44 protein-coding genes and 3 pseudogenes are annotated in these 57,671 nt (G+C 62.3%); 25 read left to right on the top strand and 22 right to left on the bottom strand.

What is annotated here, in order from left to right:
* Positions 1 to 16: 16 nt before the first annotated feature.
* Together PQR42_RS38730 and PQR42_RS38725 are read right to left on the bottom strand one after the other, a co-directional pair.
* A complete protein-coding gene (locus PQR42_RS38730) occupies positions 17 to 1,525 on the bottom strand; it encodes an efflux transporter outer membrane subunit (protein ID WP_408218617.1) in 1,509 nt (502 codons plus the stop codon).
* Between the two features lie 49 nt (positions 1,526 to 1,574).
* Positions 1,575 to 2,090 (bottom strand): MarR family winged helix-turn-helix transcriptional regulator, encoded by a 516-nt coding sequence (locus PQR42_RS38725; protein WP_408218615.1) that lies wholly within the window; start codon positions 2,088 to 2,090, stop codon positions 1,575 to 1,577.
* Between the two features lie 319 nt (positions 2,091 to 2,409).
* On the opposite strand from PQR42_RS38725, the gene typA reads away from it, so the two are divergent.
* From typA to PQR42_RS38695, 6 genes are all read left to right on the top strand, one after another.
* Positions 2,410 to 4,236, top strand: a complete 1,827-nt coding sequence (gene typA / locus PQR42_RS38720) for a translational GTPase TypA (RefSeq protein WP_408218613.1) — start codon at positions 2,410 to 2,412, stop codon at positions 4,234 to 4,236.
* A gap of 374 nt (positions 4,237 to 4,610) precedes the next feature.
* Positions 4,611 to 7,472, top strand: a complete 2,862-nt coding sequence (locus PQR42_RS38715) for a 2-oxoglutarate dehydrogenase E1 component (RefSeq protein WP_408218610.1) — start codon at positions 4,611 to 4,613, stop codon at positions 7,470 to 7,472.
* 140 nt (positions 7,473 to 7,612) lie between these two features.
* On the top strand, positions 7,613 to 8,899 hold the full coding sequence (odhB, locus tag PQR42_RS38710; protein WP_408391163.1) for a 2-oxoglutarate dehydrogenase complex dihydrolipoyllysine-residue succinyltransferase: 1,287 nt from the start codon (positions 7,613 to 7,615) through the stop codon (positions 8,897 to 8,899).
* A gap of 161 nt (positions 8,900 to 9,060) precedes the next feature.
* Complete coding sequence (lpdA, locus tag PQR42_RS38705) at positions 9,061 to 10,491, top strand: dihydrolipoyl dehydrogenase (protein WP_408218604.1); 1,431 nt, start codon at positions 9,061 to 9,063, stop codon at positions 10,489 to 10,491.
* Positions 10,492 to 10,580: 89 nt separating this feature from the next.
* Positions 10,581 to 11,678 carry a cell division protein ZapE gene (zapE, locus tag PQR42_RS38700; protein WP_408218601.1) on the top strand — a complete coding sequence of 366 codons (1,098 nt, stop codon included), beginning with the start codon at positions 10,581 to 10,583 and terminating at the stop codon, positions 11,676 to 11,678.
* 160 nt (positions 11,679 to 11,838) lie between these two features.
* Positions 11,839 to 12,288, top strand: coding sequence for a transposase (locus PQR42_RS38695; protein ID WP_408218597.1), 450 nt, complete (start codon positions 11,839 to 11,841; stop codon positions 12,286 to 12,288).
* Between the two features lie 112 nt (positions 12,289 to 12,400).
* Here the strand turns inward: PQR42_RS38695 and PQR42_RS38690 are convergent, their stop codons facing one another.
* The gene (locus tag PQR42_RS38690; protein ID WP_408391166.1) at positions 12,401 to 12,886 is read right to left on the bottom strand and encodes a DUF2147 domain-containing protein; all 486 of its coding nucleotides are present in this window, start codon (positions 12,884 to 12,886) and stop codon (positions 12,401 to 12,403) included.
* Positions 12,887 to 13,142: 256 nt separating this feature from the next.
* Positions 13,143 to 14,528: pseudogene (locus PQR42_RS38685) on the bottom strand (ShlB/FhaC/HecB family hemolysin secretion/activation protein); the annotation flags it as partial.
* A gap of 5 nt (positions 14,529 to 14,533) precedes the next feature.
* On the opposite strand from PQR42_RS38685, the pseudogene PQR42_RS38680 reads away from it, so the two are divergent.
* Together PQR42_RS38680 and PQR42_RS38675 are read left to right on the top strand one after the other, a co-directional pair.
* Positions 14,534 to 14,860, top strand: a pseudogene (locus PQR42_RS38680) (helix-turn-helix domain-containing protein); the annotation flags it as partial.
* Between the two features lie 74 nt (positions 14,861 to 14,934).
* Complete coding sequence (locus PQR42_RS38675; protein ID WP_408391169.1) at positions 14,935 to 15,657, top strand: DUF2968 domain-containing protein; 723 nt, start codon at positions 14,935 to 14,937, stop codon at positions 15,655 to 15,657.
* Between the two features lie 364 nt (positions 15,658 to 16,021).
* On the opposite strand, the gene PQR42_RS38670 is transcribed toward PQR42_RS38675, so the two are convergent.
* Entirely contained in the window at positions 16,022 to 16,210 is a 189-nt protein-coding gene (locus tag PQR42_RS38670) for a hypothetical protein (RefSeq protein ID WP_408218588.1), read from the bottom strand.
* 331 nt (positions 16,211 to 16,541) lie between these two features.
* Between PQR42_RS38670 and PQR42_RS38665 the strand changes: the two genes are divergently transcribed.
* A complete protein-coding gene (locus tag PQR42_RS38665; protein WP_408238200.1) occupies positions 16,542 to 16,772 on the top strand; it encodes a hypothetical protein in 231 nt (76 codons plus the stop codon).
* 22 nt (positions 16,773 to 16,794) lie between these two features.
* Here PQR42_RS38665 and hfq read toward each other — a convergent pair whose 3' ends face one another.
* Positions 16,795 to 17,307 carry an RNA chaperone Hfq gene (hfq, locus tag PQR42_RS38660; protein WP_408391172.1) on the bottom strand — a complete coding sequence of 171 codons (513 nt, stop codon included), beginning with the start codon at positions 17,305 to 17,307 and terminating at the stop codon, positions 16,795 to 16,797.
* A 407-nt stretch (positions 17,308 to 17,714) separates the two neighbouring features.
* Here hfq and PQR42_RS38655 point away from each other — a divergent pair, with 407 nt between their 5' ends.
* The 6 genes from PQR42_RS38655 (at position 17,715) to PQR42_RS38630 (ending at position 22,106) form a co-directional block, all read left to right on the top strand.
* Complete coding sequence (locus PQR42_RS38655) at positions 17,715 to 17,852, top strand: hypothetical protein (RefSeq protein WP_165923847.1); 138 nt, start codon at positions 17,715 to 17,717, stop codon at positions 17,850 to 17,852.
* Between the two features lie 14 nt (positions 17,853 to 17,866).
* Positions 17,867 to 18,397 carry a sigma-70 family RNA polymerase sigma factor gene (locus tag PQR42_RS38650; protein ID WP_408218581.1) on the top strand — a complete coding sequence of 177 codons (531 nt, stop codon included), beginning with the start codon at positions 17,867 to 17,869 and terminating at the stop codon, positions 18,395 to 18,397.
* Positions 18,397 to 19,248 carry an anti-sigma factor family protein gene (locus PQR42_RS38645; RefSeq protein WP_408218579.1) on the top strand — a complete coding sequence of 284 codons (852 nt, stop codon included), beginning with the start codon at positions 18,397 to 18,399 and terminating at the stop codon, positions 19,246 to 19,248. The genes PQR42_RS38650 and PQR42_RS38645 overlap by 1 nt, the downstream gene beginning before the upstream one ends.
* A gap of 257 nt (positions 19,249 to 19,505) precedes the next feature.
* Positions 19,506 to 19,976 (top strand): hypothetical protein, encoded by a 471-nt coding sequence (locus PQR42_RS38640; RefSeq protein ID WP_408391175.1) that lies wholly within the window; start codon positions 19,506 to 19,508, stop codon positions 19,974 to 19,976.
* 64 nt (positions 19,977 to 20,040) lie between these two features.
* Positions 20,041 to 21,618, top strand: a complete 1,578-nt coding sequence (locus PQR42_RS38635; protein WP_408218574.1) for an FAD-binding oxidoreductase — start codon at positions 20,041 to 20,043, stop codon at positions 21,616 to 21,618.
* A gap of 41 nt (positions 21,619 to 21,659) precedes the next feature.
* Positions 21,660 to 22,106 carry a hypothetical protein gene (locus PQR42_RS38630; RefSeq protein WP_408391178.1) on the top strand — a complete coding sequence of 149 codons (447 nt, stop codon included), beginning with the start codon at positions 21,660 to 21,662 and terminating at the stop codon, positions 22,104 to 22,106.
* Here PQR42_RS38630 and PQR42_RS38625 read toward each other — a convergent pair.
* From PQR42_RS38625 to PQR42_RS38590, 8 genes are all read right to left on the bottom strand, one after another.
* Positions 22,103 to 23,140 carry a DUF1571 domain-containing protein gene (locus PQR42_RS38625; RefSeq protein WP_408391181.1) on the bottom strand — a complete coding sequence of 346 codons (1,038 nt, stop codon included), beginning with the start codon at positions 23,138 to 23,140 and terminating at the stop codon, positions 22,103 to 22,105. The two genes, PQR42_RS38630 and PQR42_RS38625, sit on opposite strands and share 4 nt — an antisense overlap.
* Before the next feature lie 37 nt (positions 23,141 to 23,177).
* A complete protein-coding gene (locus PQR42_RS38620; RefSeq protein WP_408391184.1) occupies positions 23,178 to 24,947 on the bottom strand; it encodes an AMP-binding protein in 1,770 nt (589 codons plus the stop codon).
* A 134-nt stretch (positions 24,948 to 25,081) separates the two neighbouring features.
* Complete coding sequence (locus tag PQR42_RS38615) at positions 25,082 to 26,383, bottom strand: acetyl-CoA C-acetyltransferase (RefSeq protein WP_408218564.1); 1,302 nt, start codon at positions 26,381 to 26,383, stop codon at positions 25,082 to 25,084.
* Positions 26,384 to 26,522: 139 nt separating this feature from the next.
* On the bottom strand, positions 26,523 to 27,458 hold the full coding sequence (locus tag PQR42_RS38610; RefSeq protein WP_408218559.1) for a MaoC family dehydratase: 936 nt from the start codon (positions 27,456 to 27,458) through the stop codon (positions 26,523 to 26,525).
* Positions 27,459 to 27,460: 2 nt separating this feature from the next.
* Entirely contained in the window at positions 27,461 to 28,879 is a 1,419-nt protein-coding gene (locus PQR42_RS38605) for a 3-oxoacyl-ACP reductase (protein WP_408391187.1), read from the bottom strand.
* Positions 28,880 to 29,036: 157 nt separating this feature from the next.
* Positions 29,037 to 31,535: an acyl-CoA dehydrogenase gene (locus PQR42_RS38600; protein ID WP_408391190.1), complete on the bottom strand. Its 2,499-nt coding sequence runs from the start codon at positions 31,533 to 31,535 to the stop codon at positions 29,037 to 29,039.
* 463 nt (positions 31,536 to 31,998) lie between these two features.
* A complete protein-coding gene (locus PQR42_RS38595) occupies positions 31,999 to 32,865 on the bottom strand; it encodes a TetR/AcrR family transcriptional regulator (protein ID WP_408218552.1) in 867 nt (288 codons plus the stop codon).
* Between the two features lie 356 nt (positions 32,866 to 33,221).
* Positions 33,222 to 34,442, bottom strand: coding sequence for an MFS transporter (locus tag PQR42_RS38590; protein ID WP_408218550.1), 1,221 nt, complete (start codon positions 34,440 to 34,442; stop codon positions 33,222 to 33,224).
* Positions 34,443 to 34,844: 402 nt separating this feature from the next.
* Here PQR42_RS38590 and PQR42_RS38585 point away from each other — a divergent pair, with 402 nt between their 5' ends.
* The 5 genes and pseudogenes from PQR42_RS38585 to PQR42_RS38565 all read left to right on the top strand — a co-directional run bounded on the left by PQR42_RS38585 (position 34,845) and on the right by PQR42_RS38565 (position 46,701).
* Positions 34,845 to 35,219 carry an MAPEG family protein gene (locus PQR42_RS38585; protein ID WP_408218547.1) on the top strand — a complete coding sequence of 125 codons (375 nt, stop codon included), beginning with the start codon at positions 34,845 to 34,847 and terminating at the stop codon, positions 35,217 to 35,219.
* Positions 35,220 to 35,383: 164 nt separating this feature from the next.
* The gene (locus tag PQR42_RS38580) at positions 35,384 to 36,715 is read left to right on the top strand and encodes a chloride channel protein (RefSeq protein WP_408391193.1); all 1,332 of its coding nucleotides are present in this window, start codon (positions 35,384 to 35,386) and stop codon (positions 36,713 to 36,715) included.
* A 559-nt stretch (positions 36,716 to 37,274) separates the two neighbouring features.
* Positions 37,275 to 38,380, top strand: a pseudogene (locus PQR42_RS38575) (porin).
* A gap of 84 nt (positions 38,381 to 38,464) precedes the next feature.
* Complete coding sequence (locus tag PQR42_RS38570) at positions 38,465 to 40,924, top strand: glucose/quinate/shikimate family membrane-bound PQQ-dependent dehydrogenase (RefSeq protein ID WP_408391196.1); 2,460 nt, start codon at positions 38,465 to 38,467, stop codon at positions 40,922 to 40,924.
* A gap of 266 nt (positions 40,925 to 41,190) precedes the next feature.
* Positions 41,191 to 46,701, top strand: a complete 5,511-nt coding sequence (locus PQR42_RS38565; protein ID WP_408391199.1) for a trifunctional serine/threonine-protein kinase/ATP-binding protein/sensor histidine kinase — start codon at positions 41,191 to 41,193, stop codon at positions 46,699 to 46,701.
* A gap of 40 nt (positions 46,702 to 46,741) precedes the next feature.
* Here PQR42_RS38565 and PQR42_RS38560 read toward each other — a convergent pair whose 3' ends face one another.
* The 4 genes from PQR42_RS38560 to PQR42_RS38545 form a co-directional block, all read right to left on the bottom strand.
* Entirely contained in the window at positions 46,742 to 47,083 is a 342-nt protein-coding gene (locus tag PQR42_RS38560) for a response regulator (RefSeq protein ID WP_408218534.1), read from the bottom strand.
* A gap of 221 nt (positions 47,084 to 47,304) precedes the next feature.
* Positions 47,305 to 47,952, bottom strand: coding sequence for a response regulator transcription factor (locus tag PQR42_RS38555; protein ID WP_408218531.1), 648 nt, complete (start codon positions 47,950 to 47,952; stop codon positions 47,305 to 47,307).
* 258 nt (positions 47,953 to 48,210) lie between these two features.
* On the bottom strand, positions 48,211 to 48,339 hold the full coding sequence (locus tag PQR42_RS38550) for a hypothetical protein (RefSeq protein ID WP_408218529.1): 129 nt from the start codon (positions 48,337 to 48,339) through the stop codon (positions 48,211 to 48,213).
* Positions 48,340 to 48,393: 54 nt separating this feature from the next.
* Complete coding sequence (locus tag PQR42_RS38545) at positions 48,394 to 48,852, bottom strand: hypothetical protein (protein WP_408391202.1); 459 nt, start codon at positions 48,850 to 48,852, stop codon at positions 48,394 to 48,396.
* Between the two features lie 476 nt (positions 48,853 to 49,328).
* Here PQR42_RS38545 and PQR42_RS38540 point away from each other — a divergent pair, with 476 nt between their 5' ends.
* The 3 genes from PQR42_RS38540 to PQR42_RS38530 all read left to right on the top strand — a co-directional run bounded on the left by PQR42_RS38540 (position 49,329) and on the right by PQR42_RS38530 (position 52,135).
* On the top strand, positions 49,329 to 49,961 hold the full coding sequence (locus PQR42_RS38540; RefSeq protein ID WP_408391205.1) for a DsbA family protein: 633 nt from the start codon (positions 49,329 to 49,331) through the stop codon (positions 49,959 to 49,961).
* Between the two features lie 393 nt (positions 49,962 to 50,354).
* On the top strand, positions 50,355 to 50,777 hold the full coding sequence (locus tag PQR42_RS38535; RefSeq protein WP_408391207.1) for a DUF3331 domain-containing protein: 423 nt from the start codon (positions 50,355 to 50,357) through the stop codon (positions 50,775 to 50,777).
* Between the two features lie 335 nt (positions 50,778 to 51,112).
* The gene (locus tag PQR42_RS38530; protein ID WP_408391209.1) at positions 51,113 to 52,135 is read left to right on the top strand and encodes a LysR family transcriptional regulator; all 1,023 of its coding nucleotides are present in this window, start codon (positions 51,113 to 51,115) and stop codon (positions 52,133 to 52,135) included.
* Between the two features lie 153 nt (positions 52,136 to 52,288).
* Here PQR42_RS38530 and PQR42_RS38525 read toward each other — a convergent pair whose 3' ends face one another.
* Positions 52,289 to 52,513 carry a tautomerase family protein gene (locus tag PQR42_RS38525; RefSeq protein ID WP_408391212.1) on the bottom strand — a complete coding sequence of 75 codons (225 nt, stop codon included), beginning with the start codon at positions 52,511 to 52,513 and terminating at the stop codon, positions 52,289 to 52,291.
* A 90-nt stretch (positions 52,514 to 52,603) separates the two neighbouring features.
* The gene (locus PQR42_RS38520; RefSeq protein ID WP_408218513.1) at positions 52,604 to 53,314 is read right to left on the bottom strand and encodes an SDR family NAD(P)-dependent oxidoreductase; all 711 of its coding nucleotides are present in this window, start codon (positions 53,312 to 53,314) and stop codon (positions 52,604 to 52,606) included.
* Positions 53,315 to 53,713: 399 nt separating this feature from the next.
* Between PQR42_RS38520 and PQR42_RS38515 the strand changes: the two genes are divergently transcribed.
* Positions 53,714 to 54,388 carry a VOC family protein gene (locus tag PQR42_RS38515; RefSeq protein ID WP_408391215.1) on the top strand — a complete coding sequence of 225 codons (675 nt, stop codon included), beginning with the start codon at positions 53,714 to 53,716 and terminating at the stop codon, positions 54,386 to 54,388.
* Positions 54,389 to 54,429: 41 nt separating this feature from the next.
* Here the strand turns inward: PQR42_RS38515 and PQR42_RS38510 are convergent, their stop codons facing one another.
* On the bottom strand, positions 54,430 to 55,386 hold the full coding sequence (locus PQR42_RS38510) for an enoyl-CoA hydratase/isomerase family protein (RefSeq protein WP_408391218.1): 957 nt from the start codon (positions 55,384 to 55,386) through the stop codon (positions 54,430 to 54,432).
* Between the two features lie 518 nt (positions 55,387 to 55,904).
* Between PQR42_RS38510 and PQR42_RS38505 the strand changes: the two genes are divergently transcribed.
* Positions 55,905 to 57,236, top strand: a complete 1,332-nt coding sequence (locus tag PQR42_RS38505; protein ID WP_408218505.1) for an epoxide hydrolase family protein — start codon at positions 55,905 to 55,907, stop codon at positions 57,234 to 57,236.
* Positions 57,237 to 57,379: 143 nt separating this feature from the next.
* Here PQR42_RS38505 and PQR42_RS38500 read toward each other — a convergent pair.
* Positions 57,380 to 57,671 (bottom strand): TolC family protein (locus PQR42_RS38500; protein WP_408391220.1); only part of this gene is annotated, 292 nt, incomplete at its 5' end.

Below are 57,671 nucleotides of genomic sequence, written 5' to 3'. Positions count from 1 at the left end.
GCCGTGGTTTGCGCGCTCAGTTCGCAGCGGCGGTCGCGGCGGTGGCCGATGCCGGGGCATCGGTCGGCACCACGAGGCCCGTCTGCGTCGCGTCGAAACCGCCGCCGAGCGCCTTGATGAGGCCGATCTGCATGTCGCGGCGGCGCATCTTCAGGCCGGTCACCGTCTGGTCGGCGGCAAGGCGGTTCTGGTCGGCGGTCAGCACCTGCAACTGCGGCGACAAACCGGCCTTATAGCGGATCACAGCCAGCTGATACGCCTTGGTCGATGCGTCGAGCGCGCGTTGTGCGTCGCCTTGCTGCTGGTCGATCGAACGGATCGACGACACTTGCGTCGCGACGTCCGAGAGGGCGCCGATCAGCGTCTGGTTGTAGTTCGCCACGTCCAGGTCGAAGTCGGCGTAGCGGCCCTTCAGTTGCGAGCGCAGCGCGCCGGCGTCGAAGATCGGTAGGTGGATGGCCGGCCCGAATTGCATCTGACGGCTGCCGGATTTAAGGAAGCGGCCCCAGCCGAATGCGTCGAAACCGAAGCCGGCTGCGAGGTTCACGTCCGGGAAAAATTCGGCTTTGGCTTCCTTCACGTCGTGCATCGCGGCTTCGACTTGCCAGCGCGCGGCGACGATATCCGCGCGGCGCGCGACGAGGTCGGCCGGCAGATTGTTCGGCAGCGCCACGATGTCGCCTTTGGTCAGCGTCGGTTGCGCGATTTGCAGGCCGCGATCCGGACCCTTGCCGAGCAGTGCGCCCAACTGGTAGCGCACGACGGTGATCTGGCCGTCGAGGTCGGTCAAATTGGACTGGCTGGTCGCGATGTTGCCGTTCGCTGTTTGCCGCTCGACATTGGTGTCGAGGCCGGCGGTCACGCGGCCGTTGGTGATGCGGCCGATATCCTGGCGGTTGGCGATTTCGCGCGCGGCGATGTCGCGGAACGCGTACAACTGGGCGAGCTGGTTATACGTGCTGGCCACCGAGGCGGCGAGCGTCACGCGCGCCTGCTGCATGTCGGCCTCAGCGGCTTTTTCCTGCGACACGGCCTGACCCAGACGCTCGCGATTCTTGCCCCACAGATCCAGATCCCATGACGCGCTGGCGAGCACGTTGTTCTCGCTATACCAGGTGCCGCCATACGGAGGCGGGTAGAGCGCGTTCGCCGAGAAGAGTTCGCGGGTCCACGAATAGCTGCCGTTGACCTTCGGGTACAGCGCCGAGCGCGAACTCTCGATGTAGGACGAGGCCTTGGCGAGACGCGCCTGCGCCTGCGCGATCGACGGGCTGCCTTCCAGCGCTTCGGCGATCAGCTTGGGCAGTTGCGGGTCGCCGAACTGGTTGGCCCAGTCGAGCGACGGCCACTGACCGCCCTGACCGGCGAGGCTCTGCGTGGACTCGTACTGAGCGGGCGACGAGATCTGCTTGTCGCTTTTCATACCGAAGTAGTTCGCGCACCCCGTGAGGGCGAGCGCCGTCACCGCGGCGGCGACAGCGGCCCGGCTCGAAAGTGCGGGCGCGGACAGGGAAAGGGATTTCATCGCTCGACTCTTTGAGTGGAATGTAATGATGGACACTGCAAGCAATTTCTTACGATTTGCTGTCAAAATTGCTTGCTGCATCACGGGTTAGCCCCGTTTGTTCGCCGGAATTGACGAGCACGCGACGCAGCATGCTCTTCAGAAAACCCACTTCTTCCGGGGTGAAGCCGCCCAGCAGACTGTCCAGCACGCCGGTGAAAATAGCCGGCATTTTGGCGGCGATGGCATGGCCTTCCGGCGTCAGCGCGAGGCGCACGACCCGCCGGTCTTCATTGCTGCGCACCCGGGTCAGCAGGCCGCGTTTCTCCAGCCGGTCGATCAGACGCGTGACGGCGCTCGCGTCGATGCCGTATTCACGGGCCAGTTCCGCCGCCAGCAGGCATTTGCCGCTCGCCACCATGAACAGGATGCTGCCCTGCTGGCTCGTGATGCCCAACTCGGCCATGCTGCGCTGGGTGACCAGGTTCGACAGGGTCGATTTCACTCGCGAGATCAGATAGCCGACGCTTTCGCCTAGCTGATATTCGCTGATCTCCGGCGGGGGTGTAGAGGACGGCTCCGTCATGATTCTCGTGCGAATGCAATGGTTGACTAGGCAGGATTATAGGGGGCGGTTGATTGACGCGGCAAGTGTTATTACAGCTTAGGCAAGGAACTTTCCCCGCTCAAGTCACAATCCGCGTGAGTTTGCGTAGGGTTTCGCCCGCCGGCTTACGTTTCATTTCTGGCGGCCGCTGCGCGGACTGCGGCGGCTCTATCAGGGAATACCAGAAAGCTTCATTTGTGCGTGCTACAATATTGGGTTCCCAAAAGTGCGCTTTGGGCTTTGTTGGCTTCGTACACACAATGCTGCTGCTGGCGCACTCAACTGTCTCCAGGTTCCTATGACTCGCGCCCTACGCAACATCGCCATCATTGCTCACGTCGACCACGGCAAGACCACGCTCGTCGACCAGCTCCTCCGCCAGACCGCCACGTTCCGTGACAACCAGCAGATCGCTGAGCGCGTGATGGACTCGAACGACATCGAAAAAGAACGTGGCATCACGATTCTTTCGAAGAACTGCGCGGTCGAGTACGAAGGCACGCACATCAACATCGTCGACACGCCGGGCCACGCCGACTTTGGCGGCGAAGTGGAGCGCGTGCTGTCGATGGTCGACTCGGTGCTGTTGCTGGTCGACGCCGTCGAAGGCCCGATGCCGCAAACGCGCTTCGTGACCAAGAAGGCGCTGGCGCTCGGCCTGAAGCCGATCGTCGTGATCAACAAGGTGGACCGGCCGGGCGCGCGGATCGACTGGGTGATCAACCAGACGTTCGACCTGTTCGACAAGCTGGGCGCAACCGACGAACAGCTCGACTTCCCGATCGTGTACGCATCGGGTCTGAATGGCTACGCAGGCTTGAGCCCGGACGTGCGCGAAGGCGATATGCGTCCGCTGTTCGAGGCCGTGCTCGAACACGTGCCGGTTCGCCCGGCTGATCCGTCGGCTCCGCTGCAACTGCAGATCACGTCGCTGGACTACTCGTCGTACGTCGGCCGTATCGGCGTGGGCCGCATCACGCGCGGCACGATCAAGCCGGGCATGTCCGTCGCCGTGCGTTCGGGTCCTGACGGCGCGATCCTGAACCGCAAGATCAACCAGGTGCTGTCGTTCAAGGGCCTGGAGCGCGTGCAGGTCGACTCGGCTGAAGCTGGCGACATCGTGCTGATCAACGGCATCGAAGAAATCGGCATTGGCGTGACCATTTGCGCACCGGAACAGCCGGAAGCGCTGCCCATGATCACCGTCGACGAGCCGACGCTGACCATGAACTTCCTCGTCAATTCGTCGCCGCTGGCCGGCCGCGAAGGCAAATTCGTCACGAGCCGTCAGATCCGTGACCGCCTGATGAAGGAACTGAACCACAACGTCGCGCTGCGCGTGAAGGAAACCGGCGACGAAACCACGTTCGAAGTGGCGGGCCGCGGTGAACTGCACCTGACCATTCTCGTGGAAAACATGCGCCGCGAAGGCTACGAGCTGGCCGTGTCGCGTCCGCGCGTGGTGATGACGGAAGTCGACGGCGTGAAGCACGAGCCGTACGAAAACCTGACCGTCGACATGGAAGACGGCCACCAGGGCGGCGTGATGGAAGAGCTGGGCCGCCGCAAGGGCGAAATGCTCGACATGGCGTCGGACGGCCGTGGCCGTACGCGTCTCGAGTACCGTATTTCGGCACGTGGCCTGATCGGCTTCCAGTCGGAATTCCTGACGCTCACGCGCGGCACGGGCTTGATGAGCCACACGTTCGACTCGTATCAGCCGGTTAGGGAAGGTGCGGTCGGCGAGCGTCGCAACGGCGTGCTGATTTCGCAGGACGACGGCGCGGCAGTCGCGTACGCACTGTGGAAGCTGCAGGATCGCGGCCGTATGTTCGTGTCGCCGGGCGAGCCGCTGTACGAAGGCATGATCATCGGCATTCACAGCCGTGATAACGACCTGGTCGTGAACCCGATCAAGGGCAAGCAGCTGACCAACGTGCGTTCGTCGGGTACGGACGAAGCAGTGCGCCTCGTGCCGCCGATCCAGATGTCGCTGGAATACGCAGTCGAGTTCATCGACGACGACGAACTGGTCGAAGTCACGCCGCAATCGATCCGTCTGCGCAAGCGTTACCTGAAGGAACACGAGCGTCGCAGCGCGAGCCGCAAGGGCGCGGTGGACTAAGGGGCGGGCATCGGCTGCGGCCGGTACGACGCTTTAGCAGTCAAGCAAAAGCCACCTCCGGGTGGCTTTTGCCGTTTCTGGACTTCAGCGACTTTATGCGCGGTTGCACGTGCTTCGCCGTTCGTTTGTCCCCGTTTCTCGCAGAAGACTGTTGCAGCCGGTGAAAGTGCCCCGAAAGCCCGTCGCAAAAGGCTCGAGCGGCAATCCGTCTGCTATCTGCACTATCCGTTCTGTGATATGCTCCCCGGGTGCAAAGTTTTAGGTCCTTCCAAGCAAGACTTGATTCGCGCAATCCGCTAAACGGTCAGGCCGTGTCGCGGAAGGTTCTGTAACCCGCTATTTCTCGAGAAACTCGAAGAAAGGTGAGCGTAAAAATGATGAAGCAATTCCAGTCGAACTCTTATCTGTTCGGCGGCAATGCTCCGTACGTAGAAGAAATGTACGAAGCGTATCTCGATAATCCGGCGTCAGTGCCCGAGAACTGGCGCAGCTATTTCGACGCGTTGCAGAACGTCCCTGCATCGGATGGCAGCAATGCCAACGACGTGGCCCATGGCCCGATCGTCGAATCGTTTGCACAACGGGCCAAGGCTAACGCCTTCATCCCGCGCACGGCAGCCGGCGGCGAAGATCTTGCTACCGCTCGCAAGCAAGTCTATGTGCAGTCCCTCATCGGCGCATATCGCTTCCTCGGCTCACAATGGGCCAACCTCGATCCCCTGAAGCGCCGCGAACGTCCCGCTATCCCCGAACTCGAACCCGCGTTCTACGACTTCACCGAAGCCGACATGGACCAGGAGTTCAGTGCAACGAATCTGTATTTCGGATTCGAGCGCGCGTCGCTGCGTGAGATCGTCAAGGCATTGCGCGACACGTACTGCGGCACGATCGGCGCCGAGTACATGTACATCAGCGATCCGGAACAGAAGCGCTGGTGGAAAGAGAAGCTCGAATCGATCCGTTCCACGCCGAACTTCTCGAACGAAAAGAAAAAGCACATCCTGAATCGCCTGACGGCCGCTGAAGGCCTCGAGCGCTTCCTGCACACCAAGTACGTCGGCCAGAAACGCTTCTCGCTCGAAGGCGGCGAAAGCTTCATCGCGTCGATGGACGAAGTCGTGCGTCACGGCGGCGCCAACGGCGTTCAGGAAATCGTCATCGGCATGGCTCACCGCGGCCGTCTGAACGTGCTGGTCAATACGCTCGGCAAGATGCCGGCTGACCTGTTCGCCGAATTCGAAGGCAAGCACCACGACGACCTGCCGGCCGGCGACGTGAAGTACCACAAGGGTTTCTCGTCGGACGTCTCGACCGAAGGCGGCCCGGTTCACCTGTCGCTCGCGTTCAACCCGTCGCACCTCGAAATCGTCAACCCGGTGGTCGAAGGCTCGGCCAAGGCCCGTATGGATCGTCGCGGCGACGACAGCGGCCTGCAAGTGCTGCCGGTGCAGATTCACGGCGACGCGGCTTTCGCGGGCCAGGGCGTCGTGATGGAAACGCTGAACCTCGCGCAAACGCGTGGTTACGGCACGCACGGCACGCTGCACATCGTCATCAACAACCAGATCGGCTTCACGACGTCGGACCCGCGCGACTCGCGCTCCACGTTGTACTGTTCGGACGTCGTCAAGATGATCGAAGCGCCGGTGCTGCACGTGAACGGTGACGACCCTGAAGCGGTCGTGCTGGCTACGCAGCTGGCAATCGACTTCCGGATGCAGTTCCACAAGGACGTCGTCGTCGACATCGTCTGCTTCCGCAAGCTGGGCCACAACGAGCAGGACACGCCGGCCGTCACGCAGCCGCTGATGTACAAGACGATCGCCAAGCACCCGGGCACGCGCGCACTGTACGCTGAAAAGCTGGTGCAGCAAGGCGTGATCACCGCGGAAGAAGGCGACGAATTCGTCAAGGCTTACCGCAAGGCGATGGACGAAGGCCATCACACGGTCGACCCGGTGCTCTCGAACTACAAGAGCAAGTACGCGGTGGACTGGGTGCCGTTCCTGAACCGCAAGTGGACCGACGCAGCCGACACGGCCGTGCCGCTCGCCGAGTTGAAGCGCCTCGCGGAACGCGTCACTACGGTTCCGGAAAACTTCAAGGTTCACCCGCTGGTCGAGCGCGTCATCAACGACCGTCGCGCGATGGGCCGTGGCGAAGCGAAGCTCGACTGGGGCATGGGCGAACACCTCGCATTCGCGTCGCTGGTCGCATCGGGCTATGCAGTGCGCCTGACCGGCCAGGACTCGGGCCGCGGCACGTTCACGCACCGTCACGCGGTGCTGCACGATCAGAACCGCGAACGCTGGAACGACGGCACGTACGTGCCGCTGCAGAACATCGCCGAAGGTCAGGCGAAGTTCACGGTGATCGACTCGGTGCTGTCGGAAGAAGCGGTGTTGGGCTTCGAATACGGTTATTCGACGGCTGAACCGAATACGTTCGTCGCGTGGGAAGCGCAGTTCGGCGACTTCGTGAACGGTGCGCAAGTCGTGATCGACCAGTTCATCTCGTCGGGCGAAGTGAAGTGGGGCCGCGTTTCGGGTCTCACGATGCTGCTGCCGCACGGCTACGAAGGCCAGGGTCCGGAGCACTCGTCGACCCGTATCGAACGTTTCCTGCAACTGTGCGCAGACCACAACATGCAGGTCGTTCAACCGACCACGCCGGCGCAGATTTTCCACCTGTTGCGCCGTCAGATGATCCGCCTGTTCCGCAAGCCCCTGATCGTCGCTACGCCGAAGTCGCTGCTGCGCCACAAGGAAGCCGTGTCGGATCTGTCGGAACTGGCGAAGGGTGCGTTCCAGCCGATCCTCGGCGAAATCGACGAAGCGATCGAGGCGAAGAAGGTCAAGCGCGTGATCGCCTGCTCGGGTCGCGTGTACTACGACCTGCTCGCGCATCGCCGCGAATCGAAGTCGAACGACGTCGCGATCATCCGTATCGAACAGCTCTATCCGTTCGCGCATAAGCAGTTCGAAGCGGAAATGAAGAAGTACGACAACGCGACCGAAGTGGTCTGGGTGCAGGACGAGCCGCAGAATCAAGGCCCGTGGTTCTACATCGAGCACCACCTGAAGGAAGGCATGAAGGACGGTCAGAAGCTGGCATACAGCGGACGTCCGGCTTCGGCTTCGCCGGCAGTCGGCTACTACGCGAAGCACTACGAGCAGCAGAAGGCGCTGGTCGAAGGCGCTTTCGGCCGCCTCAAGAGCGCGTCGATCGCTAAATAATCACAAGAGCTGAACCGGGAAAGCGCAGGGCGCTTTCCCGTGCCGCATCTGAAAGATCAGTGCGGCAGTCAAGGTTCGCAGGCGGTCGACGGATCCCTGGATCGCGCGCCGTCACCCGATACGTATTCAGGATATTCATAATGGCTATTGTTGAAGTCAAGGTTCCCCAGCTCTCCGAGTCGGTCTCGGAAGCCACGATGCTGCAGTGGAAGAAGAAGCCGGGCGAGGCTGTTGCTCAAGACGAAATTCTCATCGAAATCGAGACCGACAAAGTCGTGCTCGAAGTGCCGGCACCCTCGGCCGGCGTGCTCGCGCAAGTCATCGCGAACGACGGCGACACCGTCACGGCTGATCAGGTGATCGCCAAGATCGACACCGAAGGCACGGCAGGCGCCGCTGCTGTCGAAGCCGAAGTGAAGCCCGCTCCGGAAGCCGCACCGGCACCCGCCGCTGCACCGGCTCCGGCGGCTCAAGCCGCATCCGCAACGGGTGCGAACACCGCTGCTTCGCCGGCTGCCGGCAAGCTGATGGCCGAGAAGGGTCTGGGCGCGGGCGACGTCGCCGGCACGGGCCGCGACGGCCGCATCACCAAGGGTGACGTGCTGACTGCGGGTGCTCCGGCTGCCAAGGCCGCACCGGCACCGGCACCGGCCGCCGCACCGAAGGCTGCCAAGCCGTCGCTGCCGGACGTCAAGGCGCCGGCTTCGGCTGAGCAATGGCTGAAGGATCGCCCGGAACAACGCGTGCCGATGTCGCGTCTGCGCGCGCGTATCGCCGAGCGTCTGCTCGAGTCGCAGCAAACCAACGCCATTCTGACCACGTTCAACGAAGTGAACATGGCGCCGGTGATGGACCTGCGCAACAAGTACAAAGACCGGTTCGAAAAGGAACACGGCGTGAAGCTCGGCTTCATGTCGTTCTTCGTGAAGGCGGCGGTTCACGCGCTGAAGAAGTTCCCGCTGGTGAACGCGTCGATCGACGGTAACGACATCGTCTATCACGGCTACTTCGACATCGGTATCGCTGTCGGCTCGCCGCGCGGTCTGGTGGTGCCGATCCTGCGCAATGCGGATCAGCTGAGCCTCGCCGAAATCGAGAAGAAGATTGCTGAATTCGGCCAGAAGGCCAAGGACGGCAAGCTGTCGATCGACGAAATGACCGGCGGTACGTTCTCGATCTCGAACGGTGGTGTGTTCGGTTCGATGCTGTCGACCCCGATCATCAACCCGCCGCAATCCGCGATTCTGGGCGTGCACGCCACGAAGGAACGCGCTGTGGTCGAAAACGGCCAGATCGTGATCCGCCCGATGAACTACCTGGCGCTGTCGTACGACCACCGCATCATCGACGGTCGCGAAGCGGTGCTGTCGCTGGTCGCCATGAAGGACGCGCTGGAAGACCCGGCGCGCCTGCTGCTCGACCTGTAAGCGCCGGTTCGGCGGGCGCCGGCTTGTCATTGTGCAAGCCGGCGCCATATAGGCCTTAAGCAAGCAACATGCAAGCAGTACGCCTCTAGCATTCCGCAGTACAGGAACGCCGCGCGCCACGAAGCGTGGCCGCGCGCCGTTCCGTTATCGAAAGGATTGTCATGTCCAAAGAATTTGACGTCGTCGTGATCGGCGCAGGCCCTGGCGGTTACATCGCCGCCATCCGCGCAGCGCAGCTCGGCAAGACCGTCGCATGTATCGAAAAATGGAAGAACCCGGCCGGCACGCTGAAGCTCGGCGGCACGTGCCTGAACGTGGGTTGCATTCCGTCGAAGGCGCTGCTCGCGTCGTCGGAAGAATTTGAAAACGCGTCGCATCACCTCGCTGACCACGGCATCTTCGTGGAAAACGTGTCGGTCGATATCGCGAAGATGATGGCCCGTAAAGAAGGCATCGTCGAAAAGATGACCAAGGGCATCGAATTCCTGTTCCGCAAGAACAAGATCACGTGGCTCAAGGGCCACGGCAAGTTCACCGGCAAGACGGACGCCGGCGTGCAGATCGAAGTGAGCGGCGAAGGCGAAACGGAAACGGTCACAGCCAAGAACGTGATCATCGCCACGGGTTCGAAGGCACGCCATCTGCCGAACATTCCGGTCGACAACAAGATCGTCGCCGACAACGAAGGCGCGTTGAGCTTCGAATCCGCGCCGAAGAAACTCGCTGTGATCGGCGCAGGCGTGATCGGTCTGGAACTGGGTTCGGTGTGGCGCCGTCTGGGCGCGGAAGTGACCGTGCTCGAAGCGCTGCCGGAATTCCTCGGCGCGGCTGACCAGGCGCTCGCGAAAGAAGCGGCCAAGCAGTTCAAGAAGCAGGGTCTGGACATCCAGGTCGGCGTGAAGGTCGGCGAAGTGACGACGACCGACAACAGCGTGACGATCAACTACACGGACAAGGACGGCAACGCGCAGAAGCTCGAAGCCGACCGCCTGATCGTGTCGATCGGCCGCGTGCCGAACACCGACAACCTCGGTCTCGAAGCGATCGGCCTGAAGGCGAACGAACGCGGCTTCATCGACGTCGACGACCATTGCGCGACGGCTGTGCCGAACGTGTACGCGATCGGCGACGTGGTGCGTGGCCCGATGCTCGCGCACAAGGCTGAAGACGAAGGCGTGGCGGTTGCCGAAATCATCGACGGTCAGAAGCCGCATATCGACTACAACTGCGTGCCGTGGGTGATCTACACCGAACCGGAAATCGCGTGGGTCGGCAAGACGGAACAGCAACTGAAGGCGGAAGGCCGCGAGGTCAAGACGGGCCAGTTCCCGTTCATGGCGAACGGCCGCGCACTCGGCATCAACAAGGCGGATGGTTTCGTCAAGATGATCGCCGATGCCAAGACCGACGAACTGCTCGGCGTGCACATCATCTCGGCCAACGCATCGGACCTGATCGCGGAAGCCGTGGTGGCGATGGAATTCAAGGCGGCGTCGGAAGACATCGGCCGCATTTGCCATCCGCACCCGTCGCTGTCGGAAGTCATGCGCGAGGCGGCACTGGCCGTCGACAAGCGCGCGCTGAACATGTAATCACGCGCACGCCTGACTGACAGTACTCCGGCATTACCACGAAGGCGGGCGGGTTCACTCCCTCCCGCCTTTCTATTTGCAGCAACACGATGAACGTCACCGAATACTACGAAAAAGAACTGCAGACGCGGGGTTACCAATCGGACCCGGCGCAACGCGCGGCGGTCGACCGTCTGCAGCGGTGCTATGAAGAGTGGGCCGAGTACAAATCGCGCCGCTCGAACGCGTTCAAGAAGCTGCTGATTCACCCGGACCTGCCGCGCGGCGTGTACATGTGGGGCGGCGTGGGGCGGGGCAAGAGCTTCCTGATGGACAGCTTCTACATGATCGTGCCGTTGCACCGCAAGACGCGTCTGCATTTCCACGAGTTCATGCGCGAAGTGCATCGCGAACTTGAAGATCTGAAAGGCCAGGCCGATCCGCTCGACGAACTCGCGCGCCGCATTGCCAAACGCTACCGGCTGATCTGTTTCGACGAATTCCACGTGTCGGATATCGCCGACGCGATGATCCTGTATCGCCTGCTCGACAAGCTGTTCGAAAACGGCGTGCAGTTCGTGATGACCTCGAACTACGATCCGGACACGCTGTATCCGGACGGCCTGCATCGCGACCGGATGTTGCCGGCAATCGAACTCATCAAGGAAAAGCTCGACGTGATCAACGTCGATGCGGGCATCGACTACCGGCAACGTACGCTGGCCCAGGTCGAGGTGTATCACACGCCGCTGGGCGCCGCCGCCGACAAGGCGCTGCGCGACGCGTTCGCGCGTCTTGCCGCGGTGCCCGACGAAAGCCCGATCCTGCATATCGAAAAGCGCGAGTTGAAGGCGCTGCGCCGCGCCGACGGCGTCGTGTGGTTCGACTTCGCCACCTTGTGCGGCGGTCCGCGCTCGCAGAATGACTATCTGGAACTGGCGAGCCGGTTTCATGCGGTGGTCCTCTCCGGCGTACCGCAGATGTCCGCGCGCATGGCCTCGGAGGCGCGCCGCTTCACGTGGCTGATCGACGTATTTTACGATCACAAGGTGAAGCTGCTGATGTCCGCCGCGGTGCCACCCGAGGAACTCTATGTCGACGGTCCGATGGCCAACGAGTTCACGCGCACGGTGTCGCGCATCGTCGAAATGCAATCGAAGGAGTATCTCGACACGCCACGGCGAATCGTCGATACGTCGCTGACCTGAGGCGTCGCACGCCACGGCCGGCGGCGCTTTCGCGATAGATCACGCTCCGTTTGTCGATGACGCGCCGTCGCCCGGCGTATTTTCAAGATTCGGATTGGTCTTATATTCCGTCCGCGGACGAGTGGATATCTTTTGTCAAGGTTCTGACAAAGGAGAAACCATGAATCCTTACCGTGATATCAACGACGAAGAATGGCAACGTGTCGCACCGTTGCTGCCCGAACTGCGGCCGCGCTCCGAACTGCGTGGCCGGCCGCTCGCCAATACGCGCTCGGTGCTCAACGGCGTGCTGTGGGTCATGTACAGCGGCGCCACCTGGTCCGCCATGCCGCGCAAATATCCGTCCTACCAGACCTGCCATCGCCGCTTCAAGGCATGGTACGAATCCGGCGTGCTCAACCGTGTGATGGAACAACTGTTCGGCGCGGCGAGCGAAGAGCTTTGCGGCCTGATGGAAGCGCGCATGCGCACGCACGTGAACGAGAAACCGAAGAGCGTCGAGGCCGAAAAGGCTCCAGTCGTCGCGCCTGCGGTGTACAGCCCGCCTTCAAACCAACCGCTGCCGTCTTCGCCGTTCGCGTTCCATTCGCCCTTCAAACACGCTGCATGATCCATTCACCCCAGCGTCTTCAAACAAAAGAAACGGCCGAACGATTGCGATCGTCGGCCGTTTCTCATCGTTCTACCCGGGCTCCGCAACGAGCACCTGAACTACCCACGCATCATTGCTGACGAACCCACGTCTGCGAGCGGCCCAGCAGCGACACGCCGATATAGCCTCGCACGACCAGCTTGTTCCCACCCTCTTCCAGGTGCATCTTGCACTTGTAGAGCTTGCCGTTTTCCGGGTCGAGAATCTGCCCGTGATCCCAGGCGTCGCCGTCCTTCTTCATATCGCTGATGATCGTCATGCCGAGAATCGGCTGATCCTTGCGCGCGTCGGTACAGGCCGTGCAGCGGCGATCCGGCTGGTCGTTCGCGCCGAGCCCCTTGATCACCTTGCCGCTGAGCGCGCCGCTGCCGTCCTGCGCGATCTGCACGAGCGCCTTAGGCTGGCCGGTATGGTCGTCGATGGTTTGCCACGTGCCGACCGGGCTGTCGGCCTGCGCCATGGCGGTCACGGCACTGGCGAGCAATACGCCGGCGAGTGCGGCATGTTTGGCTGTGCGAAGCGCGATTGCGCGCGCGCGTTGGGTGAATTGCATCATTGTCTTCCTCCTTGATTAAAGACGGCGCGATCATGGTCGCGCGGCGTTATTGGCATCTCGGGCGGTCTTCAAACGACGGCCGCCGTGATGCCTGGCATGGTCCCTCAGGTTCGACTTCTGCTGCCTTCGTGTGCCACCGGCGGCTGAGGATTGCGGCTTGCGCGCAGCGGGCAACACATCGTCAGCGCAGAATACGTGAAAGTGCGTGCGCCGTTTGATAGTGGACCCTCTAATCAGGGCGCGGCACTTTTACCGATCAACTCAGCTGATACGAGAACGTCGCGTTGATGCGCGGACTACGCGACGCGCTCTCCACTGGCGCGTCGCCGATCGCTTTGGCCACCGAGAGATCCAGGCTGTAGTACTTCGCATCCGAGATGCGGAAGCCGAACGCGATCGACGAAAGCTTCGAAGGCGAGGGCGTGCCGGCATGCGGATAGACGCGCGCCATATCGAAGGAGACGTAGGGTGTGAGCGTGCGCAGGTACGCGAAACCCGGCGTGAACGCACGGTTGACTTCCAGTATCACGCCCCAGCCCGAATCGCCCGATGCTTCGCCTGGCTGATAGCCCTGCGCGAAACGCTGCGCGCCGAACGAGATCTGCTCGGAGGTCGGCAGCGACACGCCGCTGTATTGGCCGGTCAGCGAGACTGCGGTGCCGATCTTCAGAGGCCGCTCGTTGGTTTGCGAAAAACTGGCGCCGGTGCGCACGAAGTTGATCGACGTCAGATTGGTGACGGGCGAGCCCGGCACATTCGAGTCGCCGGACTTCGACGCGCCCAGAATGTCGAACGCCTTCGCCACGCTGACGCTTGCGCGGCGTACCTCGCCGGTCTGCACGCTGGTGTAATCGGCCTGCAACTGCATGACCCGTACTTGCGAGCGGAAGCCGATCTGCGCGCCGGTGTCGTGGCTGTGACAGCGATCCTCGTCGTGCGAGGAATAGACCGAGGCCGTGCCGATCACGCTTTGCGTGTTGCTCAACAGGATCGGATACGCCAGCGAGCCGGCCACCTTGTCGTTGATGACCGTGCGTTCGATCGAAGACGGCAGGTCGGGATTGTCGGTCGGATTGCCGCGATAGTGTGAGGCGTCGATCTTGGCGATCAGCCCGTTGCTGCCGATCGGCACCGCGCCGTGCGCGGCGAGATAGGTCACGTTGTCACGCCCCTTCGGCAGCAAGGCCGATATGCTCAACTGTTCGCCGAACGAGGTCAGTCCGTTTTCGATGGCGGTCAGCAGCCCTTGCACGCCGGGGTGATTGAAGTCGATCCCGGTACTGACGTCGAACGGCTTGTGGTCCACGTTCAGTTCGAGCGTGGTGGCGCCGCCGGTGTTCTGCGGCGGCGGCACGTTGGCCGCGACCTTCACGCCGGGAAGCGAGCCGAGCACGTTGATATAACGCTCGAACGTGGCGCGCCGCAAGGGTCGGTCGGCGGTGATGGGATCGGCGATCGCGTGGATCTTGTCTTCCACGGCGCCGGCCTTGTCCGTCACCTTGACGGCCGATACGTAGCCTTCCACCACCGTCACGCGCACCACGCCGCCTTCGAATGTCTGCGCCGGAATGAAGGCGAACGAGAGCGCGAAGCCGCGGTCCTGATAGAGCTTCGTGACGCCGTTGGCGACCTGGATCAGATCGGCTCGCCGACGCCGACACGTATTTCCCCGGCAATGTGCGCGAGCTGCGCAATCTGGCCGAGCGCATCGGCGTGACCGTGCGGCAGATCGGCACATGGGATGCGGCGCGCCTGCAACGGCTGCTCGCGCTCGCGCGCGCCAGCCAGCCGGTGCCGGCCGAGAGCGTCGCCGAGGTGCTGGTGGATCGCGGCAAATGGGACATGGCCGAGCGTAATCGCGTGCTGGCCGCGCTCGACGCAAACGGTTGGCGGCGCCAGGATACGGCGCTCTATCTGGGCATTAGCCGCAAGGTTTTGTGGGAGAAGATGCGCAAGTATCAAATTTTCGACTAAGAGCCCGAAACACGCGAAAGTGAGTAATAATGAGACGGTTGTACTAAAACAAAAACTGTTCAAGCAGGAATTACATGGACCACAAGTCGAAACTACGACAGATTGCCCTCGCCGTATTCATCGCGATGTGGGCAGTGCAAGGCGTCAATGCTCAGGCTCCGTCTGACAGCAACGCCAACGCCGGGGGCGGCGTTCTTTCCCAGCCAGGCACGACGGCGGCGTTGCCGGCTACCTCACCGACAGGACAGGCACAAACCTCGGCGCTCACGCCCGACGAAGCGAAGCAATCCGCGGCGGGCAACGTGGCGGAATTGCAGCAGATGATCCACGGGTCGGATCTGAGCGAACTGCGCACCACGTATAACGGCAGCTACGGGGCGAGCTTGCTGTTTTACGGCAAGGAAATGACGTACTACGTGGCGTTGTTCCAGCAGAAAAATTTCTGGCGTGTCATCAAGACGCAGGACGCGGGGCGTGCCGAGATGATCTACAAGGATTTCGCGCGTCAGACGGTGCAACTGTCGGACGTTGAGATTCGCCGCACGCAACTCGAGGCGCAAAAAGCGTTCACGGAGCGGATGATCGCGTTGTCTCAGGACCGCGCCAACCGCTTGCAGGCGGACCTCGATGTCGCGCGTCAGCAGCAGACCATTGTGGCGACCCAACAGCAGCAGACGCGTGCCGAAGCCACGGCGCTCGCGCAGCAGAAGGCCTCGGCGCAAGATCAGTTGCGTGCCGCGCAGCGTCAGGTGCGCGACCTGCAGCGCCAGCTGGAAAGCGGTTTGCCCTCGCACTGAGTGTGGTGGTCTGAAGAGCATCAGGTGGGCAGGGCGGCGCGGTCTTGAACGTGTTGCCCGGCTCATCGGAACGATGACTCGTTGTTCAGCCGTCTTCGTGCAAGGCGCGTGGTTCGCGAGGTCCGCGCGAACGGTGTCGCCGTTTCACGGACTCGCTCAATTCTCCATCCCCAGCAGTAACAGCCCGCTACGTTTACTCCACGCGTGTTCGCGTGACGTCTCACGCGCGGCTCGGCGCAAATAGTCCCCTTTGTCCTGCGCGTGCACGAACGCCCACGCCCATCGCACCGCCTTTGAGGTGCCGGCCACGCCTTGGCAACTGCTTCGTTTCCCTGTGCTCCGCGAGACAACAATGCGGCGGGTTCTATTGCCGCTTCTTTCCCGCCGAAGACGCTCCCTTCTCCGGCGCGTGATGCGGGTCCGCCATGTCGACGGCGATCGGATCGCTGGCGGGGAAGCTTTCCTCAAGCGCCTCGTCGAGACGGCTATCGGCGGATTGGTCGGATGCCTGTGTTTCGGCGGATTTAGATTCGTGTTGCTTCTTGCTGGTCATGACGTGCTCCGTGAGAAGAGAGTCTGCAAATCAGCATAGCGCAAAGCGGGCCTCGGCGAACATCGGCCGAACGGCCTAAGACTGTCCGACGTAGGCGGCTGCTTCAAAGCCGCGAGTCGAGCGCGTTCCGAGCCGGCGCAAAGTCATCAGCCGAAACTTAAAACCATTGCGCATCAACTCGTTTTCCGTGTGTCGACAGAAAGCGGCGCGGGACAACAAAAGCAAGCGCCGGCCGCGTGGGCCGGTAGACCGCAACGCATGCCGTGAGCCGGCAGTGTCGCGCTCGGGAGGGGCGCAACCAGAACCCGTGAACAACAAGGCAGCGAACAACATGAACCGGAAAAAAACCGCGTGCGCGGCGCAGCGCCTGAACGCGTCACACGTCGTGGAAGCTGAACTGGAACACCTGGATTGGGCAACGAAGCAACCGGCGCAGCGCTTGCTGGACGCCGTGTATTGGCGCCGCCGCGTGCTGGCGGTCAAATGCGGATTCGAACTGACGGAACTGCAGGTGATGCGTCTGGAAAAGATCTTGCAGCGGCTCGGCCATTCAGCGGAATAGCCAGGCGCGCTGCCGTGGCCGCTTACTCGCTGCCGCCGTTATTGCCGTTATTGCTGTTACCGCCGCCGCCATGGTGACCACCACCGTGGTTGCCACCGTCGCCGCCCGTGCCGAACAGACGGCGGCGGCGCGTGACGACCACCGGGCCGTCCGACGTGCCGCTGCTACGATCCGACGCAGGCCGGTCCGAAGACGGCGCGCCATACGACTCGCGCGGTTCACGCGGTTCGCGCGGCTCACGATGATCGCGCGGTTCACGCGAACCGTGCGGACCACGCGTGGTGTGCTCGCCGTGCGAGGGACGCCCCGCGCGCGGAGCCGGACGCGTGCCGGTGTCGAGCTGGATCGTCGAGATCGCGCGCTTGTAGATGCCTTGCAGGCCGACAGGCGTGCGCAGCATCACCAGATACTGATCGAACGACTCGATGCACCCCGTCAGGCGAATGCCGTTGACAAGATAGATCTCGACGCGCTTTCGTTCTTTGCGCGCAGCGTTCATGAAGTCGTTTTGCGGATGCGATTCTGCGGAAGCCATGGACAATTCAGGTTAGAAAGACGGTTGTTCGCCGCGATTCTACCCTGTGTGGGGGCGGAACGCGTCGGCGGGCGAACTGCGTCCACTATAACGGCTTGTGGGCGCATAAGCATCTGATAACGATTGACTGTAACGTTGCGTTACGAATCTGCCGACGAATGCCGCGTTCATCCGCCACACGCGGGCCTTTGCGGCGCGGATGGCGGAAAAAGATAGCGCATGGTCGTGCTTTGGGCGGAATAAATCATCGCCTGAGCGCGTTATATCAGGCATGGCGACGCTGCATCGTGCGCGTGGCCGACCGGCTTGCCGGCCGCACCCGATGTACGGGCGCTCATCCGCAAGCATTTTGCATGGGATCGGAGTCAGGCGCCAAAGCGCCAACTCTGGCCGACAGGAGACTCACCATGAAAGTATCCCGCATTCTTTCCGCCGTTTTCGTTCTGCTGGCACTCGCGGGCGGTACGCTCGCGACGAGCGCGTGCACGTCCGCGACCGATAGTGGTGCCTCCAGCTCGAGCGGCGGCAGCAGCGGCGGCTACTGAGCGCCGCCCGCCGGGTGAATTTCGAAGCTGAAGTGATTTCGTGGCTCCCGCAGCTGCGCCGCTACGCGCGCGCACTGACGGGCGACCGCGCGTGGGCCGACGACCTCGTGCAGGATACGGCGGAGCGCGCGCTCGCCCGTTGGGCGGCGTTCCGGCCGGACAGCAATCTGCGCGCATGGCTCCTGACGATCCTGCGGCATCTCTACATCGACCAGCTACGCGGCCGCCGCGAGATTGCCGTCGACGACGAGAGCGCGCCGTGGCGTAATCTCGAAGCGCCGCAAGGGGAAGTCGACGGCCTCGTGCTGCGCGATCTGCAGCGCGCGTTGTATTGTCTGCCTGTCGAACAGCGCGAAGTGCTGTTGCTGGTCTGCGTGGAGGAGCTGTCTTATCAGGAGGCGTCGCGCGCGCTCGGCGTGCCGATCGGCACGGTGATGTCGCGGCTCTCGCGCGCTCGCGAACATATGCGCGCGTTGCTGACGGAGGGGCCGGCTCAGGGGCCGGTGCGTAAAAGTCCACCGTTGAAAGTAGTGAGAAACCCGTGATGAACAGCGACGACTACGATTCCAGCTTGCCCGAAGGGCTCGATCTGCGAGCGCTGTCGGCGTATGTCGACGGTGAGTTGCCGGGCGCGGAGCGCGCCGCGATCGAGGCTCAACTGGCGCAGCATCCGCAGGCCGCCGCGCGCGTAGCCGCGTGGCGCGCGCAGAAAGCCGCGTTGCGCGTGCTGTGCGGCGCGCCGCAGCGCAGCGAACGTGATGAGCGCAACGAGCGCCATGAGCGCGAGGCGGCCGATGAGCCGGCCTTCATCGTGTTGCGGCGGCGGACGCCGTGGTGGCAGCGCGCGGGCGTCGCGGCCTGCTGGCTCGCGGCCGGCGCCGGACTCGCGCTTGCCCTCGGGCCGCTCGCGCCGCGTCTGACCGGCGGCGCGTGGGGCGGTCTGGGCGACAGCCCGCCGAGCTTCGCCGAGCGCGCGGACATCGCCTACGCGGTGTACACGCCGGAGCGGCGTCATCCGGTGGAAGTCGCCGCGAATGAAGAAGAGCATCTGATCACCTGGCTCTCCAAACGGCTGAACCGGCCGCTCTCGGTGCCGTCATTGCAGGAATACGGCTATTCGCTGGTGGGCGGGCGGCTGTTGCCCGGCGAAGCGGGACCGGCGGCGCAGTTCATGTACGAGAACGCCAGCGGCGCGCGGCTCACGCTCTACGTCACCGGCATTTCTCGCGACGAAACCGCGTTCCGCCTGTTCCGCGACGGCAACCGGCGCACCTTCTACTGGGTCAGCGACGGCATGGGCTACGCGCTCTCCGGCCCGATCGCGGAAGGCAAGCTGCGCACGATCGCCATCGACGTGTGCAGCGCGCTCGGCGGCAAACCGGAGTCGTGGCAGTAACGGCATTCGCGGCTTTGCCTGGGCCGCCCGTCGATCTGCCCGCTTTGCAATACCCGGTAACAGAAACCGCGTGCGCGCCCGCCGCGCACGCGGAATAGCGTCGCGCGACGCAACGTTTACTTGTTGCTGGATCGTGCTGTCGCCGCGTATCTGCACATGTTCACGGCGAGGTCTTCAGCAAGGCAAACCGACGGTGTCTTCACGGTGCCGACACGTTTCTTTCGGGTCGCAACGCCGGCGCGTCGAGGCAGCAAATCATGCTCACATTTCATCAGTTCGGCAGCGGGCTGTATTGCGGCGTAGCCTGTGTGTGCCTGTGCGCCGCGTGCGCGGCGCCGGTCGAAGCGCAATCGGACGCGTCGACGTGCCGGTTCGTGGCGGGGCAGGCGGAAATCGACGGCGTCATGCAGCAGATCACTGGCCGCGCGTGCCTGCAACCGGACGGCACGTGGCAGATCGTCGAGGACGATGCCGCGGCGCAGGCCCTGGCGGATGGCCCCGTCTACTACTACGATCCATACTATTGGGGGCCGCCGGTGGTGTTTGGTGTCGGCGTGTCGTTTGTGTTCGTCGACCGCTTTCATCATTTTCATCACATGGATCATGTGCGCTATGTGCATGGCGTGCATGGATCGTATGGCATGGGCGGCCGCGGCGGTTGGCATGGCGCGCCGCCCATGCACTCATGGGGCGGCATGTCGCACGGCGGCGGTGGAATGCGCCGCTAACTCACTGCCGCTGATTCGTTGCCAGTGACTCGTGCCGCTGACTCGCGGCGGCCAAGGAGACGCTTTGATTCGCAGCTTGCCGCCGAAGGTGTCCGCCGCGCAGTTCGATCGCGCGCTCGCCGGTTGGCGCTCGATTGTCGGCGAGCCGCAGGTGGTGACCTCGGCGGACGGACTCGCCGGGTATCTCGATCCGTTCGCGCCCGGCGAGCGCGAAGCGTTTTCGGCCAGTGCCGCCGTCTTGCCCGGCTCCGTCGATGAAATTCGCGCGGTGCTGCGCATTGCCAATCAATTTCGCATTCCGCTGTGGACGGTCTCGACCGGACGCAACTTCGCGTATGGCGGCGCGGCGCCGCGTCTTGCCGGTTCGGTCGTGCTCGATCTGCACAGGATGAACCGCATCATCGAAGTGAACGAGGCCATGGCGTACGCGCTGGTCGAGCCGGGCGTCAGTTACTTCGATCTGTATGCGTATCTGCGCGACAAGGGCTACAAGCTGTGGGTCGATCCGCCCGCGGCCGGTTGGGGCAGCGTGGTCGGCAATACGCTCGAGCGTGGCTTCGGCTATACCGCATACGGCGATCACGCGGCCTCGCAGTGCGGCATGGAAGTGGTGCTGGCCAACGGCGATGTGTTGCGCACGGGCATGGGCGGGATCGACATCGGCACCGCGTGGCAGCTATATCAGCCGGGTTACGGACCTTCGTTCGATGCGATGTTCATGCAGTCGAACTACGGCATTGTCACCAAGCTGGGCGTCTGGCTGATGCCCGCGCCGCCCGCGTATCTGCTCGGCGAAATCCAGTTTCAACATGAAGCGGATCTCGAAGCGATCGTTGAGATTTTGCGGCCGTTGCGGCTCGATGAAACGATCCGCAATCACGCGGTGATCGAAGGCGGGTTGCGCCGCGCGGCCGGCTTGTCGGCGCGCGCGCAGTGGTACGACGGACCGGGCGTGATGCCCGAGAGCGCCGTCACCGCCATGCTCGAGAAGCTGAACGTGGGCCGCTGGAATCTGCATTTCGCGCTCTACGGCACGCCCGAATCGATCGACGCGCGCTACGCGGCCGTGCAGCGCGCGTTCGCGCGCGTGCCGCAGGCGCGGTTCCTCGCGGCGCGCTATGCGGGCGATGCGCAGCCCACGGCGGGCGGCGACCGCAACCTCGCCGGCATTCCGGCGATGAGCGCGTTTCGCATGCTCGACTGGCGCGGCGGCGCGGGCGCGCATGTGGACTTCGCGCCGGTGTGTCCCGCGACCGGGCGCGACGCGTTGCGCCAATACACGATGGTCAAGGCGCGCGCCGCGGAATACGGTTTCGACTACTACGGCGGCTTTACGGCGGGCGTGCGCCATCTGCATCACATTTTCGCGGCGATCTTCGACCGCGACGACGCGAACCAGGTCGAGCAGGCCGGCGCGCTGTTGCGTTCGCTGATGAGCGACGCGCGCGCGGCGGGCTATGGCGAATATCGCGCGCATCTTGCGTATATGGATTTTGCCGCGGCCCAATACAGCTTCAACGACGGCGCGTTGCTGCGGTTCTCGGAAACGATCAAGGACGCGCTCGACCCGAACGGCATTCTCGCGCCGGGTAAGCAGGGCATCTGGCCGGCGGCGTGGCGCGACCGGCGCGGCTACACCTGAAGGCGCGGGCCGCACGCGCGACATGACGACAGGAGCGATGAATGGACCGGCGCACTTTCATGATGACCGGCGCTTACCTCTCGACTGCGGCAGGCAGCGCATGGCCGCGGCTCGCGCATGCGGCGGCGCATAGCAATACGGTGGCGGTGGTCGACTCCACGCTCGCGTACGGCGCCGCATTCGCCGGCTATGCCGCGCACAGGCAGTTGCGCGTCTTCGAAACCGGCGACGATATCGGCGCGCTCTGGTACACGACACTCGCACCGCTCCTTTGCGCAGCGCCGACACCCATGTCCACGTCCACGCTCGCGCCAGCCTCGCTGATTGGCCTCACACGCGCTTCCGATTACTTCGTGCTGAACCGACTCGCTAAAAGCGTGGGACATGTGATCGAACACAGTCACGAGCAAAGCGCGGGTTCGGACACGCAGCGTGCCCATGTCGCATTTGCATTCGCCTTTGCGCCGCGCGTATCGCACAAGAGCTAGAACTTGTACGCCTTGTTCTTCGGATCGAAGGTCGAGTCGTCGAACGTTTTCGGTGTGATGGTTTCGAACACGATCTTCTCGAAGATCTTGCCGTCGTTGTCATAAGACTCGACGGTGCGGAAATACGGATGCCGCAGGTCGAGGCCGAGTGTCTCTTTCTTCGCGTAGAACTGCGGCTGACCGGTCGGCGTTTCGAAGGTGAAGGCCACCACGCGCACGCCATCGATCGTTTTGACTTCCACCTGGGTCGAGCGCGGCAAGCCGGCCTCGATGTATTTCTTGCCTTCGCTGAGGTACTGGTTCGCAATGTATTCCGTGCCGAGATCGCGCACCTGATGGTTCGATTGCGCGCGGGCGAGGGAGCCGTTCAGCGACGACCACACCGGCATCACATTCATGATGCCGCCCAGGTGCCCATACATTTCATCGGTTCGTTTGGACTCGTCGTAGATGATTTCCTGGCCGGCGTGCGCGCCGTCGGGCAGCCACTTCGCGTAGATGCGCAGCGGGTCGTGCGCGACGCGCACCAGCATATGATCGGGCTTGTCGGGCCATTGGCCGTGAATGCGTTCCGAACGCGCCGTCGTGAACTCGTACGATGGATAGCCGTTCGGCCCTTCCTTGATATAGCGCGGCAACGCGAGCGGATCGAGCGACTGGAACAGCGCGACCAGTTGCGCGTCGCCGAGCTTTTCCATCGCGCTGCTCTGCTGCGCGGCGCGCAGCCATTTGACCTGCTGATCCAGCGTGAGCTTGCCGACCTGCGAGGACGGCGTGGCGGGCGCCTTGACGGCGCTGGCGGTATCGAGCGCGGGCGGCGTGTCGTCGTTTTGCGCGAACGCCGTGGGCGTGGCCAGTGCAGATGCGCCCGCCATGAGCGCCGCGATCAGGAGTTTGCGAGACGGTACGCTTTGCAATGACACATTGAAGGACGCGAACAAGCTCGCACGCAAACCAGCGGTCCGCGGCGAAAAACGGGCGAGGCGCATGAAGGCCGACGTGCGGCATGAGCGTGCGGACAGGCGGTGCTTCATGAATCTCTCCGAAAGGTGGCGCGAAGCGCCTTCCCTGTCAGGCAGGCTTTTGCTTCGCGAGTTCCTCGTCGCGCAGGGCGCGGCGCAGAATCTTGCCGACGTTGGTTTGCGGCAGCTCGTCGCGGAACTCGACGAGCTTCGGCACCTTGTAGCCGGTCAGATTCTTGCGGCAATGAGCGATCACCTGTTCCGCCGTCAGCGACGGATTGCGCTTGACGATGAACACCTTCACCCGTTCGCCCTGCGCGGCATCGGGCACGCCGATTGCGGCGACTTCGCGCACGTCCGGATGGGCCGCGATCACGTCTTCGATTTCGTTCGGATAGACGTTGAAGCCCGACACCAGGATCATGTCCTTCTTCCGGTCGATCAGCCGGATGTAGCCGCGCGAATCCATCACGCCGATGTCGCCGGTGGCGAGCCAGCCGTTGTCGTCGATTACCTTGGCGGTTTCGTCCGGACGGTTCCAGTAGCCTTTCATCACCTGCGGTCCCTTCACGCACAATTCACCCGCTTCGCCGATGTTCGCCCAACTGCCGTCGTCCTTCCTGAAACGGACTTGGGTGGATGGCGCGGGCAAACCGATCGAACCTTCGAAGTCGCGCATATTGGAGAGGTCGACCGGATTCATCGACACGATCGGCGAGCACTCGGTCAGCCCATAACCTTCGATGATCGGCTTGCCGGTCACCGCCTTGAAGCGCTCGGCCACCGACTTTTGCGTCGCCATGCCGCCCGCCATCGCGAGCTTGAGATCGGAGAAGTCGCGCTTGCAGAACTCCTCGTTTTCGAGGAACGCGTTATAGAGCGTGTTCACGGCGGTCATGCCAGTGAACTTCTCGTGACGGATGATCATCATCACGCGTTTCATGTCGCGCGGATTGGCGATCAGAATGTTGCGCCCGCCCAGTCCCATGAAGATCAGCGCGTTCACCGTCAACGAATAGATGTGATAGAGCGGCAGCGGCGTGAGTACCGTTTCGGCGTCGCCGGTCAGTTGACCTTCGGACCACGCCTTCGCCTGCAGCAGATTGGCGATGATGTTCTTGTGCGTGAGCATCGCGCCCTTGGCGACGCCGGTCGTGCCGCCCGTGTACTGCAGGAACGCGATGTCGTCGTGCGTGGGGCGCACGGGCGTCAACGGCCGCGAGTAGCCGATCGAGAGCGCTTCGAGCAGCGGCACCGCCTTGGGCAGGTTGTACGCGGGCACCATCTTCTTCACATGCCGCAGCATGAAATTGAGCAGACGTCCCTTCAGATTCAGGCCGTCGGCGAGCAGATCGCCCAATCCCGTCACGATCACGTTCTGTATCTTGGTGCCGGGCAATGCGTCTTCGACCGTCTTCGCGAAGTTCTCGAACACGATGATGGTTTGCGCGCCGCTGTCCTTCAACTGATGCGCGAGTTCGCGCACGGTATAGAGCGGATTCACGTTGACCACCACGCCGCCGGCCTTCAGCACGCCGAACAGCGACACAGGATACTGGAACGTATTCGGCAACATGATCGCCACGCGTTCGCCCGGCTTCACGCCGAGGCTTTGCAGATACGCGGCGAACGCGGTGGCCTTGCGGCCGAGTTCACCGTAGGTCAGGTTCGCGCCCACGCTCACATACGCGACACGCTCGCGGAACTTTGCGATGCATTCGTCGAAGAACTGCACGACCGATTCGTATTGCGCGACGTCGATGTCATGCGGCACGTCCGCCGGATAGGACGCGTACCAGATGCCGTCGGTGTTGGGCGCGTGGTGTGGCGCCGCGGATCCGGTGGCAAGCGGAAGCGGGGTTTGAGTGGGTTCGGTCATGGTCGTCTCCTGAAGCTGTGGCTTCATCTCTTTGTGTGCTGGTCTTGCGGCCAGTCATCGAAGCAATCCACGCGAGTGTGGCAGCGTGTGAAGCAAAAACATGCGGCGAAGCAAACACTGAAACGCATGTCATGTCAGCGTTCCAGAATCGCGACCACCCCTTGGCCGCCCGCCGCGCAGATCGAAATCAGCCCGCGCGCGGTGCCGGCCGGTTTGTCGAGTTGCGCGAGCATTTTCGCGAGGCCGGCGACGATGCGTCCACCCGTCGCCGCGAACGGATGGCCTGTGGCAAGCGAGCTGCCGTTCACATTTAATTTTGCCCGGTCGATCGCGCCGAGCGGGCCCGGCAAGCCCAGTTGCGTGCGGCAATACTCGTCATCCTGCCACGCCGCGAGCGTGCACAACACCTGGGCGGCGAACGCTTCGTGGATTTCGTACAGGTCGAAGTCCTGCAACGTGAGCCCGGCGCGCGCCAGCATGCGCGGCACGGCGTAGGCGGGCGCCATCAGCAGGCCTTCTTTCTTGTCGAAGAAATCGACGGCGGCTGTCTCGGACCAGCTCAGGTACGCGAGCACCGGCAGTCCATGACGCGCGGCCCATTCTTCGCTCGCGAGCAGCACGGCGGAGGCGCCGTCGGTGAGCGGCGTCGAATTGCCCGCGGTCAACGTGCCCGCGTCGCGGTCGAACACCGGCTTCAGGCTCGCGAGTTTTTCGAGCGTGAGGTCGGAGCGCAGATTGTTATCGCGCGCGAGACCGCGGTAGGGCGTCATCAGATCGTTGACGAAGCCGCGCGCGTACGCCTCCGTGAGCTTGCGGTGGCTGTCATAGGCGAGCACGTCCTGCGCCTCGCGCGAGATGTTCCAGCGCTTGGCCATCAGCTCGCAATGCTCGCCCATCGACAGGCCCGTGCGGGGCTCGCCGTTGCGCGGCAGGAGCGGCTTGAAAAACATGCCGGGTCGCAGCTTGGTCAGCGCGCTGACGCGTTGTCCGGTGCTCTTGCCGCGATTCGCTTCGAGCAGAATTTTGCGCATCCGCTCGTTGACGCCGATCGGCGCATCGGACGTCGTATCGACGCCGCCCGCGATGCCCACTTCGATCTGCCCCAAGGCGATCTTGTTGGCGACGAGGATCGCGGCTTCGAGTCCGGTGCCGCAGGCCTGCTGCACGTCGTAAGCGGGCGTTTCCTTGGCGAGCGTGGTGGACAGCACGGATTCGCGTGTCAGATTGAAGTCGCGTGAATGCTTGATGACGGCACCCGCCGCGACTTCGCCCAGACGTTCGCCGTGCAGGTTGTAGCGGTCGATCAGGCCTTGCAGCGTGAAGGTCAGCATGTCCTGATTCGACGCGGTCGCGTAGGCGGTATTCGAGCGGGCAAACGGAATCCGGTTGCCCCCGACGATGGCGACTCGGCGTACGGCTGGCAGCGGGTTGGACATGCTCGGCTCCTTCGGGTCGTCCCTGGTTATTGAATGATGCGAATGATGCAAATGGTGTGACGGTTGATGCCGATGCTCCTGCTCCAACAACGATTTCATCCGCCCTGAATTCCACTACTGGACGCACGCTGCGCGCACCTCATTGCAGCCTCCATTGCATGCGGCCGCGCAAATGCGGTTTCTGCCCGGCGATGTCGCGCACTTCGATGTCGCGTTCGATCAGCGAAGGCGACGCACTCCATAGCGACGCCTCGCCGGGCAGCAGCATCGGCAGTTTGAATTCGGCGCTGAGCGTGGCTTCCGCAAGCGGCTTCGGCGGCTGCAACGCGGAGGCGGCGCGCGCCAGTGTCCACATACCGTGTGCGATCGCGCGCGGAAAGCCGAAGGCTTTCGCGGACAGCGCGGTCAGATGGATCGGGTTGTAATCGCCGGACACGCTTGCGTAGTCGCGGCCCAGTTGCGACGCGAGTTGCCAGCGCGCGATGCGTTGCAGCGCTTCGGGCCCAAGTTCGAGCGGATCGAGCACGCTGCCGCTCGCCGGCACGCCGCGCTTCAGATAGACGCTGTCGCCGTCCCAGACCGCTTCGCCGCGCCGGTACATGCGGGTGTGCAACACGAACGCCTGGCCTTTGTCGTGGCGCAGCAGCGCGCCGAATTCCACCTCGACGCGCAGCATGTCCTTGTAGGCGAGTGGCCGGCGCAGGCGCACATGGTTGGCCAGATGCACCAGGCCGAGCGCCGGCCACGGAAACGCCGGGTCGGTCAGCATCAGCAGATGCAAGGGAAAGGCGAGCAGGTGCGGATACGTGAGCGGCACGCCGTGCTCGGGGATGAAACCGCACACGCGCGCGTAACGCCAGATCGGCCCCGGATCGAGCGCGACGGCGGGGCGCACCAGCCGCAGCGGCGGCAGATGCGTCTCGCGTCCACGTTTGACGATGCCGGACAACGCGCGCGCATAGAGCTTGGCGGGCGCGGGCAAGGTGTCGATCACGACGGTCTTGGGCCGCACCGCGTCCTGCCGCGCCGTGTTCGATAGAGGACTGCCGCCGAACGGATCACCGGGCTCACCCATGGTCACGCTCCAATCAGGCTTTGTCCGCACACGCGCACGATCTGGCCGCTTACGCCCGCCGATCCCGGATGCGCGAGCCACGCGATGGTCTGCGCGACGTCGACTGGCTGGCCGCCCTGGCTCATCGAATTCATACGGCGGCCGGCTTCGCGGATCGTCAGCGGAATCTTCGCGGTCATCTGCGTTTCGATGAAGCCGGGCGCGACCGCGTTGATCGTGATGCCGCGCGCGCGCAGATGCGGCGCCATGCTCTGCACCCGGCCGATCACGCCGGCCTTCGAGGTGGCGTAATTGGTCTGGCCGAGATTGCCGGCAATGCCGCTGATCGACGACACGCCGATGATGCGCCCGCCGTCGCGCAGGATGCCTGCGGCGAGCAGGGCGTCGTCGATCCGCTCCTGCGCGGACAGGTTGATGTCGATCACGCTTTGCCACGCGGCCTCGGTCATCTTCGCGATGGTTTTGTCCTTCGTGATGCCGGCGTTGTGCACGACGATGTCCACGCCCTGTTCGTCGAGCGCGGCGGCGATCTGCGCGGGCGCTTCGGGCGCGGCGATGTCGAAGGCGAGGGCGGTGCCGTTCAACTGACGCATGGTTGCGTCGAGCGCGTCGCGCGCTGTTGGGATGTCGATGCCGATCACGTGCGCGCCTTCGGCCGCCAGCACGCTCGCAATCGATGCGCCGATGCCGCGCGCCGCACCCGTCACGACGGCGCGGCGGCCCGCGAGCGGCTGCTGCCAGTCGAACGCGGGCGTGGCATCGCCGCTCACGCCTGAACCGGCGGCGATGCGTACGACCTGGCCCGACACATATGCCGAGCGCGGCGACAGAAAGAACCGCAGCGTCGCTTCCACGCGGCTCTCCGCACCGTGCTCCACATACACGAGATTCGCGGTGATGCCGCGCCGCGCTTCCTTGCCGAGCGACCGCGTGAAGCCCTCGAGCGCGCGTTGCGCGGTCCACTGACGCGGCGTCGCGCAAGTTTCCGGCGGCCGTCCCAGCACGATGATGCGCCCGCACTTGCCGAGCGAACGCAGTGTGTCGTGGAAGAAGGCGTGCAACGGTTCGAGCTGCGTGCTGTCTTCGATGCCGCTCGCGTCGAACAGCAGCGCCGCGAGTTTGCCTTGCGAGCCGGACTCGGCGGCTTCGAAACGGCCTGTCATGAGACCGTGGCGGTTGGCGAGCGGCACCCACAAGCCGGCGCTTTCATGCGCGACGCTCGTCACGCCGATGCTCGCCACCAGTGTCGCCAGCGCGTCAAGCAGATGCGGCTCGCGGCCCGCGCCGAGCGCCACCTGTCCGCCGAATTCGGGCTGGTCCGCGCGATAGCGGCGCAGCACCTCGGGCTTGGGCAGGCCAAGCGAACGCGCAAGGCGCGCGCCGAACGGCGAGTTGACGAAGTTCAGATAAGAGTCGTTCATATTATTAGTCGCTCCGCTGGCCACGCCGCAAGGTTGCCCCCTCGGGAGACGCCCCGCAGGAAGTCTTCGTGAGGGGCGTCGAACGTGTGTCAGTGTGCACCGAGTTCGGCGCGCGCGGCGCGCCTTCCCGGGATGTTTTTTTAAGCCGGCGCCGAACTCAAGCCGCGAGCCCCAGCGCCTTTTCCAGCGTCTCCTTGCGTTTTTGCAGGTTGGCGAGCATGTCGAAGTCGGCGGGGAAATCGTCCACCTTCACAACTTGCGCGGCGTAACGCGCGTAGTCGTCGAGCACGCGCCGGTCGTCGGCGTCGATCAGGCCTTTTTTCTGTGCCGCGTCGGTCCAGGCGGCCAGTTGCGGCAGGCTCTGCGGCATTGGTTCGATCAGGCCTTGCTTGACTGCGTCGCGCAGCTTCTGCTCGATCTGCGTGAAGCGCGGGTTCAGCTCGAACACCAACTCGCCGTAGCCGAGCGCGTCGACATCCGGATGCGGCACGTATGAATCGGACACCAGACGATTGCGCGCGGCGCCCGGCGTTTGCATCAACTCGGCAATCTCGCTGCCGAGCTGGTCGGACGGCTCACGGTAGGGCAGCCCGAATGGGAACGCGAGCATGCGCACGAGACCGGCGGCAAGGCGATTCGAATAGTTGGCGAGCACGCCGTCGAGCGCGTGTTGCGCCTTGTACAGCGAATCCTCGACACCCCAGCGGACCAGCGGCAGGTCTTCTTCCTGACGGCCTTCGTCTTCGAAACGCTTGAGCGTGGCGGAGATCAGATAGAGCTGGGACAGCACGTCGCCCAGACGCGCGGAGATGCGCTCGCGGCGTTTCAGATCGGCGCCGAGCACGAACATCGAGACATCGGCGAGCAGCGCGAACGCGGTGGACAGGCGGGTCGCCGCGCGGTAGTACGCATGCAGCGGCGCATGCGCCGTGCGCGGTTTGTCGATGAAGGCGCCGCCCGTCACGCCATAAACGAAACTGCGCACCACGTTGGAGAGCGTGAAGCCGACATGGCCGAAGAACGCCTCGTCGAAATCGCGCAGCGCCTTGGCGTGGTCCGTTTCGCGCGTGGCGGCCATTTCCTTCAGCACGTACGGATGACACCGAATCGCGCCCTGGCCGAAGATGATCAGGCAACGCGTGAGAATGTTGGCGCCTTCCACGGTGATCGAGATCGGCACCTGCTGATAGGCGCGCGCGAGAAAGTTCGACGGCCCCATGCAGATGCCCTTGCCGGCGGTGATATCCATGCCGTCGTTGATGACCATGCGGGCGCGCTCGGTGATGTGATACTTCGCGATCGCCGAAATCACCGAAGGCTTTTCGCCGAGATCCACCGCGTGCGCCGACAGGCGGCGCGCGGCGTCCATCACGTAGAGGTTGCCGCCCATGCGGCCGAGCGCTTCCTGCACGCCCTCGAACTTGCCGACGGCGGTGCGGAACTGGCGGCGAATCGCGGCGTAGGCGCCGGTGCCGCGCACGGCGATTTTCGCCATCCCCACATTCGACGAAGGCAGCGAAATCGCCCGGCCCGCCGCGAGACATTCCATCAGCATGCGCCAGCCGTTGCCGACCTGCGCGCGCCCGCCGATCACCCAGTCGAGCGGAATGAAGACGTCCTTGCCCGAGTTCGGGCCGTTCTGGAACACGGCGTTGAGCGGCCAGTGGCGGCGGCCGATGTTCACGCCCGGATGGCCGGTCGGAATCAGCGCGCAGGTGATGCCGGGTTCGTTGTCCGTGCCGAGCAGATGGTCGGGATCGAGCGCGCGAAAGGCGAGGCCGAGCACGGTCGCAATCGGGCCGAGCGTGATGTAGCGCTTGTCCCACGTGACGCGAAAGCCCAGCGTCTCGCGGCCTTCGAACGTCCCCTTGCACACGATGCCGACGTCCGGAATCGCCGCCGCGTCGGAACCGGCGTAGGGGCTCGTCAACGCGAAGCAGGGGATTTCCTCGCCACGCGCGAGGCGCGGCAGGTAGTGGTTCTTCTGCTCGTCGGTGCCGTAGTGCAACAGCAGTTCGGCGGGGCCGAGCGAATTCGGCACCATCACCGAAACGGCGGCGGCCGAGCAGCGCGTGGCGAGCTTCATGATGACCTGCGAATGCGCGTAGGCGGAGAACTGCTTGCCGCCGTACTGCTTCGGAATGATCATGCCGAGAAAGCCGCGTTCCTTGATGTACTGCCAGGTTTGCGGCGACAGGTCCTGCCAGACCATGGTGGTTTCCCAGTCGTTCGCGAGATCGCAGAGTTGCTCGCATTCGACGTCGAGGAACGACTGTTCTTCCGCCGTCAGCGTGGCGGGGCCGTAGCCGAGCAGCTTGTCCCAATGCGGACGTCCCGAGAACAGTTCGGCGTCCCACCAGACCGTGCCGGCTTCGATCGCATCGCGCTCGGTCGGCGACATCTCCGGCAGGATCTTGCGGAAGATGTCGAGCACGGGCTTGGCGAGCCACGTGCGGCGCAGCGGTTTGAGCGCGAGCACGAGGGCGGGGAGGACGAATAGGATGGCGAGCAGCGTCGTGACCACCGCACCCGCCGCTCCGCTGACATGCGCGGCCGTCACCCACACGATCATGAAGGCAAGCCACCAGGCCGCGCGCGCCTGAACGTAGACGAGCGCGATAGCGGCAATGACGAGTATCAGGATGAACCACGGCATGACGTTTCCTCCTCTTTCGATGGTGCGAGCGAGCGCATCCACCTAGTGCGGACGGTTCGCATTCTATTGATTTGCTGCCTCACGCTCGCGCTGCCTCGCCGCGCGTTCGCGTGTTGCCTGTGTTTGTTTTCCTGTCGCGCGTGCTGCGTTTGCTTTTGCGTGTCGTCTCTCCTAGTTCGACAGCGCGGCGTTGCTTAGGTGCGGGACTTAGACGTGCTGCTCAGGTATGCGGCGTTCATCGTGTTCGGCTGCCTTCTTGCTGAGTGTTGACTGAGTACTTGTTGCCTGTCTGGCGCTGACCGGTGGTGTAGGGATTGCCGGTCGATTCCTTATTCGAAGCTGCGGCGTGCTTACTATTGCGCGGGTTGCCCACATGGCGCGGTAGGGATCCGTTTGCTTGCTCGCGCGTGCGCCGCGTGCGGGCCACGGCTCATGACAGCGCGCTGCCCGCGGCGCTCGATCGTTAACCCGCGCGGTGAAATGCGTGCTGACGTGAACCCGCTTCCATATCGCCGCCACGATGTTCGCCTTCCGATACGACCGGCGATGGCGACCCCGATCCGCCTTCAGTGTGTGCCGCGCTCGCGCCTTCCGCACCGCCGTCGCCGGCGCACTCCGCGCCGCCTTCGCTGGCGTCGCCGAGTACCGCGGCGAACGCGGCCAGTTGCGAGCCGTCAGGCAGCGGCGCCTTGAGCGCGGCCACCATCAGCGAGGCGAGACGGGCGATGAGTTGCAGGTCGTTCATCGACTTGCCCTGCGAGAACTCGGAAATCAGGCTGTCCGTGTCGGTGCCGGCCAGCACGCCCGACAGCGCGCCGATCGCGAAGTGCAGACGCCAGCCGAGTTCCTCGCGGGGCAGATGCGGCAACGCACGCTGAAACGCGTCGAAAAAACGCACCGCCACCGAAGCATAGTGCCCGTTGAGAAAGTCGCGAATGAACGACGACGGATCGGTATAAGCGCGCCCCAGCAAACGCAGAAACGCGTTGCCGCCGACGCGCGGATCGCGCGACAGACGCAGCGCCGGAATGAACATCGCGCCGAGCACGTGCTCGCAGGTCAGGCGCTCGCCGAGCATGGTGTCGAAGCGATCGAGCAGCTTGAGCCGCTCCTGGTTGAGGTGGTCGAGGCGGCGCGACAGCATCGAGTGAATCAGCGATTCCTTGCTGCCGAAGTGATAGTTCACTGCCGCGAGATTGACTTCGGCGCGCGAAGTAATCTGGCGCAACGACATAGCCTCATAGCCGCATTCGATAAAGAGTGTTTCGGCGGCGTCGAGGATGCGGGACTTCGTGTCGCCGGCATGCCGGCCTGTCGTGCGAACTGCCATATCGCGTCTCCCAGTTGCCGGGCGTTCGGCCCGCAAACAAGCAATTCAAATGCTTATTTGAAACAGCTGTTTTTTCAGGATAAGAAGAAATGAGGTGTGCGATCAAGGGGTCACAGTCGACTAACTCCTCTAGAAGACCTGAAGAAGGTCGACCTTCCATGCACGCGGCGCGTCAAACCGCGCGGAAATAAAAAAGGCCGTTCCGATGGAAATCGGAACGGCCTCGTATTGCTTGCTACCTTGTTTGGCCTTGCTGCTATTTGCTGACGTGTGCTCTGCGTCGCGGCGGTTCGCGCCGTCTTTGCGCCTATTGTTCCCGATAACGCGCCGGCAAAATAGCTGTATGGTTCGAACGCTTAAACCCGTGCAGCAACCTGCCTGGCCGACTGCGTCATGTCGATGCCGCGGCGCTCGCGGCTGAACGGAATCAGCGCGGCGATCACCACTGCCACGATGCCGATCACGACTGCCATGATGAGCGCGTAGTTGTTGCCGTGCGCTTCGGCAGCGCTCGCCTGCAACGGTCCGTTCACCGACGCGATCAGATTGCCGAGTTGATACACGAGGCCGGGGAACGTCGCGCGAATTTCATCGGGCGAGATTTCGTTCAGGTGTACTGGAATTACACCCCACGCGCCCTGCACGGAGATCTGCATCAGGAAGGCGCCCACCGCGAGCAGCACCGGTGTGGTCGAGAAGGCCCACAACGGCAGCACCGGCAACGCGATCAACGCAGCAATGAAGATCGCGCGCTTGCGGCCGATCTTTTCGGACAACGCGCCGAAGAACAGGCCGCCGCAAATCGCGCCGATGTTCAGCACGATTGTGATCCACGACACCGTATGCGCGTCGAACTGATGCTGCACGCGCAGGAAGGTCGGATACAGATCCTGCGAACCGTGCGAGAAGAAGTTGAATGCGGTCATCAGAATGATCGCGTACAGCGACAGCTTGACGTTCTGCCTGAGCGTGGCGACGAGACCCGGACGCGCTTTCTTTTCGAGCGTCTTGAAGGCTGGCGATTCCGGCACATGCGCCCGCACGTACAGCACGAGCAACGCCGGCAGCACGCCGACGAAGAACATGCCGCGCCAGCCGATGTACTGATAGAACACGCCGAACACGACCGAGGCGAGCAGATAGCCGCTCGGATAGCCGGCCTGCAGCAGACCCGAGACGATGCCGCGCGACTTCGGCGGCACGGTTTCCATGGTCAGTGCGCCGCCGACGCCCCATTCGCCGCCCATCGCGATGCCGAACAGCGCGCGCAGCACAAGCAGCGTGGCCAGGTTCGGCGAAAAGCCGGACAGCAATTCCAGCAGCGAGAAACACGCGATGTTGACCATCAGCGTGGGACGGCGGCCGTACTTGTCGGCGAGCCAGCCGAAAATCAATGCGCCGAGCGGACGCATCACCAAGGTCAGCATGATGCCGAAGGCGACTTCGGGGATTTTTGTATTGAACTCCGCCGCAATATCTTTCAATACGAACACCATTAGAAAGAAATCGAATGCGTCGAGTGTCCAGCCCAGATAGGCAGCGATCGTGACGTTTCTCTGTTCCCGTGTCCAACTCATTGATTGTTCTCCTGGTTCTCCAATCACCCGTGTTCAACGAAGGGTGGCTCCGCAGCCCCGCACGCCCCGTGGCATGGACTTCGAGCGAGTGTACGCCGACTGTTAAACGCTTGCGTGAATGAACGCGCGTTTATCCGTATTAATCCCTGGAGTAGATTTCATGCGGCGCCCGATTTATGTCGGGTAAATGTAATTATTGTATTAATGGTGTGTGCAGTTTAGTTTGTTATTTGTAATCTATTTCGGGTGCGATTTTCTTGCTGATCCGGTCATATTTCACTTTAGATGATTCGCTTATCGGTAGAGGTGGCGCTCGCGGGATTCCGGTTGGCGGCGGCACGGGCCGGCGGGTATAACAGCGGCTCGCGGCATTTCGTGTCGCGCATACAAGGAGACTAACTCATGACGATTCCGCATTTATGCCTGCTCATCGTGGCGCTGTTGCCGTTTCCGTGGACCATGCTGGCGAAAGTCAGCAAGCGCTACGACAATCGCACGCCACGCGCTTATCTTGCCGGTCTCGAAGGCTGGCGCGCGCGGGCTCATGCGGCGCATCAGAATGCGTGGGAAGCGCTGGCGATGTTCACCGCCGCGATCGTCGTGGCGGGACAGGCGGGCGGGTCGGTTACGTGGATCAACTGGCTGGCGATCACATTCGTCGTCGCGCGTGTGCTGCACGGCGTGCTGTATGTCGCGAACCTGGCGTCGCTGCGTTCGCTGGTCTGGTTTGTCGGTGTTGCGTGTGTGGTGTCGATGTTCTTCGTTTCCGTTCGCTAGGCACGTGCGTGACATCGCGCCAGTCGCGCGGTGTGAGCCGGAAAGGCTTCACTTTCAATATATGCAGCATACGCATCAGTCGAGCTGAAAAATCAATTTGATTCATGTTGCGTCGCGGAATACCATGGTCGCCATCCCACTTATTTCGCCTTGGTCGACGCGCCATGTCAGTCAAATCAATCACTTCGGAGCCTGTACGCCGCGAGCGGAGTCCGTTTGCCGTGGTCGCCGCGGTCACGCTGCTCACGGGTATCGGTGCCGGCCTCGGCGGCATGCTGCTCGCGTTGCTGCTGCACGGCATCCAGCATCTCGCATACGGCTACAGCGTGACGCACGTGATCAGCGCCGAGAGTTTTCTGCAAGGCGTCGCCGGTGCCGCGCCCGAACGCCGCCTGCTCGTGCTGACGCTTTGCGGCCTGGTCGCGGGGCTCGGCTGGTGGGCGCTGTATCGGTTCGGCCGGCCGCTCGTGAGCATTCGCCAGGCCGTCAAGTCCGACGATCCGCGGATGCCCGTCATGAGCACGACGATCCATGCGGTGCTGCAGATCGTCACCGTGGCGCTCGGCTCGCCGCTCGGTCGCGAAGTCGCGCCGCGCGAAATCGGCTCGGCGCTTGCCGGCTGGCTGTCGCGTCGCGCGGGTCTGTCGGTCGCGCAGAGTCGGATCATGGTGGCGTGCGGCGCGGGCGCCGGTTTAGCCGCCGTCTATAACGTGCCGCTCGGCGGCGCGGTGTTCGTGCTCGAAGTCCTGCTGGGCACCTTCGGCTGGCCCGCCCTGGTGCCGGCCATCGTGACCTCGTCGGTGGCCGCGCTGGTTGCGCAATTGGGACTGGGCAACGAGCATCAATATCTCGTGCCGTATATGACGCTGAGCCCCACGCTCGTGGTCTGGTCCGTGGTGTGCGGTCCGATCTTCGGCGTGGCGGCGTGGAGCTTCGCGGAACTGATGAAACGCTCGCGGGCGGCCGCGCCGAAGAACTGGCGCCTGCCGGTGTTGTCGCTGCTGAACTTTGCGATGATCGGCGTTCTCGCGATGCATTTCCCGCAGTTGCTCGGCAATGGCAAGGGACCTGCGGGACTGGCATTCGATGGTGGCTTGACCATCAGTCTCGCCGCGATGCTGCTGGTGCTGAAGGTGGTGATCACCGCGAGCAGTTTGCGCGCGGGCGCCGAAGGCGGCCTGCTCACGCCGGGGCTGGCGAACGGCGCGCTGCTGGCGATCGTGCTCGGCGGATTGTGGAGCCTCGTGTGGCCGGGGGCGTCGTTGGGCGCATTCGCGGTGGTCGGCGCAACGGCGTTTCTCGCTGCCTCGATGCAGATGCCAATTACAGCCGTGGTGCTCATGTTCGAATTCACCCGCGTGAGCCAGGATTTTCTGATTCCTGTGTTGTTTGCCGTGGGCGGCGCGCTGCTGGGTTTTCGTGCGTGCGCGAAGTGGGCGCCTGCGGTGCAGTCGAGCTTTGGGTTTAGCTGGAGTGGGGCGAGCAAAGCGCGATAAGGCTCAGGTCCAGGCGGCAGCATGGTCGATGTCATGCCATGCCGTCAGAAGCGAAATCCGGCCGCCGGAAAGAAGCAAGGTCAGAAGTAAGGAAACCAGCGAAGCCCAATGGTTCAACGGGCAGTTTCGATGCCCCACGAAGCACTCATTCTTCACTGCATGAAAGACGTAGCCGCGAGAACGACGCTGATCGTGCGGAACGTTGCCAACCATCTTCGCCCGATAGCACTCAGCTTCGGGCTGCCCTTGGCGTCAGCGTGCCTCGCCTGGGCGTCGGGATACGGGCAGACCTGCGAGCGAATCAGGGTAACCGGCTACAACTAATATGTCATTCCAAGTCGCTGCTGCGCCTCCTAATATGCATAGCTCTAGCCAGAGCGCATTCGCAAGCGCCTGAACGTCAGGGTAGTGCTCGACGATCCGCGCGAATCACAACGAGCGTTATAGCGAGCACTCGAGTCGGTAGTCCGACTCTGTCACCTTCCGGCGTACGCTTTCTATCAGCACAGCGTCCAGGACGGCAAGGGAGAACGAAAGGAGAATCAACCTGGAATCTCACGTGAAATATCAACTGTGCGGTGTCGTCCTGCTCGCAGCCAGCGCGGCTGCTTCTGCACAATCGAGCGTGACGCTGTATGGCCGTGTCGATGGCGGTATCGAATACCTGAATCACATTGCCAACGGCACGGGTGGCAGTTCGAGCCGTTGGAGCGCGGAAGGCGGCGACTGGGGTACCAGCATGCTGGGCTTCAAGGGCACCGAAGATCTCGGCGGCGGCATGTCCGCACTGTTTGATCTCGAAACCGCGCTGCAGATCATGAACGGCACGACTGGCGGCGGCAGGCTCTTCTCGCGCCGCGCGTATGTAGGCCTCAAGAACGAGACGTGGGGCCAGTTGCAGGCCGGGCGCAATCTTTTCATCGACAGCGACGGCGTCTGGGAATTCGATCCGTTCGTGCAGCAGGCCGTGTCGTCGGCTTCGCTCGTGCGCGGACGCAATTGGCAGCAGACCAGCAACAACGTCGAGTACCACAGCCCGGTCTCTTCCATGGCTTTGACGTTCAGGGCCAATATGCCTTTGGCAATCAGGCGAACGGCTTCAACAACGGCGCCGCAGGCGAGTTCGGCCGCTCGGACGGCATCATGCTGACCTATCACTCGCCGCTCTTCGACGTGCGCGGCATCTACGACGAGCTACGCGATTCTAGCGGCCGCTTATCCAACATCTTCACGGCCTCGCGCGAGTATTTCGTCGGTGCGAACGTGCGCGTGCAGAAGTTCAAGATTCAGGCGGCCTACACGCACTACGCGGCACCCGATTCGCCCGCAGGCGTAGCCGACAGCGCCGACCACTACTGGCTCGGCGCCACGTATCAGGCCACGCCACGCTGGGCCGTGACGGCGGCGGGCTTTTATATCCGGGTAGGCGAGGGCGCCGGAGATGCCGCGCACGACCCTGGCAGCCATGCCTTGCTCTATGCGCTCGGGACCACCTATAACCTAGACGCGCGCACCTTCCTTTACGGGACCGTCGCCTATGTGAACAACAGCAGGAACGGTACGTTCTCAGTGTTCGCGACGCCGCGCGATTCGTCCTCGCCGACGAGCCCGATAGCCGGCGAATCGCAAACCGGCGTGTACGTCGGAATGATGCACACGTTCTGATATGCTTTTTACCATGCTCCGGCGCGTGAATTCGGCGTCGGTACTGGCGGCAGGCGACATCCACTCAAGAGGGTTGAGATCATCATGACCAGTCAGTCGAATTCGCGGGGCGTGATCGGCGTCATCACATTGCTCTTTACGGCGCTGACCGCGCTCTATCTGCTGATCGGCGGCGCATGGCTGCTCGCGGTCGGCGGCTCCGCTTACTATCTCATCACGGGCATCGTGCTATTCGGTGTGGCCTGGCTGCTTTGGCGGCGCAGTCCCGCCGCGCTCGTGCTTTATGCGCTTGTGCTGATCGGCACGGCCATCTGGGCTCTGCTGGAGTCGGGGCCCGACTTCTGGGCGCTCGCGCCGCGCTCCGGTGTGCTTGTCATCTTCGGCGTGTGGTTGCTGCTGCTCATGAGCTGGCGGCTCCCGGGCGAGCGCAAGCTGGGTGTCGCGTCGCTCGTCGTCGCGCTCGTGGCTTGGGCGGGCGTGCTCGTGTACGCGAGCTTCAACGATCCGCAGCAGGTCAACGGCACATTGAGCGCTTCCTCGCCCGCAAGTGCTACCAGCACCGGGATCGACGCCGCCGACTGGCCCGCCTATGGGCGCACCCAGGAAGGCACGCGCTACTCGCCATTGCAGCAGATCACGCCTGGGAATGTGAAGGATCTCCAGGTGGCCTGGACCTTCCGCACGGGTGACATGAAGGGGCCCAACGATCCTGTCGAAATCACCAATGAAGTCACGCCGATCAAGATCGGCGATCTGCTTTACCTATGCTCGCCGCATCAGATTCTGTTCGCGCTCGACGCGAAGACGGGCACGCTCAAGTGGAAGTTCGATCCGAGACTGAAGTCCGATCCGTCGTTCCAGCACGTGACGTGCCGTGGCGTGTCGTATGTCGATTTGTCGGCCGGCGCCACGGCAGCTGCACCCGCTGCCACACCGACGAGCGATGCCGCGGCAGCTGCTGCCGCGCCAGCGAGCGATTCCACCGCAACTGCTGCCGCGCCGACAAGCGATGCCACGGCCGCCTGTACGCGCCGCATCTACCTGCCGGTCAACGACGGCCACCTTTACGCGCTCGACGCGCTGACAGGCCAGCGTTGCGAGGGCTTCGGCAACCACGGCGACCTCGACCTTCAACACGCCCAGCCGGTCACGACGCCGGGCATGTACGAGCCCACCTCGCCGTCGATCATCACCAGCAAGGTGATCGTCGTGGCGGGCGCGGTCGAGGACAACTTCTCGAACCGTGAGCCCTCAGGTGTCATCCGCGGTTTCGACGTGCGCACGGGCGAGTTGCTCTGGGCGTTCGATCCGGGCGCGAAGGACCCGAATCACATTCCGGGCGCGGGCGAGCATTACACGTGGAATTCGCCCAACTCGTGGGCACCCTCCGCCTACGACGCGAAGCTCGACATCGTCTATCTGCCGATGGGCGTCACGACGCCGGATATCTGGGGCGGCAATCGCACGCCGGAGCAGGAGCGTTACGCCAGCGGCCTGCTCGCGCTTCACGCCTCGACCGGCAAGCTCGCCTGGTTCTACCAGAGCGCGCACCACGATCTGTGGGACATGGACCAGCCGTCGCAGCCCACGCTCGCCGACATCACCGGCAAGGATGGCCAGACCGTGCCGGTCGTGTACGCGCCGGCCAAGACCGGCAACCTGTTCGTGCTCGATCGCCGCACCGGTGAGCTCGTCGTGCCGGCGCCCGAAACGCCCGTGCCGCAAGGCGCCGCCCCCGGCGACCACGTTGCGCCGACGCAGCCGTTCTCGCAGCTCACGTATCGCCCGTCGAAGAACCTGACCGACGCGGACATGTGGGGCGCCACGATGTACGACCAGCTCGTGTGCCGTGTGATGTTCCACAAGCTGCGGTATGAAGGCACGTTCACGCCGCCTTCGCTGCAGGGCACGCTGGTGTTCCCGGGCAACCTGGGCATGTTCGAGTGGGGCGGCATTGCCGTCGACACCGACCGTCAGATCGCCGTCGCGAACCCGATCGCGCTGCCGTTCGTCTCACGTCTGATTCCGCGCGGCCCCGGCAACCCGCTGGAGCCGGTGCCGGGTGCCAAGGGCAGCGGCACGGAGTCGGGCATCCAGCCGCAATACGGTGTGCCGTACGGCGTGGTGATCAACCCGTTCCTCTCGCCGTTCGGCTTGCCGTGCAAGCAGCCGGCATGGGGCTACATCTCCGCGATCGATCTCAAGACCAATGAGATCGTGTGGAAGAAGCGCATCGGCACCGTGCGCGACAGTTCGCCGATTCCGCTGCCGTTCAGGATGGGCATGCCGATGCTGGGCGGTCCGATCGTCACGGCGGGCGGCGTCGCGTTCATCGGCGCGACCGCTGACAACTACATCCGCGGGTTCGACGTGAACAACGGCAAGCAAGTTTGGGAGGCCCGCCTGCCCGCGGGCGGCCAGGCCACGCCGATGAGTTATTCGATCGACGGCCGTCAGTACGTCGTGATAGCGGCGGGCGGGCATGGCTCGTTCGGCACGAAGCTCGGCGACTATGTGATTGCCTACGCGTTGCCGCAGCAGTAAGCGGCGCACCGGGAGGCCCTAGCCTCATACAGCGGCATGCCGCGCGCGCGAGAAGCGCGCCGCGCATGCCGTTTTTCTCGTGCTCCGGTTTCTGGCATTGCGCCGGCGGTGGTTCAATAACTGGGACGGCGGTGCAAGCAATAGCCGGGAAGGCGGGAAGCGTGGACAATAATTTCCAAATGGAATTCCCAGCCTTACAGCAACCATCTTGCATGGGATCGGAGTCAGTGTCGAAGCACTAGCTCCGGTCGACAGTGGAGTCCGCCGTGGATCTCACCGGATATGAGTTGGAGCCGCTGCACGATGACGGCGACTTCTCCCTGTATCGCGCCCGGAGACCCCGCCATCCCGTCTCGGTGCTCGCGCTGGTCGCCACCCGCACGGTCTCGCAGAGCATTACACGGCTCGAGCACGAATACGGACTAGCCTCGTTGCTAGATTCCAGTTGGGCCGCTCAGCCGCTCGCGCTCTACCGCCGCAGAGAGCCGCCCATGCTCGTTCTCGACGACGACGGCGGCGAGCCTCTCCACCGCTCACTCGGCCGCCCGCTGGAGCTCACGCGTTTTTTGCGCATCGCCGTCAATCTGGCGAGGGTAGTCGGTCACGTTCATCGATGCGGTCTCGTTCACAAAGACATCAAGCCGGCGAATGTGCTCGTCGACGGAAACGGCAACGTACGGCTCACCGGCTTCGGCATTGCCTCGCAACTACCGCACGAACATCAGCCGCCCGCGCCGCCGGAGATCGTGGCCGGGACCTTCGCGTATATGGCGCCCGAGCAGACGGGCCGCATGAACCGCTCGATCGATACGCGCAGCGATCTCTACTCACTTGGCGTCACACTGTACGAGATGCTCACCGGGTCGCTGCCGTTCACCGCCTCGGACGCGATGGAATGGATTCATTGCCACATCGCGCGCAGGCCGGCACCGCCAGGCGAGCGTGTTGACGGTATTCCGAAGGCGGTCGAGGGCATCGTGCTGAAGCTCCTCGCCAAGGCCGCCGAGGACCGTTACCAGACCGCGGCGGGCGTCGAAGCCGACCTTCGGTCGTGCCTCGCGGCATGGGAGACGTACCACCGCGTCGACCCGTTCCCGCTGGGGGCGCACGACGCGTCCGACCGCTTGCTGGTCCCCGAAAAACTGTACGGGCGCGAGGCACAAATCGAAGCGCTCGTAACAGCGTTCGATGGTGTCGTGGGCAGCGGGGCGGTCGAACTGGTGCTGATCTCGGGCTATCCGGGCATTGGCAAGTCGTCGGTCGTCAACGAGTTGCACAGGGTGCTGGTGCCGCCACGCGGCCTGTTCGCGTCCGGCAAGTTCGACCAGTACAAACGTGATATCCCGTATGTGCCATTTGCACAAGCCTTCCAGACGCTCGTACGCAACCTGCTGAGCCAGAGCGACGCGGAGGTCGAGCCGTGGCGGCACGCGCTGATGGAAGCGCTCGGGCCCAACGGCCAGCTCATTGTGAATCTGATCCCCGAGCTTGCGCTCATTATCGGCGAGCAATCGCCCGCGCCGGTTCTGCCGCCGCAAGATGCGCAAAACCGCTTCCAGATGGTATTTCGACGTTTTCTCGGCGTGTTTGCGCGACCTGAGCATCCGCTCGCGCTGTTTATCGACGATCTGCAATGGGTCGATACGGCGACGCTCGACCTGCTTGCCCACCTCGTCACGCATCCGGACGTGAAGCATGTTCTGCTGGTCGGCGCGTACCGGGACAATGAGGTGGATGCATCGCACCCGTTTGCGCGCACGCTCGAGTCGATCAGCCACGCCGAAGGGAAGGTGCAGCAGATAGAACTCGCGCCGCTCACATCGGAGAGCGTCGCGCAACTCGTGGCTGATTCACTTCACTGCGACAGCGCGACGGCCGGGCCGCTCGCGCAACTGGTGCATGAAAAGACGGGCGGCAATCCGTTCTTTGCGATCCAGTTTCTGACGGCGCTCGTCGATGAAGACCTGCTCACATTCGATCAGCGCGCCGCGGCGTGGTGCTGGGATTTGCCACGCATTCGTGCGAAGGGGTTTACCGAGAACGTCGCCGATCTGATGGCGGCGAAGTTGAGCCGCTTGCCTGCGCTGACGCGCGACGCGTTGGGGCAACTGGCGTGTCTCGGCAACGTTGCTGAAGTCACCGCACTGACATGGGTTCAGGGCGGCTCTGAAGAGACGATGCACGCGAACCTGTGGGAAGCCGTGCGGACGGGGCTCGTGTTTCGCGTGGCCAACGCCTATGAATTCGCACACGACCGCGTGCAGGAAGCTGCTTATGCGCTGATTCCCGCCGACGAGCGCGCCGCCGCGCATCTGCGGATTGGCCGGGCGCTGGTGTCACGGACCCCGCCGGAAGCGCTCGAGGATCCCATCTTCGATATCGTCAACCATCTCAATCGCGGCGTGGCGCTGATCCTGGCGGAGTCGGAGCGCGAGCAGGTCGTCGAGTTGAATCGCATCGCGGGCCGGCGCGCGATGAATTCGACCGCCTACGCGGCCGCTCGCAGCTATCTGGCGCAAGCCGTGGCGCTGCTGTCGCCGGATGCGTGGACGCAGCGCTACGACAGCACGTTCGAACTCTATCTCGCGTTTTCGGAGTGCGAATATCTGGCCGGCGATTTTGCGGAAGCCGACGCGCTGGCCGACATGATGCTCGGCAGGGCACGCTCCAATCTCGATCGTGCGAAGGTCTTCAGCCTGCGGATCGAGTTGTATCAGCTCGCCGGGAGATATGACGAGAGCTTCGCAGTCGCGCTGGTTGCGCTGCGCGATTTCGGCATCCTCTTTCCTGAGACCGATCAGGACATCCAGGCGGCCGTCGACGACGGATTGCGGGACGTTCTTGTCAATCAGGCCGGGCGTCCCATCGGCGAACTGGTCGAGGCGCCGGTCGCGACGGACCCGGCGATCCGTGCAATCGTCAACCTTCTCCTTCAGGCGATGAACTGCGCTTTTGCCGCGCGGCCCGCGTTTTACCCGCTCATCACCCTCAAGGCGGTCAACCTCTCCCTGCAGCACGGCAATACCGAGAACTCCAGTTTTGCTTACGGCAATTACGCGCTGATGCTGGTGTCACTGATCGGCGATATCCCCACCGCAGTGCAATTTTCGGAGATGTCGCTCAAGCTGAACGAGAAGTTCGGCAATCGGCGCCTGAATGGAAAGCTGCTTCACCTGTACGGCGCCCACGTCAATTTCTGGCGCTGCCACATTGCAGCTAATCTGCCGGTTCTCGAACGGGCCACCGCTGCGTGCCTGGAAGTGGGCGACCTCGTTTTTGCAGGCAACGTCGCATTCAACGCGGTTTGGCAGACCATCGAGAAAGGGGCCGCCCTCGAGGACGTGCAGACGCTCTCGGAAAAGTACGCGGCGCTCGCGCGGGAGAGCCACAACGACGCGGTGTATGAGTTGATCTGGGTCGAGCGGCAATTCGTCGTCAGTCTCCGCGGCAAGACGACCGAACCGTTGAATCTGAACGACGAGACGTTCGACGAAGCAGCCTGCTTCGAGGCCATCATCAAATCGAATTTCGGCTGCGCTATCGGCGTCTATCGCATCATCAAGGTCATGCTTGCCTTCCTCGATGGCCGGTATGCCGACGCGCTGGAGGCCGCGGACCGGGCGGAGGCGGTCCTCAGTTCTGTCATGGCACTGGCGATCGAACCGACCTATCACTTCTTTCATGCGCTCACCTTGACGGCGCTTTATCCGCAGGCATCCGAGGAGCAGCAGCAAGTGTATCGGCGCATTCTTGCAGCGAAACTCAAGAAGCTCGAAACGTGGGCTGAGCACTGCCCGGAGAACTATCAGAACCGCTACGCGCTTGTTTGCGCGGAGCTCGCACGTCTGGAGGGCCGCGATCTCGACGCCATGCGCCTTTACGAACAGGCGGTCCACTCCGCTCATGAAAATGGTTTTTTACACCACGAAGGCATCGCCAACGAACTTGCCGGCCGCTTCTATCTAAGCAGCGGCCTGAGAACGAGCGCCGATGCGTATTTGCGCAACGCGCGTCATTGCTTCGCCTTTTGGGGCGCGGACGGCAAAGTCGCGCAACTCGACGGGCAATTCCCCCGCCTCGCCAATCAGGATGGGAGCAATGCCACGTCGACACTCAGCTTCGATTGGCGGCAGTTCGACGCCGCGACGCTATTGAAGGCGTCGCAAGCCCTTTCCAGCGAGATCGAGCTGACGGGCCTGATCGAGCGCCTGATGACAATCGCGCTGCAGACCGCGGGCGCCGATCGGGGCCTGTTGGTTGTCCTGCAGCAGCCGGACGGCTACCGGATCGAGGCAGAGGCGCGAATCAATGGAAACGGGATCGAGTTGAACCGGGAGCCGCTTGCCAATTCTGCCGTCCCTGCCGCCATTCTGCGTTACGTGATCCACACGCAAAAGAGCGTCATCATCGACGATGCGTTGATACCCAATATGTTCTCCCAGGACAGCTACCTGGCAAGCGGCGCCACTCGGTCCGTGTTCTGCCTGCCTCTGGTCAGACAGGGCAAACTCGGCGGCCTGCTGTATCTCGAGAACACGGCCACTTCGCATGTTTTTACGGCACGCCGCTCGTCGCTGCTCGATTTGCTGGCGTCACAGGCGGCCATTTCGCTCGAGAACACCCGTCTTTATGCCGATCTTCAGGAGCGCGAGGCAAAGGTTCGGCGTCTGGTGGACTCGAACATCATCGGGATCCACATTTGGGACTTTGAGGGCAACGTCGTCGAAGCCAACGACGCTTTTCTGCGCATTGTGGATTACAGCCGGGAAGATCTGATCTCGGGGCGTATCCGGTGGCCCGATTTGACTCCGCCCGAGTGGCGTGACCTCGACGAATTGGTGAGGGCGGAATTGACGGCCAACGGAAGCGCCAAACCGTTCGAGAAAGAATACTTGCGCAAGGATGGCAGCCGGGTGCCCGTGCTGGTCGGCGCGGCGGCCTTCGGCGATCGCGAAGGGCAGGGCGTCGCTTTCATACTCGACCTGACCGATCAGAAGCGGGCGCAACAGGACGTGCGCGACAGCGAACGGCGATATCTCGGACTCCAGATGGAACTCGCGCATTCAAACCGTGTGGCGACGATGGGCCAGTTATCGGCATCGATTGCCCACGAAGTGAAGCAACCTATCACCGCAACGGTTGCCTACGCCAGTGCGGCCTTGCGCTGGCTGGCGGCGCGCCCGCCCAATCTCGACGAAGTGCGTCAGGCGCTCAACCGGATTGTCGCGGATGGCGGCCGCGCCAATAACATCGTCGACCGCACCCGCGCTTTTTTTAAAAAGGAGCCGCAGCGAAAAGACGGCCTCGACATCAACGAAGCGATTCTCGAGTTGATCGCGTTCATGCGAGGTGAAGCCGGCAAGCACGGTGTCGAACTCGTCGTCCAACTGGTGGAGGGATTGCCTCAGATCCAGGGCGATCGGGTGCAACTGCAGCAGGTGATGCTCAATCTGATGATCAACGCCCTTGAAGCGATGAGTGCAACGGACGTCGGCGAGCGAACGCTTTTGATCCAAACCAGCAAGTCCGGTGCCAAGGAACTCTGCATTAGCGTGGAGGATTCTGGACCAGGACTCGACGCCGACCATCTGGAAGGCGTCTTCGAGGCATTTTTTACGACCAAACCCAACGGCCTGGGGATGGGACTGCCGATCTGCCGCTCGATCGTGGAAAGTCACGGCGGACGATTATGGGTGACGTCGAACTCTGCGGGGGGTGCCACTTTTCAGTTCACGTTGCCTGCGCAAGGCAACGGATCGCATCCGGGCAACGGATAGGCAATCGCGATATACGCCGACAAACGGACCTTCGGTCAGGTTACTTCCGCAGTATCTCGTCAATCAGCGCGAGCAATCGTGCGTCGTCCACTGGCTTTGAGAAGAAACCGGCGGCTCCGCCGGCATCGGCTCGCTCGAGAAGCTCTTGCGTCGCGTAGGCAGTGATAAAAATGACAGGGACTGGCCGCTTCCATAGCTTGATCGATTCAAGCAGCGCAAAACCGTCCACGCCCGGCATGTGAATATCCGCGACAACGAGCTTCAGTTCCGATCGGCGTGTATCACCTAGAAGATGGTTGGCGGACTCATAGACAATGACCCTCCAGTTTGCCGAACGAAGCAAACTGGATGTCGCCATCCGGACGAATTCGTCGTCGTCCACTACCCCGATAACTGCAGGAGAGCGCTTTGTTCTCATCTCGAGTCCGCACGGCATCGAAAGGATTCAGAAAGGCTGAATCCTCTAGGCAAATTACAGGCCTACGGACGAGGCGACAATAAGACCTTAGAATGATTTTAGTGACAGTTCGTATTAGCCGGGATCGATCCCGGCTGAAGATGGCGGCGAGAGCGCAGCGAATACAGAAATTGCTGCGTCGCGCCTTAGTGGAGAGGCAGCACCTGCTGCAACTTCCTGACGACATCAGGCACTGAGCGTGCCTGCAGCTTGTGCATCGCTTGCGCCCGATGGATCTTGACCGTTACCTCGCTCAGACACAGGAGGTCGGCGATCTGCTTGTTCAACAGTCCGTCGGCGACCAGCCTGATGACTTCCCGCTCGCGCGCTGTCAGCGAATCGTATGTTTGACGGATGCCCGCAACGATCCTTTCCTGGCGCTTCAATTCGCCGTCCCTTTTCAGAGCAGCGGCGATCGTATCGATCAGATCCTGATCCTTGAACGGCTTTGTCATGAAATCGAATGCGCCCGCCTTCATTGCCTTGACGGACATTTCAATGTCACCGTGCCCGGTCAGAAATATGACCGGAAATCGAACACTTTCTTTAAAGGGCTCTTGCTGCAGGGTCAGGCCGCTCGTGCCTCGCAGACGAACGTCAAGAATGAGACAACTCGGCACGTCCGGCATGTCCGTGGCTAGAAAATCGTCGGCCGATTCGAACGCCCGCACGTGAATGCCGACTGACATGAGCAGAGAGGTTAGGGCGCCTCGAATGGACTCGTCGTCGTCGACCACATACACAAGCGAGTCCGGCAATGATTCACTTCCTGCCCCAACGTTGTCATGTTTCATCGCCCGATCTTCGAAAAGTTCGTTACGCCAAGCTGACGCCGATACTTTTCGTATAGTAAGCAATGCTCGCGCTTATCGCTACCTGTTGCGCACGGTCTTTCCTGGTGTCATTGCGCGGCAACTATATCGTTACCTGATAGCCTGAGCGGCGATAAAGCAAGGATGCTGTTTCTTCTGACGAATCGAGCGATCCGCATGATGAAGTCGTATCTGTCCGCATCCCTTCCGGCCACGCGTCCGAGCTTACGCGCCGTTGATTCACAGCAGGCAGACACGACTCAGGTCCACGGTCCGCCGATAGACGTTCTTGTTGAGCCACGGGACGAAGGTGTACTCGTCGTAGGCGTGAGTGCCGACAAAAATCCAGTTGTGCAATACGCGAGACATATCCACCTCCTCAAATAAGTGCGTCGGCGCGCAACCGCATTTCTGTCGAGCACGCTATTGGCGGCGCGACTGCTTTTCTCGCGACGATGCGATGCCGAATGCGATCACGCACGCGGCCTTGCTGAAGCATTCGATCGACGAGAAGATTGCTATCGCGAAGGAATGGTTGAATTCCATCGGTAGAGCGGGTGCGATGGCCAGCACGCTCGCACCGCAGAGAAAGGCAAACGTTTCGCGAGCAAAGCGTGCTTTGGCAATGGCAGCGAGACCTGTGCCGACCACTACGAGCTTCGACAGGAGCAGGGCAACCAACCCGGCGTGGGCGTCGGACACACCTAACTCTAGCGGTGCCTCAATCAACGACCACCCGCAGACGACAAGTACGAGTGTTTTGAATACCCGCTCGGGGAGTGCATTCACTGTGTCGGCGTCGGTCTGAATCCAGCGCGGTTTTGACGGGAGCGCGTCGCCGTGCAGACTGATCACCGAATTTGCTGTTTCCCTTGCATCCACGACTCGCCCTCCTCGTCGGTGGCGCGCGAGACGGTCGCACTCGCCATGAGATCAAGGTACACGGCTCAGCCGCTGAAAGACATTGTACGAACGGGTGGCATGGCCTCTGAAAAAGCGTGTGGAACTCATACGGCCGTATATCCAATTGGAGCGAAATCCGTTCTCGAGAATGTCGATGCGAGTAGACCGCCCGCGCCATGCGGCCGCGGACGCATCCGGGCAAGTTGCATCGGCTATACCTTGGTATGAACGGTCGATGCACCTCGCGCGTCGGGAAAAGTACCTGCACGCAGCCATCGACCAGTCAGGAGACCTTGGTTACACGGTGTAAAAAGTGAAGTGAGGCCAACCTGGTTCGTGACATCACGGTTCGGCTCTATGATCCTTTCGACAGACGTCACCCGGCGGCGGATCACCGCGCTCTTCAAGATCGGCGCAACGGGCCTGCGCAACAGAAAAATTTAACGGAATTAGCTATGAAACTGATATTTGTAGGTGACCCAATGTGCTCCTGGTGTTACGGCTTCCACAAGGAGATGACAACCATCGTAGAGGCGATGCCCGACCTTGCAGTACAGGTTGTGCTGGGTGGCCTGGCCGCAGGTTCCACGCAAGTTTTGGATGACGCGGGCAAGCAGTTTCGCCTGACGCACTGGGCCCGCGTCGAGCAACTTAGCGGCGCGCAATTCAATCGCGAAGCGTTGCTTGCGAGGAAGAACTTTGTCTATGACACTGAGCCGGTCTGCCGCGCCGTGGTAACGGCCCGTCTGATCAAGCCCGCGGTCAATCTGTTGACGGTCTTCGGTGCGTTTCAGCGTGCGTTCTATGTTGATGGACTTGATACCACGGACGGTAAGGTTCTGGCCGCGATCGGCGCGTCGGCGATGAAGGCTGCGGGCTTTGACGTCGACGCCGATGCGTTCCTCACCGTCTGGTCCTCGGACGAGGCGATACAGGCAACTCGCGCAGATTTCGCGCTGACCCGCCGCCTGGGTGTATCGGGCTTCCCATCGCTGTTTGTCGAACTGCACGGAAAAATTGGGCAGCTCAGTTCGGGCTACGCTACGGCGGCCAGCGTTCAACAGACGCTTACGCGCCTCGCCGCATGAGCGAACCAACAACGAGGCGCAGACCGTAGGCACCTCGCGCATGAATGCGGTCATACCGATCGCCGGGCGTAGACACGCGGCGCACTCGCAGACACGGAAGCAATCGGGCTCGTGCCAGAGGTGTTGCGGCGGAAAAAGCCCTTTTCCTAAGCGTGCATTCTATCCACACCTCAATCGCCATATCATGGCTTCGGAGCAAATACGCGGACGCACGGACCGATAGATTGACGAGCCGCCGCATCGAGCATCGCCGGGGAGACAGACGCAGCGGCGCCGTCCCTAGGCGCTGGAGTCATTGCGCGTCTGTTCGGTGCGCTTAATGTGTTGTTACTGGCGTGGCGTCCCGTTCAGCGAGAGTGAAACGTTACGTTTCGATTCATAAGGAGCGCGGCCATGCTGGTTAGCCAAGTCGACCCGTGGGTTCAGACGATACGACTGTTGTCATCGGGATTACGATGTCCCAATGCAGGCGTTGATACGACGCCCGTGTCAAAACGCGGGACATCCTATGGCTTCGAAGCGATGCCAGGTATTAGTCGCTTGCCTCACCTGAAGGTGAGTCTGATTGAGCGGACCACGTCGCTCACCGTGACAATTGCGTGGCGGGATCCGACTAGCTGCTTCTACGGCGCCCAGGTCTGGCGAGTAGCGAACGCCAAGGTATCAGGGATATGCGTGTTGAGCGGGCAACGGATCAGGCGCGGCGACCGCATATTTCATCCGCAGCGCTCGAAACCTGCACCGGTCAACGCCCGCGCGATGATCCTCGAATCGGCCCTGAATGCGATCGAACCGTTGCAGGCAAGTCAGGTCTAGATGTAGTCCTTTCCGCCAACCGATTTCCTTCTTATATCCTTGCCCTCGAAAGTGCCGCGACGCCTCGCTAGCACATCATGCGGTGCGATAGCCGCGTCCTGAGACCACGAAAAAATTGCCGAAAGAGCATTCGGGCTGGATAGGTGCGCGCATCCGAACGTATTAGTTGAGCACGCGAGCGCACGATGCGTTACACCATATCGGACGATGGCGCCACGCGGCGTTCGCGCTTACCCTTCATTCGTTTCCGGGCTATTTGGACTGTGTCGCCAGTAACGATTCACGGCACCTGAATACTCTGCTCCAGATCTCTACATTGACCAGTGAGGTGCGAGATGGACCAGCTTTACATGTTGCGTGCATTCGTTGCTGCCGCACGGTATCAAAGCTTTAGCAAGGCTGCGGAATCGCTGAATGTGACCACCGGGTCGGTATCGAAAGCGATCGCCAAGCTGGAAGGGTGCATCCAGACGAGGGTCTTGCTTAGAACAACAAGGTCCGTTTCCTTGACTGAAGCGGCACAGCCGTACTATCTGAGTTGCTGCCGTTTGCTCGAGGAACTCGACGAAGCGAATCGTCGCATTACGCGCTCGCGTGAAGTCGACAGCGGAAAGCTGCGGCTGATTGTGCACCCGATGCTGATGAGCGAAACCTTTTCGCGTCTGGTGCGGGGCTATCACGCCATTGCCCCTAATGTGAATCTGATCGTTTCCGTTCAGGAAGGGGCCGCAAATCTGTATGACGGCCGATTCGACATGGCGATTCTTCCGCCGCACCTGGTCGAGCAGTCTGCCGTGATTCGCCGCACATTGTCGAGGTCACAGCGCATCTTCGTTGCAGCGCCCGCTTATCTTGAGCAGTGCGGTACTCCCAAAACCGCCGCCGAGCTGACCCATCACTTTCTCCTGCTGGACACGGATTCACGAAAGAAAGGCGTGGACGTGGTCGATCTGCTGGAGAGCGACACACGGGTGAGTGTGTCTCCCATGTCGTCGATGGACGGGAACGAGATATTGCTTAGGGCGGCGGCACTCATGGGGACCGGCATTGCCGCCTTGCCTGAAACCATGGTGCGTGAGGATATCGAAGCAGGGCGCCTTAAGCATATCTTGCCGCTGTGCACCACATTCGACAGCAAGGTTGAGATCTGCCTCTTCTACTCGCACCGGGAACTGCTTCCGGCGAGGCTCAGGACATTCGTCGACTATTGCACCCAGTTTTTCAGATCATCGGCTCGATATGACGTCAGGGATGCGGAGACGGTTTTGCCGTTGAAGAACTATCGGGAGGATTACAGTTGGCGGCCGGTTGAGGCGCGGTATGCGCGGCCTTCGCCATTAGAACAGGTGGGTCGGTGACCCAGGCATCGTCGCAATGAAGACCCGCGGTATGCAAAGCTGCGCCATCATCTGCGCGGGTCAAAATCGAATTCGCGTCTGATGCCGCCGGGTTCATACACCGTTGTGCGCCGCTTTGGTCCTTCATCCAGTTTTTCTGCGAATGCCCTTATTTCAAGCTCGCTGCTTGCGATATACGTCAGCCGGCAGACCGCCCCAGCCCCAGTTCTCCGTTTCCACCTCCTGGATGACCACAAAGGTTGCTTCGAGCGGCTTTTTCAGCACGTCGAGTAGCAGGTGGCTGACGCCCTTGATGAGTTCAGCTTTTTCTTCTGCGGTGACCGAGTCGACGCCCGGCCTGGTGCCTTCGCGGGTCACCTGGATCGTGACGATTGGCATGGATGTTCTCCTTGATCCTGGTCGGCAAACCGGCTGCCGGCTGGCGGCGTCCGGTCGTGTGAAACGGAGCCTGCTATTGCATGGTTGCGCTTAGTGGCCGGCGCTCTGGCCGCCGTCGACGTGCAGGATCTCGCCGGTGACGAACGGGGCGGAGTCCAGATACAGGATCGCGTTCACGATATCGCTCATTTCGCCCATATGGCCCATCGGATGGAGCGCGCCGAGTGCCGCATGCGTTTCCGCAGGGTGCATCGGCGACCTGATGATGCCCGGCGAGACCGCGTTGGCACGAATGCCGCGTTTGGCGTATTCGATCGCGAGGGACCGGGTTGCCGCGTTCAGGCCGCCCTTGGTGAGCGCGGCGAGTACTGAAGGCACGCCGTCGATCGCATGGTCGGCCAGGGTGGTGCTGATGCTGACGACGTGGCCGCTGGAATGCTTCTCCATTTCAGCGATGGCGAGCTGCGTGATGTAGAAGAAGCCGTTCAGGTTCACGCCGGTGACCGTTGCATAGTCTTCGGCGGTATAGCTGGTAAAAGGCTTGGCGACGAAGATGCCGGCGTTGTTGACGAGCGTATCGATGCGGCCGAAACGCGTCACGGCTTCGCTGATCACGCGTCGGGCGGTGTCGGGGTCGGCGATGTCGCCGGCCACGGTCAGAATGTTGGGATCCTCCGACGGCTTGATGGTGCGCGCGGTGGCGACCACGCGATAGTCGAGCTTGCGGAACGCCTTGACCACTTCTGCGCCGATGCCTTGCGACGCGCCGGTAACGACGACGACCTTTTGTGACGTGCTCATGGAGAACCTCCAAATCGATTGAGTGGGCGCTGTTGCCGATCGGGTCCACGGCTCCGATAAGGGGCTAATCTAGGCGCTTTGGCGCCGGGTTCGAATACCCTCCAGCGACAAACAGACTTGCGCGTGAGGAACAAGTCAGGCGCGACGGGCGCGGGTTGAAGGTGCCCACGGCACTCGTGAGAGTTGTTCATTTTTGATTTTCCTCCTTTAATCTTTATTGGCTCGGAGGTTTCCCGGAGACTTCTCACATAAGCGACCGGCCCTTTGGTAAGTCATCGGATACTACAATTCCATCAGGCTGAACAACATAGAATCGGATTTCCCAGATCAGGAAGGTAAGTCGCCGAGATTGAGAACGTATGAGTCACCCTTGAATCACCGAAACACGAGGAGCTTGACATGAGCAATGCACAAACATCCAACCAAGCCAACACGGCTGCCGGTACAGCGCAGACGGTCGACATGAAGCTCGAGATTGTTGTCATCCCAGTCTCTGACGTCGATCGCGCCAAGCAGTTTTACGCCAGGTTAGGTTGGAGGCTCGACGTCGATATCGCGAAGGATGAGCAGTTTCGGGTTGTGCATTTCACGCCGCCCGGCTCGCAATGCTCGGTCCTCTTCGGCAAGGGCGTCACGACGGAAAAGCCGGGCTCGGTACAGGGACTCCATCTCATCGTGTCCGATATAAACAGGGCGCACGCAGAGCTTGTCGAGCGGGGCATCGACGTGAGCGAAGTCTTCCATGACGCCGGCGGGCTTTTCCACCGTGCGGGCGAGGAAGGACGCGTGAGTGGCCCGCAACCGGAGCGGCGCAGCTATGGTTCCTTCGCCTCGTTCAGCGATCCTGATGGAAATGGCTGGGTCTTCCAGGAAGTGACCACTCGACTCCCTGGAAGGGTGGACGCGCAGGCCACGGCATTCACTTCGGCAATGGAGCTCGCAGGGGCGCTACGACGCGCCGCGGCCGCGCATGGCGAGCATGAGAAACTCTCCGGACAGCATGATGAAAACTGGCCGGACTGGTATGCCAACTATATCGTCGCCGAGCAGGCCGGCACGCAGTTGCCGACATGAGTGCGGCGGCTGATGGTTCGGCCCGGCGCGAAGCGCGATGATTACTTGTCAGGTTGATTGACTTTGCCGGTGTACCGGTCGAGATGAATTTCCACATCAGGTTTTTTCTGAAGCCCGAGTTCCATCAGCCTCTTGATATCCTGCTGTGCCGCTGGACGTTGTACGGAAGTAATGAAAGCATCCCACTGTGGCCCAACCTCGCTATCGGGAGGGAGCGTGGCGATGTTGACGAAGTGCTTGATCTCGCCGATGGTTTGCTTGTCGAAGGATGCAATGCGGCGAGCGAGGGTATCGACGAACCTATCCAGTTCGGCATCTGGAAGTGAGCGGTTGACATAGCCATATCGTTCGGCAAGTTCGCCGTTGATATCGTTGCCGCTCAGCAGAATTTCCAGCGCGCGGCCTCGTCCCATCAGGCGGGGAAGTCGGGACATCGGTCCGCCGCCGGGAACGAATCCGGCACCCACTTCGAATTGGGAAAGCACGGCTTTTTCACGGCTGGCGAAGCGCATGTCGGATGCAAGGGACAACTCACTGCCAACGCCGGTAGCGCGGCCCCGGATCGACACGATCGACACCACGGAAGAGCGGCTCAGGCGAGTCAGCATATCGGGTAGTGGCGGCATGCCTGTCGGACCGGGCGGCATGCGCGTCGTGACTTCGAGGGGCGGCACAAAGTCATAGTGAGTCAGGAAAAAACCGGGTACCGCGCTGTCGAACACCACGACCTTCAGTTCGGGATCGTTCTCCATCTGGGTGATCACGCTGTTCAACTGCGGTATGGATTCCGGCCCGAAGATATTGAATGGCGGATGGTCGATGGTGACGCGCCAGTATGCTGGCGTCACGCGCTTGATCCTGAATTCCTGCTTCGCGCCAGCTTCCGGTTGCGCATTTTGAATCGCAGCGGCGCTCGCCTGGTCGTTCTGTGCTATCGCGCTGCCGTTGTAAAACAGTGGGCCTGCGAACAGTGCCACCACCAAGTGGGTCAGTTTCATGTTTGCTTCCTTTCTGATGCTGAGGAAATTCGCGGAAGAAAGACTGCGCGGGACATTCGGTCCACACGAATCAGTGTAGGCACCCACTCGGCAGATACCAATGAGCATGACTGCATCGGCCAATCAAGAATCAGGAGACCATATTGAGCGGTGTGAAGCAATGGCGGATTATTTAACCGACACGGCCGCCGTGGCATAACATCTCGTCACAGTCGGTTCGTGCATTGCATGCACACGGCGGTGGACAGAAAAGTCGAACGCGAAGAATTTGTTCGCGACCGACACAACTGTTGTTCTAACTTGGCCGTTTACCCGGAGAGCTTGCTTCCACACAATCACTGCAACTACTGCGAACTGCGGTTTGCGGTCGGTCGAAGCGATAACCATGTGAGGCTTGCCAACTGGCTGCCTCCATAGACGGCTCAATTGGACAATCGTGAAGGTGTTTGCCCAGGATGTTGAATTGCCGCCGCACTCATCGCTCCGCCTCATCTGATTCATTGCCAACAGGAGCTTGTATGGCTGACGATATCCTTCCCCAAACCCCATCGCGCCGTCGTTTTATCGGCGTGGCAGCCGCCGCCGCCGTTGCGGGCTCGTTGAGTCGACTCGCTTTCGCGGAAACGACTCAAACCGTCACTGAAGTCGCGAAGCCGAGCGGCGGTGACAAGACCGCTATTCGTCCACTCCATGTGCACGCGCCGGAATCGCAACTGATCGATTTGAAGAGGCGGATCAAGGCGACCAGGTGGCCTGAGCGGGAGACCGTGACTGATGCGTCACAAGGCGTGCAGCTCGCGACAATGCAGAAGCTCGCACGCTATTGGGCGAACGACTATGACTGGCGCAAAGTCGAAGCGAGGCTGAACGCACTGCCGCAATTCGTCACCGAAATCGATGGGCTCGACATTCATTTCATCCACGTTCGTTCGAAAGATGCCAACGCGTTGCCGGTTATCGTCACGCACGGATGGCCCGGTTCGATCATCGAGCAGTTGAAGATCATCGGTCCGCTGACCAATCCGACCGCTCATGGGGGGATGGCATCGGACGCATTCGATGTGGTGATTCCGTCGCTCCCGGGTTACGGGTTCTCAGGCAAACCGACCGCGACCGGCTGGGACCCTGCTCGCATCGCGCGCGCGTGGGTCGTGCTGATGAAGCGGCTCGGATACACGCGATATGTGGCGCAAGGCGGCGATTGGGGAAATGCTGTCACTGAGCAGATGGCCCTCCTTGCGCCACCGGAACTGCTCGGCATTCACACCAACATGCCGGCCACCGTACCGGACAACATTGCAGAGGCGCTCAAGTACGGCAATCCGCCGCCGGCCGACCTCTCAGCCGACGAGCGGCACGCTTATGATCAGCTCGACTTTTTCTACAAGCACGGTCTTGGTTACGCCCAGGAGATGACGAACCGCCCGCAGACGCTGTACGGAATTGAAGATTCGCCTGTCGGCCTCGCCGCGTGGATGCTCGACCACGACGCCGCCAGCCAGGCACTTATCGCACGCGTGTTTGACGGTCAGTCCGAGGGGCTGACGCGAAACGACGTTCTCGACAACGTGACGCTCTATTGGCTCACGAACACGGGAATTTCTTCGGCGCGGTTGTATTGGGAAAACAAGCTCAACTTCTTCGCTCCCAAGCACGTCGCCATTCCGGTTGCCGTCAGCGTCTTTCCAGATGAGATTTACGCTGCCCCGCAAAGCTGGACAGCGAAGGCGTATCCGAAGCTGATTCACTACAACCGCCTTCCCAAAGGCGGACATTTTGCGGCCTGGGAGCAGCCGCAAGTTTTCTCGGAAGAGGTACGCGTGAGTTTCCGGTCGCTGCGTTCAGCGTAAAGATGTAGGCGGCGTCGTCCCGGCCGTTGTTGAAACGGCTGACGGGTCCTAGAGGCGATCGTTCGCCGACCTTTTTTCAAGAAGTCGACGACGGGAAGACGCGCGCCTCACACACATCCTGTCGCACGCAACAGAACGCCGGTTCAAGGAAGACTGTCCTGTCTGGCATACGTTGACTCCCATCCGCCGCCGAGCACCTTGCATAACGTGATGAGGTTCGCGTCGGCGTCGGCCTTGCTTTGCTCGAGGTTGCTCTGCGCATCGAGCAACTGTTTCTGCACGTTCAGCACGTCGAGGAAATCGACCGCGCCTGCCTTGTACCGTTGCCGCGCAATCGACAGCGCACGCTGGTTCAGGCTCACGACCGTTTTCAGCCGATCACGCCGCCGCTGTTCAGCGTCATAGACGACGAGCGCATCGTCCACCTCGCGCCAC

This window comes from Paraburkholderia sediminicola (assembly GCF_046027355.1).
Classification (GTDB): domain Bacteria; phylum Pseudomonadota; class Gammaproteobacteria; order Burkholderiales; family Burkholderiaceae; genus Paraburkholderia; species Paraburkholderia sediminicola_B.
Note: the sequence above shows the minus strand (reverse complement) of the source record. Positions and strands in the feature narration are given on the sequence as shown.

What these genes read in the sequence shown, in the direction of transcription:
- PQR42_RS38530 (WP_408391209.1), top strand. Translation starts at nt 51,113, where the DNA reads ATGGACCAGCTTTACATGTTGCGTGCATTCGTTGCTGCCGCACGGTAT.
- PQR42_RS38630 (WP_408391178.1), top strand. Translation starts at nt 21,660, where the DNA reads ATGGACCGGCGCACTTTCATGATGACCGGCGCTTACCTCTCGACTGCG.
- PQR42_RS38515 (WP_408391215.1), top strand. Translation starts at nt 53,714, where the DNA reads ATGAGCAATGCACAAACATCCAACCAAGCCAACACGGCTGCCGGTACA.
- PQR42_RS38625 (WP_408391181.1), bottom strand. Translation starts at nt 23,140, where the DNA reads ATGAAGCACCGCCTGTCCGCACGCTCATGCCGCACGTCGGCCTTCATG.
- PQR42_RS38620 (WP_408391184.1), bottom strand. Translation starts at nt 24,947, where the DNA reads ATGACCGAACCCACTCAAACCCCGCTTCCGCTTGCCACCGGATCCGCG.
- PQR42_RS38605 (WP_408391187.1), bottom strand. Translation starts at nt 28,879, where the DNA reads ATGAACGACTCTTATCTGAACTTCGTCAACTCGCCGTTCGGCGCGCGC.
- hfq (WP_408391172.1), bottom strand. Translation starts at nt 17,307, where the DNA reads ATGGCTTCCGCAGAATCGCATCCGCAAAACGACTTCATGAACGCTGCG.
- PQR42_RS38690 (WP_408391166.1), bottom strand. Translation starts at nt 12,886, where the DNA reads ATGATGCAATTCACCCAACGCGCGCGCGCAATCGCGCTTCGCACAGCC.
- PQR42_RS38535 (WP_408391207.1), top strand. Translation starts at nt 50,355, where the DNA reads ATGCTGGTTAGCCAAGTCGACCCGTGGGTTCAGACGATACGACTGTTG.
- PQR42_RS38655 (WP_165923847.1), top strand. Translation starts at nt 17,715, where the DNA reads ATGAAAGTATCCCGCATTCTTTCCGCCGTTTTCGTTCTGCTGGCACTC.
- PQR42_RS38520 (WP_408218513.1), bottom strand. Translation starts at nt 53,314, where the DNA reads ATGAGCACGTCACAAAAGGTCGTCGTCGTTACCGGCGCGTCGCAAGGC.
- PQR42_RS38615 (WP_408218564.1), bottom strand. Translation starts at nt 26,383, where the DNA reads ATGTCCAACCCGCTGCCAGCCGTACGCCGAGTCGCCATCGTCGGGGGC.
- PQR42_RS38590 (WP_408218550.1), bottom strand. Translation starts at nt 34,442, where the DNA reads ATGAGTTGGACACGGGAACAGAGAAACGTCACGATCGCTGCCTATCTG.
- PQR42_RS38595 (WP_408218552.1), bottom strand. Translation starts at nt 32,865, where the DNA reads ATGGCAGTTCGCACGACAGGCCGGCATGCCGGCGACACGAAGTCCCGC.
- PQR42_RS38640 (WP_408391175.1), top strand. Translation starts at nt 19,506, where the DNA reads ATGCTCACATTTCATCAGTTCGGCAGCGGGCTGTATTGCGGCGTAGCC.
- PQR42_RS38675 (WP_408391169.1), top strand. Translation starts at nt 14,935, where the DNA reads ATGGACCACAAGTCGAAACTACGACAGATTGCCCTCGCCGTATTCATC.
- PQR42_RS38540 (WP_408391205.1), top strand. Translation starts at nt 49,329, where the DNA reads ATGAAACTGATATTTGTAGGTGACCCAATGTGCTCCTGGTGTTACGGC.
- PQR42_RS38670 (WP_408218588.1), bottom strand. Translation starts at nt 16,210, where the DNA reads ATGACCAGCAAGAAGCAACACGAATCTAAATCCGCCGAAACACAGGCA.
- PQR42_RS38665 (WP_408238200.1), top strand. Translation starts at nt 16,542, where the DNA reads ATGAACCGGAAAAAAACCGCGTGCGCGGCGCAGCGCCTGAACGCGTCA.
- typA (WP_408218613.1), top strand. Translation starts at nt 2,410, where the DNA reads ATGACTCGCGCCCTACGCAACATCGCCATCATTGCTCACGTCGACCAC.
- PQR42_RS38695 (WP_408218597.1), top strand. Translation starts at nt 11,839, where the DNA reads ATGAATCCTTACCGTGATATCAACGACGAAGAATGGCAACGTGTCGCA.
- PQR42_RS38645 (WP_408218579.1), top strand. Translation starts at nt 18,397, where the DNA reads ATGAACAGCGACGACTACGATTCCAGCTTGCCCGAAGGGCTCGATCTG.
- PQR42_RS38730 (WP_408218617.1), bottom strand. Translation starts at nt 1,525, where the DNA reads ATGAAATCCCTTTCCCTGTCCGCGCCCGCACTTTCGAGCCGGGCCGCT.
- zapE (WP_408218601.1), top strand. Translation starts at nt 10,581, where the DNA reads ATGAACGTCACCGAATACTACGAAAAAGAACTGCAGACGCGGGGTTAC.
- odhB (WP_408391163.1), top strand. Translation starts at nt 7,613, where the DNA reads ATGGCTATTGTTGAAGTCAAGGTTCCCCAGCTCTCCGAGTCGGTCTCG.
- PQR42_RS38715 (WP_408218610.1), top strand. Translation starts at nt 4,611, where the DNA reads ATGATGAAGCAATTCCAGTCGAACTCTTATCTGTTCGGCGGCAATGCT.
- PQR42_RS38570 (WP_408391196.1), top strand. Translation starts at nt 38,465, where the DNA reads ATGACCAGTCAGTCGAATTCGCGGGGCGTGATCGGCGTCATCACATTG.
- PQR42_RS38585 (WP_408218547.1), top strand. Translation starts at nt 34,845, where the DNA reads ATGACGATTCCGCATTTATGCCTGCTCATCGTGGCGCTGTTGCCGTTT.
- PQR42_RS38725 (WP_408218615.1), bottom strand. Translation starts at nt 2,090, where the DNA reads ATGACGGAGCCGTCCTCTACACCCCCGCCGGAGATCAGCGAATATCAG.
- PQR42_RS38580 (WP_408391193.1), top strand. Translation starts at nt 35,384, where the DNA reads ATGTCAGTCAAATCAATCACTTCGGAGCCTGTACGCCGCGAGCGGAGT.
- PQR42_RS38610 (WP_408218559.1), bottom strand. Translation starts at nt 27,458, where the DNA reads ATGGGTGAGCCCGGTGATCCGTTCGGCGGCAGTCCTCTATCGAACACG.
- lpdA (WP_408218604.1), top strand. Translation starts at nt 9,061, where the DNA reads ATGTCCAAAGAATTTGACGTCGTCGTGATCGGCGCAGGCCCTGGCGGT.
- PQR42_RS38505 (WP_408218505.1), top strand. Translation starts at nt 55,905, where the DNA reads ATGGCTGACGATATCCTTCCCCAAACCCCATCGCGCCGTCGTTTTATC.
- PQR42_RS38555 (WP_408218531.1), bottom strand. Translation starts at nt 47,952, where the DNA reads ATGAAACATGACAACGTTGGGGCAGGAAGTGAATCATTGCCGGACTCG.
- PQR42_RS38600 (WP_408391190.1), bottom strand. Translation starts at nt 31,535, where the DNA reads ATGCCGTGGTTCATCCTGATACTCGTCATTGCCGCTATCGCGCTCGTC.
- PQR42_RS38550 (WP_408218529.1), bottom strand. Translation starts at nt 48,339, where the DNA reads ATGTCTCGCGTATTGCACAACTGGATTTTTGTCGGCACTCACGCCTAC.
- PQR42_RS38525 (WP_408391212.1), bottom strand. Translation starts at nt 52,513, where the DNA reads ATGCCAATCGTCACGATCCAGGTGACCCGCGAAGGCACCAGGCCGGGC.
- PQR42_RS38510 (WP_408391218.1), bottom strand. Translation starts at nt 55,386, where the DNA reads ATGAAACTGACCCACTTGGTGGTGGCACTGTTCGCAGGCCCACTGTTT.